Below are 45948 nucleotides of genomic sequence, written 5' to 3' on the forward strand. Positions count from 1 at the left end.
ATCGAAATCTAAAGGCTTAGGCATCTCACATTTCTGTTCGAACCCCACACCACAGTCTTTCGACTGAGGTCTTGGAGTTCCGGCTATCGAAGGTGGGTTTCCCCATTCGGAAATCCATGGATCAAAGCTTCTTCGCAGCTCCCCACGGCTTATCGCAGCGTAGCACGTCCTTCATCGCCTCTCAGCGCCAAGGCATCCACCGAACACCCTTAAGGCACTTGATTGCTCTCATTATCAATGTCCACACACTCGGCAGAATGTTGTCTGCAGAATTACCTTGCGGCACGCGCCCTCGATGAACGCTATCTGCAGCCGGACAATGATTAGAAAGACCAGCTTGCTTCGTAAGATCGTTCCGATAGCGAGGCGGTCAAGCTTCGCTAAAAGGATCATTTACAACTCGTTTGTCTTTCAACGCAGCCTTGTGAGCTACCCTGGAAGACGCACGAGCGCCGAAATGATCCGGAGATAATGAAGTATCGCGCAACAATTACTTGTTGCCCGATCCAACTCGGATCGATCTCCTCTTTACGATGTCAGAAATCACGCAGCTTACTGTCCATCCGGACTAGTAAGTGCGAAGTGATGTTTCGCGGACGACGGTATGAGTAGTCGGTGATCAAACCATCTGGTGGAGCCAGACGGGATCGAACCGACGACCTCATGCTTGCAAAGCACGCGCTCTCCCAGCTGAGCTATGGCCCCGTAACCAGAAGACGAATGCTCACTCGATGAGTGTGGTGGGCCTGGGAAGACTTGAACTTCCGACCTCACGCTTATCAAGCGCGCGCTCTAACCAACTGAGCTACAAGCCCCTAACGCATATCCAGTCAAGGACCAGGGATTCTGCAAGGTTGCAGCCCCAGCGCGTGTTCGTCCGCGAAGAAAGAGAAACGAAGACGGCGAAATCCCGCCAATGCAGCTCAACGATCCTGACGACCGTTGGCCACTGATGTTTCTAAAACGGTTCGATAGAAGCAAGCTTCTGAAGAACCATCCTTAGAAAGGAGGTGATCCAGCCGCAGGTTCCCCTACGGCTACCTTGTTACGACTTCACCCCAGTCGCTGACCCTACCGTGGCCGGCTGCCTCCATTGCTGGTTAGCGCACCGTCTTCAGGTAAAACCAACTCCCATGGTGTGACGGGCGGTGTGTACAAGGCCCGGGAACGTATTCACCGTGGCGTGCTGATCCACGATTACTAGCGATTCCAACTTCATGGGCTCGAGTTGCAGAGCCCAATCCGAACTGAGACGGCTTTTTGAGATTTGCGAAGGGTTGCCCCTTAGCGTCCCATTGTCACCGCCATTGTAGCACGTGTGTAGCCCAGCCCGTAAGGGCCATGAGGACTTGACGTCATCCCCACCTTCCTCGCGGCTTATCACCGGCAGTCTCCTTAGAGTGCTCAACTAAATGGTAGCAACTAAGGACGGGGGTTGCGCTCGTTGCGGGACTTAACCCAACATCTCACGACACGAGCTGACGACAGCCATGCAGCACCTGTGTTCCAGGCTCCGAAGAGAAGGTCACATCTCTGCGACCGGTCCTGGACATGTCAAGGGCTGGTAAGGTTCTGCGCGTTGCGTCGAATTAAACCACATGCTCCACCGCTTGTGCGGGCCCCCGTCAATTCCTTTGAGTTTTAATCTTGCGACCGTACTCCCCAGGCGGAATGCTTAAAGCGTTAGCTGCGCCACTAGTGAGTAAACCCACTAACGGCTGGCATTCATCGTTTACGGCGTGGACTACCAGGGTATCTAATCCTGTTTGCTCCCCACGCTTTCGTGCCTCAGCGTCAGTATCGGGCCAGTGAGCCGCCTTCGCCACTGGTGTTCTTGCGAATATCTACGAATTTCACCTCTACACTCGCAGTTCCACTCACCTCTCCCGAACTCAAGATCCTCAGTATCAAAGGCAGTTCTGGAGTTGAGCTCCAGGATTTCACCCCTGACTTAAAGACCCGCCTACGCACCCTTTACGCCCAGTGATTCCGAGCAACGCTAGCCCCCTTCGTATTACCGCGGCTGCTGGCACGAAGTTAGCCGGGGCTTATTCTTGCGGTACCGTCATTATCTTCCCGCACAAAAGAGCTTTACAACCCTAGGGCCTTCATCACTCACGCGGCATGGCTGGATCAGGCTTGCGCCCATTGTCCAATATTCCCCACTGCTGCCTCCCGTAGGAGTTTGGGCCGTGTCTCAGTCCCAATGTGGCTGATCATCCTCTCAGACCAGCTACTGATCGTCGCCTTGGTGAGCCATTACCTCACCAACTAGCTAATCAGACGCGGGCCAATCTTTCGGCGATAAATCTTTCCCCGTAAGGGCTTATCCGGTATTAGCACAAGTTTCCCTGTGTTGTTCCGAACCAAAAGGTATGTTCCCACGCGTTACTCACCCGTCTGCCGCTGACGTATTGCTACGCCCGCTCGACTTGCATGTGTTAAGCCTGCCGCCAGCGTTCGCTCTGAGCCAGGATCAAACTCTCAAGTTGGACTTGAACTTTGAACCGGCTGATCACAACGTTTTGACGAGGTCCCACCATTTTTCATCGACCGAAGTCGATGAGCTGCCCGCGATTCACATCGCTGGCAACGATGGTGTAACCTTAAAACGTGTACCGCCGAAGTCTTTCGTCCCCTCCCAGAACTCAAAAGCCGAAGCTCTTCAGTATCCGAGAGGCGCAAGGACTCCGCCGTCCACGTTTCTCTTTCTTCATCTTCACTTGTCAAACAGCCCGGGACCAGGAGGCCCCAACCTTCCAGAGAGGAAGGGTTCCGACACCCTTACCGACGATGGATGAACTCCAATCGACTTACGTCGACTGTTGTGTCACTCAACAAGGTGAGGAGCATCAGTGGCGCGTTCGCTCGCCTTGGTCAGTGACCCGGCGGCGCCGCGCTCAGTGGTCGGGTTATAGGCCCCACCCATCGGGGTTGTCAACGATCATTGTCAGAAAATCGTCGCACGGTGGATTGTTCAAAAAATCCACGCGATTACAGCGGGTTAGGAAGTCGCCGAGCGGCTGGATCGGGCCAGCGCGGAGAAAAAACCCAAAAAAAGTTTGGGCCCGAGGGGGCTCCGGAGGCGGCATGGAGGCGCCTTGAACGCGGCTTGGAGCGCCCGCCCCTGGAAGGCCCTTGGCGCCCGGCCGTTTCCGGAAACTTTTCCATATTAGGCGCCGTACTTGAGCCACAATCCCCCGGCGTTCTGGTACAGACAAAGCTTGAATCGCAGGGATGCCAGTGGGGGCTGCCGGCGGTTTGTGTGGGGTCAGAGGAAGGCGATCATCCTATGAAGCAGCCTTCTTCAGACATTCGAGACACATCGAGAGATCTTTTTCCGCTTAGCTGTTCGTAATTTCGGCCGGTCCGTCATCTGGGCCTTCTGACCGCGGACGCCTATGCGGCTTGCCTTTTCCGGAGACGCCCCAGAGAGGGCGGCGTAAGGAAGGGCTCGAAACAGGGCTGCTCAGAACGGGGCTGCTCGAAATCGGGCTCTCGGGTCGTTGATTGGGGGACTTGGGTTGAACCACAGGACGTCACGCGGCGCTTACGGGCGTGAGACCGGGATCATCGATCTCGGCCACGAGCCGCCGCTGTCCGTCGATGGTTCCGAAGCCGCCGTCATCGATCGCCGCCGCGTCTCGGTACAATGGTTCAGCGGGACGATTCTAACCGGACTTTGCGGCGCAGCCCTGATCGGCGGCGCCGTTTTCGCTTCGCTCGACGGCGAGATGACCTTCGCCAAGGTGCCGGAGCGCGTCGAAGGCGCGCTGCGCGGCGCATTCGGCGCAGCCGACCGCGCCGCCACGCTGCACAAGAGCGACCGCCTGCCGCCCCCGAACGAATCCACGGCCTCGCGCAACATCGTGCGCGTCTCGACCGTCGCCCGCGTCGGCAACCGCGACGTGATGCGGGTACGTCCCTTCATCCGGATCGCCGGCAATCTGTCGATGACGACGAGCGACCTGTCGGCAAAGATCCCGCCGTTCAACGCCCAACGCCTTCTCACCGACGTCGGCTCCGATCCGAAGACGGCATCCGAGGATCCGAACAATCCGGAAGCCGTCGAACCCGACGCCGAGGTCTCCTTCGTCACCAAGGACCTCTCCCAGGTGCTGCCGAAAGCCAAGATTTCCGCAGTGGTGGCGCTCGACGACATCCTGATGCGGGTCCGCGATGCCGCCAATTGGCGCGGCAATGGCGGGGTGCGCTACGCCGCGCTCTCCACTGCTGCGGCCGACGTCTCCGGCGCGACCAGCCCGTCCGACATCAGAAGCGCCTACGCCACCGAAGTGTCGCCGTCCGATCCCTATGCCGGCTTCGAGACGCGCGTGGTGCCGGAAAACGTCACGCTGCTGCCGAAGACCAAGGAGCAGATCACCGGCGGCAATCCCAACGGCGAACGTGTCCACGTGGTCAAGAAGGGCGACAGCGTCGCCGGCGTGCTGCGCGATCTCGGCGCCACGGCCGAGGAGATCAAGGCGATCACCGCGACGCTCGGTCCGCGCGGCCGCGACGGCGGTCTGAAGGAAGGCGAGAAGCTGCGCATCCTGATGGCGCCCGCAAGCCCCGGCGCCCGTCTGCAGCCCTACCGCGTCGTCATCGCCAACGAGACCATGGTCGAGGCGATCGCGGCGCTGTCCGATCTCGGCAAATACGTCGCCGTCGACGTCTCCAGCATGAACACAGTCGCCGACGCGGCGGCGAACGCCAACAGCGACGACGATGACGACGACGACGGCACGGGCGTGCGGCTCTACCAGAGCATCTACGAGACCGCGATGCGCAACAAAGTGCCGATGCCCGTCATCGACGACATGATCAAGATCTATTCCTACGACGTAGATTTCCAGCGCAAGGTGGCGCCCGGCGATTCATTCGACGTGTTCTACGCCGGCGAAGACGAAGGCGTGACCGCGAGCGAAAAGAACGACGTGCTGTTCGCTTCGCTCACGCTCGGCGGCGAGACCAAGAAATATTACCGCTACCAGAGCCCCGACGACGGGGTCGTCGACTATTATGACGAGACCGGCAAGAGCGCGAAGAAGTTCCTGGTGCGCAAGCCCGTCAACAACGCCATCATGCGCTCCGGCTTCGGCGGCCGCCGTCACCCCATCCTCGGCTACGTGAAGATGCATACCGGCGTCGACTGGGCCACCTCCTATGGCACGCCGATCTTCGCCTCCGGCAACGGCGTGATCGAGAAGGCCGGCCCCGAAGGCGGCTACGGCAAATACATCCGCATCAAGCATAACAACGGCTACGAGACCGCCTATGGCCATATGTCGGCCTTTGCCAAGGGTATGGAGCCCGGCAAGAAGGTGCGGCAGGGCCAGGTGATCGGCTTCGTCGGTTCGACCGGCGCGTCGACCGGCCCGCACGTCCACTACGAAATCCTGGTCAACGGCCGCTTCGTCGATCCTCTGCGTGTGAAACTGCCGCGCGGCCGCTCGCTGGAAGGCCCGATGCTGGCCGGCTTCGAGAAGGAGCGCGACCGGCTCGACGGCATGATGAGCGGCCGCGCCGGCGCCATCGCCCGGATGTCGGACGCCACCGGCGGTCCGCTGCAGGTCACCAACCGGTAAAGCTCGCGAACCGGCCGAGATCGGCCGGACATCTTCAAACACGATCCGGATTTGACGTCGTCGCGCGAGGCCGCTTGGCCGCATCACAACGTCAAGTTTCGTTTGCCAAAGCGGCGTGAGGAGCGAATACTTTCCAAAAAACGGGAGGTCTCGCCATGAACAACAGGCTCGCCTGCGCAGCCTTCGTCGCTGCGATTGTCTCCGCCACCAGTGTTTCGGCCGAAAACTGGGAGGTCACCAAGCTCGTCCCGGGCTCGGCGTTCCACGGCGTGCACGGGCTTGCGATCGACAAGGCCGGCCATCTGTTTGCCGGCAGCGTCGCGGGCGCGGCGCTCTACGAGGTCGACATCGCCGGCGGTAGCGCGAAGGTTGCAATCCCCGCCCCGATCGGAATGGCCGACGACATCGCGTTCGCCCCCGACGGCACCATGGCCTGGACCGGGTTCCTGGCCGGCGATCTCTATTCGCGCAAGGGCGACGGCCCGATCAAGAAGCTCGCCAGCGGCCTTCCCGGCATCAACTCGCTCGCTTACCGCAAGGACGGCAGGCTGTACGCCACCACCGTCTTCCTCGGCGACACGCTCTATGAGATCGACGTCGAGGGCGACAAACCGCCGCGCCAGATCATGGAGAAGATGGGCGGCCTCAACGGCTTCGAGTTCGGCCCTGACGACAAGCTCTACGGTCCGCTCTGGTTCAAGGGACAAATCGCAAAGGTCGACGTCGACAAGGCCGAGCTGACCGTCGTCGCGGACGGCTTCAAGGTCCCGGCCGCGGTGAACTTCGATTCCAAGGGCAATCTCTGGGTGGTCGACACCGCGCTCGGCCAGCTCGTTCGGGTCGATCCCAAATCGGGCACCAAGACCATGGTCGCGCAATTGAAGCCGTCGCTGGACAATCTCGCGATCGACGAGAAGGACCGAATCTACGTCTCCAACATGGCCGACAACGGCATCCAGGAGGTCGATCCGGCGACCGGCCAGGCGCGGCAGGTCATCATCGGAAAGCTCGCTTTGCCCGGCGGCATCGGCGTCACGTCGGAGAGCGGCAAGGATACGATCCACGTCGCCGACGTGTTCGCCTATCGCACGGTGGACGGCGCGACCGGTGAGGTCACCGAGAAGGCCCGCATGCACGCCGCCGGCGTCACGCTCGAATATCCGATGAGCGCGACCGCGAAAGGCAATGATGTGGTCCTGTCGAGCTGGTTCACCGGCACGGTGCAGGTGATCGACGGCAAGACCGGCGCCACCCGCGACATGCTGCACGGCTTCAAGGCGCCGCACGACGCGCTCGTGCTCGCGGACGGCAGCATTCTGGTGGCCGAGCTCGGCACCAAATCGCTGGTCCGCGTCAGCGGCGAGCACGGCAAGGACCGCACCACGATGATCGGCGGCCTCGAGGGCCCGGTCGGGCTCGTCGCCGGATCGCGCGGCGAGGTCTATGTCACCGAAGCGTTTGCGGGCGTCGTCTCGATGATCGAGAGCGGCGGCGAAAGGACCGTGCTCGCCAAGGACCTGAAAATGCCCGAAGGCATCGCACGCACCAGCGACGGCAAGCTGATCGTGGCAGAGGTGGGCGCCAAACGGTTGATCGAGATCGCACCGGAGAGCGGCACGGTCACCGAGATCGCGGCCAATCTCCCGATCGGCCTAGTGGGCGCGCCGGGTGGCCTGCCGACGCATATTCCGACGGGCGTCGCGATTGGCGCTTCCGGCGTGATCTACTTCAGCTCGGATGTCGAGAACGCGATTTATAGGGTGGTGAAGAAGTAGCGGCTGCCAATCGACTCTGCCCTTGGCGGTAGGAACGCGCGCGAGCCAGTGGACGTCTTGTCGGATCTCGGAGAGGGCCGGATAGCGCCGGGTCAAGCTGTCCGCAGCGGGGGACTGGAGTCGGCGTAAGGACCGGACCTTCCCGAGATCAGCGCTTCTTCATCACAACGAAAGACAGATTCTTCCTGTCTTTGACCTTGCCTTTCGCATCCAAGACGATCGTCTTTTTCGTCACGGAATCGGAAACGTTGCCACCGATCACATCGGCCTCCCCTTCTCTGACCGCAACAACGATGTCACTGTGACTGTCATAGTCCTCCGTCTTGTCAAAGAGAGCCTGCGCCTGGTCAAAGGTCATCCCCTTGGTCCGTCCGGCTCCGATAATGTCCCCAACTGCCACGACGGCCTCCTTGTCGCTCAGACGGAAGCCCCAATAGGCCTTGCTCGTGTCCTGCTGTTGCTGGGCTTTGATCGCCTCGCGGATATATGTGGAATGCCGTTCCGAGATCGTAAAGGCCGAGGCTTGAATGCCGGCCTGCCTGATCATGTAGCAGATCGTAACCGCCGACCAGAAGTAGACGTCTCTTTCGATATCCTCCAACGAGGGATGCGACCCCAACAGCCTGCAATAGGTATCGCGAACATAGGTCGCGAACGGCGCCTCATTGTCGACGTGTCCGATCCTCCCGGGGATCGATCTACCCCAAAACTCCCATTCCTTCGTCGCTGCGGCAATGATCGCCGATGCGGACTTGTCCGGGCTGATGAGTGGACCTTGCGGTTGCCCATCTCCCGAGAACACCCATGCGTCCTGACCAAGCTGAATCGCATGGGCCTCCGGGGGATGATAGTTTTCCGGAAAGCCGTGAATATGAGAATCCGGCGGCACCCCATAGGAAGCTATCGGGTGAGCCCTGATCGGCTCTCCCCAACTCGGATGGGATTGAGGATTGAAGAAATGGGTCGCCCCCTTGATCTTGCTGGCCGTTCCGCGCGCGCGGTTCTGAATATGGTGAAGCGCGATCTCGATATGCTTGTCCGATGGCTTCGGCAGCTTCTCCCAAGTTCCCAGATCATTGATGGCCGAAAACTGGCTCTTTTGATTGATGACCCCCTGAATTGTCTTTGGGAATTCCGTGCTCGGATACACGACGCGATTGAAAACAGTATCGATCACCGCGCCCATCGCATCAGTTAGCACAGGCTCTCCAAATTTCACCCCGAAGTTGCCCACCTCACTTTCACTGACCCTCGCCAAGGCGTCCACGTCCTGATCCGTGACCGAAACCATCTTCCCGCTGAACTGAATGCCAAAAATCGGATTATTGACGTCGGATGGCACGCTCTTTTCGATCTCATGCGCGAGCTTCTTCACTTCCTCGAAGGCAGCACTGAACTTGTCTACGCAAGTCTGGAGGGCCTCTTGGATCGTTGCCGAGCCATCTTCCTTGAAGATCGCCTTGTTGCGCTTCAGGAACGCCGTTCGGTCGTCATCATCCGGATAGATTTGCTTGATCACATTCAGCGACGACTGAGCCGGGTTGGCTTTCTCGGCCTGAAGAATTTTATCAGCTGCATTTGAGCCAAACGTATCGTCGTCCGCGAAAATGTGCGCAAGAAAGAGATCAATCGCGCTCAATCCGTGATCGGTGACCAATCCTTTGAGCAGTGTTGCCGATTTCGCCGCAAGAACCCCCGCAGCGACGCATTGCGCCGTTGGGAATCGGATATGATCCGGAGTAAGTCCGGCGAGTTCGGGCAGGATCAACAATTTAGCCCAGAGGTCTTTCGTGAATCGGTATACCCCGAACGATACAGCATCCGCCGGATCAATGGCCTTGACGTGGGTATCGCTCCATTGATCGCCGCTTAGGACGAATGCCAGCGCGTAAAGGTAGGCCGGATTGGTCTTGTTCAGCTCAGCTTGCACGTAGCAAGCATCTGCAAACGCCGCTTTTTCGACTTCAACCGGAAATGGCTGGAAACCGCCTGACGCCAGAACCTCGGTACCCTCATCGACGAGAAATCTTGTCGCTACGAATCCCTTCCGCTTATCGGCATCGTTGCCGCCCTTTGCACTGACGAAAACCCACGTCACAGGATTGCCGCCAATCGTTTCGGTCACTGGGTCTTTGGCACCGGTGTCCACTTTTTCGCCGGCAAAGACCTGGAGCTCCTGCTCATCCAATTCGACGAGGGCAGAATCGTCCTTTCCATTTTTGCGCAAGAACTGATCAAACAGAATTTTTTTGACCTCGGGCATAAATCTTTCTCCGGCAAAAGAATCTCAGGCGAGGAAATCACGTCACGTGCATGTCAGCGAAACGTTCCTGAATGACTTGTCAGTCAACGTTTCCGTATCGCGATCCGCGATCTCGGCCTTCCTCGCTTCTGACATCTTACTCTTTGCAATTTTGATTGCGGCTCGCGTCGCGGCATCAAATTTGCCGGATGCCTTGTCCCTAAAAGTAGGATCGCAAATCGCAAGAATGCCCTGGAGTATTTTGACTCCATTTTCATCCGCGAAACGGAATTTCTCAAAGGCCGTCCGGTATCCGCGATCCGTCCCGGACATATCGACGCTGCACGGACGCGCTCCCAAAAAAATCTGAACCTCGGCCGCACTTGTGATCTGGTTCTTGACGTTCGTGAATGGCTTGGCGTTGGCACTACTATTGTTGCCGCCAACCTTCGCCTGCCGGATAGCTTCCCTCGTTATTGCATCGAAAGCCGCACCAATCGGCACGCACAGGTTCGCTTGAATTGATTGCCCGGCTGATTTGGGTGTACCTCGCTCGCTATCGGTCTCTCCGCCCGTCATTTTTTCTTCGCGGATGAGGGGGTTGGTGTTGACTCCCGGCAGCGGATCACGTGGCTTTGCTGGAATCGAATCGAGCAAGGCACCCGCCACCAATGATCTGCGAATCTGTTCTGCGTTGCCCTTGTCGGGCGACGTGTTGCCCGCGACACTGTCGCGAGTCCGCTGATTGACCAGGTCTTCGATGTAGAATGGCGTACAAATCAGCATATATTCCCGGAGCACGTGCACGGCGTCTGGCTGATATGCAATCCGCACTTTCAGTGTCTCGCGGTACTGCAAGCGTTTCTCACGCACCAGAAGCGAGACAGTCGATTTCTCGATTTCGAACAGCAACCGCGAGTAGTAGTTGGTGAAGGAATTGCTAGCCAGACCGAAGGCGAGACCTGCTATGGCGATCGGCGCGGCGCCAACACCGGTTGTGTACAACAGCGCTTCGGTAAAAGTCCGCGTGTCGTGAATCTGGCTCAGGATGGCGCTGCGGTCACGACGCCGGCTGGCTAGCCAGGCAAGATAACTGTCGCATCGACGGTCGATATCGTTGAAGCCAGCACTTACCAAAGCTGCCCATTGGGCGCTTCCGTATCGGCTTACGTCGCAGGAGACGATGGCATCAGAGACCGGATCGACGATCTTCACCCCACCGGCCTGCACACACAGGTACGAAAGATAGACTTCAAGTCGGCGGGTCGACTCCGCCATATCCTCGGCTGGCAACTCAGTGCCAATGCCTTCCTGAATCAGCTTCTCTTCGACCGAGAGACAACCGCTGAGCGCTAACGCCAACGCAATGCAAATCGCAACGATACCCGCACGCATCGCACGCTCCCACAATATCTTTCAGACTATGGCGCGCTAACTCTGTCACTGTGAGCGACAGCCTCACGCGAGCAACATTCCGGAAAATACCGAGCGTCGCCACAGCCCCTTAAATCTTGGGGGATTGTGGCGAGCCTCGACCGGATTGTTCAAGAAGATTCATGCACGCTCTCAGCGAAAGCGCGGAACGTGTTTCATTTATAACACACGGCTTTTGCGTGCGTCGCAACGACGCAGCCAGCGGTTGTGATGCTTGTCACGCATATAGCGCGACACCTGATTGCGCGTCGGGCGAAGCAGATTGCGCGCGTTGCCGGTACGAAAAAACCTCCCCGCGTCGCGGGGAGGTTTGAGCAGGTTCAATGTGCTGTTTTGGACGCTCAGTTCAGCTTTCGCTTCGACACCGGCGCCTCGAATTGGGCGATCTCCGCGGTCTGCGGTGCCTTGCCGTTGAAGGTCAGCACGTTGCCTTCGGAGGAGATCGCAACGCTGTCGCCGTCCTTGACGTCGCCGGCCAGGATCATCTCGGCGAGCGGATCCTGGACATGACGCTGAATCACGCGCTTGAGCGGCCGTGCGCCGTAGGCGGGATCCCAGCCCTTGGCGGCGAGCCAGTCGCGGCCCGCGGCGTCGAGCGTCAGCACGATCTTGCGATCGGTCAGGAGCTTCTGCAGCCGCGCGAACTGGATCTCGACGATCCGGCCCATCTCGCTCCTCTGCAAGCGGTGGAACAGGATGATCTCATCGACGCGGTTCAAGAACTCTGGCCTGAAGTGCGACCGCACCATTCCCATCACCTGCTCGCGCACGGCCGAGGTGTCTTCGCCCTCCGGCTGGTTCACCAGAAACTCCGAACCGAGGTTCGAGGTCATGATGATCAGCGTGTTGCGGAAGTCGACGGTGCGGCCCTGGCCGTCGGTGAGGCGGCCGTCGTCGAGCACCTGCAACAGGACGTTGAAGACGTCAGGATGCGCCTTCTCGATCTCGTCGAACAGCACCACCTGGTAGGGCCGGCGCCGCACCGCTTCGGTCAGCGCACCGCCCTCGTCGTAGCCGACATAGCCCGGAGGCGCGCCGATCAGCCGCGAGACCGAGTGCTTCTCCATGTACTCGGACATGTCGAGGCGGACCATCGCGGTCTCGTCGTTGAACAGATACTCGGCGAGCGCTTTCGTCAGCTCGGTCTTGCCGACGCCGGTCGGCCCCAGGAACATGAACGAGCCGGTCGGCCGGTTCGGGTCCTGCAGCCCCGCGCGCGAACGGCGCACGGCGGTCGCGACCGCACGCACGGCCTCGGCCTGGCCGACGACGCGCTTGCCGAGCGAGTCCTCCATCCGCAGGAGCTTGTCCTTCTCGCCCTCGAGCATCTTGTCGACGGGCACGCCGGTCCAGCGCGAAACCACCTGCGCGATGTGGTTGGCGGTGACCGCCTCCTCCATCATCTCGCCGGAGTTCTCCTTGGCTTCGATGTCTGCAAGTTGCTTTTCGAGCTCGGGGATCCGGCCATAGGCCAGCTCGCCGGCCTTCTGGAATTCACCGCGACGCTGCGCGTTGGCAAGTTCGACCCGCAAGCCGTCGAGCTCGGCCTTCAGCTTCTGGGCGTCGGAGAGCTTGTTCTTCTCCGCGCTCCAGCGTGCGGTGAGCGCCGCGGACTTCTCCTCGAGATCGGCCAGCTCCTTCTCCAGCGTCTGCAGGCGGCTCTTCGAACCGGCATCGCTCTCTTTCTTCAATGCTTCCTGCTCGATCTTCAGCCGGATGATTTCCCGATCCATCGAATCCAGCTCTTCCGGCTTGGAATCGACCTGCATCTTGAGCCGCGCCGCCGCCTCGTCCATGAGGTCGATGGCCTTGTCAGGCAGGAAGCGGTCGGTGATGTAGCGGTTGGACAGCGTCGTGGCGGCGACCAGCGCGGAATCGGTGATCCGCACGCCATGATGCTGCTCGTACTTGTCCTTCAGCCCGCGAAGGATCGAGATCGTGTCCTCGACCGAGGGCTCGCTGACGAAGATCGGCTGGAAACGCCGCGCCAGCGCTGCGTCCTTTTCGACGTGCTTCTGATACTCGTCGAGCGTGGTGGCGCCGATGCAGTGCAGCTCGCCGCGGGCGAGCGCAGGCTTGAGCAGGTTGGACGCGTCCATGGCGCCATCGCCCTTGCCGGCGCCGATCAGCGTGTGCATCTCGTCGATGAACAAGACGAAATTGCCCTCGCTCCCGGTCACCTCCTGGAGCACGGCCTTCAGCCGCTCCTCGAACTCGCCGCGATATTTTGCACCCGCGATCAGCGAGCCGAGGTCGAGCGACAGCAGCTTCTTGTCCTTCAGGCTCTCCGGCACGTCGCCGTTGACGATGCGCAGCGCCAGGCCCTCGGCGATGGCGGTCTTGCCGACACCGGGCTCGCCGATCAGGACCGGATTGTTCTTGGTCCGGCGCGACAGCACCTGGATCGTGCGGCGGATCTCCTCGTCGCGGCCGATGACCGGATCGAGCTTGCCGTCGCGCGCCGCCTGGGTCAGGTCGCGGGCATATTTCTTCAGCGCGTCATACGCGTTCTCGGCCGTGGCGGAGTCCGCGGTCCGGCCCTTGCGCAGCGCCTCGATCGCCGCGTTGAGGTTTTGCGGGGTGACGCCGCCCTTGGCCAGGATCGCGCCCGCCTCGCTGGTCTTCTCCAGCGCGAGCCCGAGCAACAGCCGCTCGACGGTGACAAAGCTGTCGCCGGCCTTCTCGCCGGCCTTTTCGGCGGCGTCGAAGGTGCGGGCGAGCTCAGGCGCCAGATAGATCTGGCCGGCGCCGCCGCCAGAGACCTTCGGCACCTTGTTCAGGGCGTCCTCGGTCGCCTTCAGGATTGCGCGGGAATTGCCGCCGGCGCGGTCGATCAGACCGGCAGCGAGGCCTTCATTGTCGTCCAGCAGCACTTTCAGGACGTGCAGGGTCGAAAACTGCTGGTGCCCTTCGCGCACCGCAAGCGACTGCGCGGACTGGACGAAGCCCCTGGAGCGTTCGGTATATTTTTCGATATTCATATCGTGGTCTTTCCCTCGGCCTGCCCCTGGAGCCCTCTAAGGCACTCCAAACGGCATCTTCATTGGGTTTCCGATAACCGCATTGACGTTTCTCAACCGGCAACGGTCGTTATCAGCCGGCGCTGGCGCCGGCCTGACCCAGATGTGGGAAGCGAGGCCTCGGACCGGAAGAGGCGAGTTCACAATTTCGTGCGCGGATCCGCCCGCTTGGCGCCGATGGGCCGAATCCCCTAAGTAGCGGCATGACCCCTAGCGCAATGACAGCCAGCGAGACCGCCGAGATCACCGGCCTCTACCGTTATCCGATCAAGGGCCTGACGCCGGAGCCCCTGCCCCGCGTTTCCCTGCGAGCCGGCCAGACCCTGCCCGCCGACCGCCGCTACGCCATCGAGAACGGCCCCAGCGGCTTCGATCCGGAACAGCCGCAGTGGAAGCCGAAGATCCAGTTCCTGATGCTGGCGCGCAATGAGCGGCTGGCTTCGCTCGACAGCCGGTTCGAGGACGCGACCAACCGCCTGACCATCCGCAAGGACGGCCAGATCGTCGCCAGCGGGGATCTCGAGACCGCCACCGGGCGCGCCGCCATCGAGGCCTATTTCAGGGACAACTTTCAGCCGGAGCTGAAAGGTCCACCCAAGATCCTGTCCGGCCGCGACCACAGCTTTTCCGACGTCGCCCGCAAGGTCGTGTCCATCATCAATCTCGGCAGCGTCCGCGCGCTCGAGACCATGCTCGGCGCCGCCGTCCACCCGCTGCGCTTCCGCGCCAATCTCTACGTGAAGGGCTGGCCGGCCTGGTCCGAGCTCGACCTCGTCGGCCAGACGCTCGCGATCGGACAGGCCCGGCTGCAAGTGGTCAAGCGCATCAAGCGCTGCCCGGCCACCAATGTCGACCCTGATACCGCCAAGCGCGATCTCGAAATTCCGGCCACGCTCTCGAGCAATCTCGGCCACATGGACTGCGGCATCTATGCCGAGGTGACCGCCGACGGCGACATCGGCGTGGGCGACGCGGTTGCGTTGGAAGAGCCGAAGCTGGTGTGACGCGACGCCGGCGCCACGTACTCCGTCATTGCGAGCGCAGCGAAGCAATCCAGGAATGCGCCCGAGGAAACGGTCTGGATTGCTTCGTCGCTTCGCTCCTCGCAATGACGGGGGCAGAAACCTCAATTCGGCATCACATACGCATAGATCCGGCCGCGCGAGATCGGCGCTTCGCGGACGCGGTTGCCGTTGTTGCCGGAGATCATGATCGGATTACCCTGCGCATCGATGCCCGTGATGATGCCGACATGGCCACCCCGACCACCGCGCGACATCACTGCGATGGCGCCGACCTGCGGACCGGAGACGCGCGTGCCGTAATGCGCGAACGAATTCGCCATATCGGAGCCGGTGCCACGGTGACCGGTCTTCTCAAGCACCATGTTCATGAAGCGCGCGCACCACAGGCTGCCGCGGCCGGTCGGATTGCCGCCGACATAGCGGCGTGCCTCGGACACGAGGCCCGATCCGCCACCGAAGCCGCTGCTCGTGGCGCTATTGGCCACGCCGCCGTTATTCGCGTTAGTGGCCATCCCACCGCCACGCCTCGTGGCGATTCGACGGCTGGCGCGCGTGGTCATCCCACCGCTATCGCTGGTAACCATTCCAGCGTTGCCGCTCATGGCCATTCCACCGCCGCCGCTCATAGCCATTCCACCGCTGCCGCTCATGGCTATGCCGCCGCTATTGGCGTTCGGGTCATAGCTGGCGAAGGTGTTGCCGAAGCCGCTCGCCTGCAATTGCGCCGCGCCGCGCTCGAAGCGCGAGCTGCGTGCATGCCGGTAATGATGATATCTGCTGGCGTGATGCGCGTAAGCGTGCCGCTCTGCGCTATGACGATGAGGTCGTGCTGACGCCGGAGAGGTGAGCGCGGCGACCGCCGCGAAGAAAACAGCCAGCGCGACGACACAGCGCGACAGGCGAGACGCAAACAACTCGAACATTCTTCATCCTTCGTTGACACCCCACTTCCCAATCGGCCCGTGCGGTGGCCGACATCCGCGGGCTGTATCAGTATCCTGATGTGGCGAGAAAAAGACGCGGCCGCGGAGATTTTGGACGATGATTAACAAGTGTTAGGATCGTATGCGCTGACCGCAGGACGGCATTCCAATGCCGCAGCCACCTCAGGGAGAAAACCGGATGCCTCACGCCCTCACGAAAGACAATTGCCGCCTCTATTTCGAAGAAGCAGGCGCGGGCACGCCGATTATTTTTCTGCACGAGTTCGCGGCCGACTACACCAACTGGGAGCCGCAGATGCGCTACTTTTCGCGCGGCCATCGCTGCATCACCTATTCAGCGCGCGGCTACACGCCATCGGACGTGCCTGATGGCGAGGTCTACGGCTACACGCATTTCTACACCGATGCGCTCGCGGTGCTCGATCATCTGAAGATCGATCGCGCGCACTTCGTCGGCCTCTCGATGGGCGCCTATTCGTCGCTCCAGATCGGGCTCAACGCGCCCCAACGTGCGCTGTCGATGACGCTCGCCGGCGTCGGCTCGGGCTCGGAGATCGAGAACCTCGACGCTTGGCGCCAGCAGTGCCGCGCCAACGCGGAGCAATTCGAGATGCTCGGCTCCGCCGAAGTCGCAAAAGTCACGCGCGAGGCGCCGAGCCGGATTCCCTTCCTCGTGAAGGACCCGCGCGGCCACGCCGATTTCTACGCTGCCCTGGCGCGGCACGACGCCAAGGGATCGGCGCGGACGATGCGCGGCTTCCAGGCGGGACGTCCCTCGATCTTTACGATGACGGACGCGATCAGAGCCGCCACGACGCCAGCACTCATCATCTGCGGCGACGAGGACGATCCGTGCGTGGGCGCAAGCCTGTTCCTGAAGAAGCATCTGCCTGCGGCAGGGCTCGCCATGTTTCCGAAGTCCGGCCACGTGCTCAATCTCGAAGAGCCCGCGCTGTTCAACGAAACGGTGGAACGGTTCGTCACGCTGGTGGAAGCGGGAAGATGGCCAGCGCGCGATCCGAGGTCACTGGCGGCGCATTAGCGCGACGGCGTCGCCACACGCTCCGTCGCGTAGCCCGGATGGAGCGAAAGCGTAATCCGGGGCCTTCGCGTCCGCGGATAGAATCCCGGATTGCGCTGCGCTCCATCCGGGCTACGGGCGGACCTACTTCCTGCCGCCTCGCGTCAGCAAGAACACACCCTGCTCGCCGAACAGATTCCACACCCACCACGGCATCCGCAGCCGCAGCGGGCGGCCGTAGAGGTCGAGCGCCTCGGCACGTTCCATCTTGACGTCGATCGCGTCGCAGAGCTCGACGAAATCCTTGATGGTGCAGAAATGGATGTTGGCGGTGTCATACCAGCTTGCCGGCAGGTTCTCCGTGCGCGGCATGTGGCCGCCGATCAGGAGTTGGAGCCGCATCTTCCAGAAGCCGAAATTCGGGAACGACACGATGGCGCGGCGGCCGATGCGCAAGAGATTCTCGAGCACGACCTTGGGCTGCCGCGTCGCCTGCAAGGTTTGCGACAGGATCACGTAGTCAAAGGCGTCATCCGGATAATTCACGAGGTCGGTGTCGGCATCGCCCTGCACCACCGCAAGACCCTTGGCGACGCAGCGGTTGACGCCCTCGCGCGACAGCTCGATGCCGCGGCCGTCGATGCCGCGGGTTTCCAGCAGCTGGAGCAGGTCGCCCTCGCCACACCCGACGTCGAGCACTTTCGAGCCCGGCTTGACCATCTCGGCCACCAGCACATGGTCGGCGCGAAAATCGCCGGGCTGCCCGGTCGCAAGGCCGCCGAGCGGCAGCGCTTCCTGTACAGACATGACTAGCCGTCCTTTAAGCTTTCTTGGCGGTGAGCCCGCGCGCCTTGCCTGCCGACTGCAAGAACGCACGGGCGATGTCGAAGAACTCGGGCACGTCGAGCAGGAACGCGTCGTGACCGCGATCGGTCTCGATCTCGGCGAACGACACCCGCGCGCTCGACGCGTTCAGCGCGTGCACCAGCGCCCGCGATTCCGAGGTCGGGAACAGCCAGTCGCTGGTGAAGGAGACCACGCAGAACCGGGTCTGGATTCCCGCGAACGCCTTCGCCAGCACGCCGCCATGGTCGCCGGCGATGTCGAAATAGTCCATCGCGCGGGTCAGATAGAGATAGGAGTTGGCGTCGAAGCGTTCGACAAAGGACGAGCCCTGGTAGCGCAGATAGGACTCGACCTGGAAGTCGGCGTCGAACGAGAAGGTCGGCAGCTCGCGGTCCTGCATCCGCCGTCCGAATTTGCGATGCAGCGCTGCGTCGGAGAGATAGGTGATGTGCCCGGCCATGCGGGCGACGGCGAGGCCGCGATGCGGATGGGTGCCGTGATCAACGTAGCGTCCGCCATGCCATTCCGGATCGGCCATCACCGCCTGCCGGCCGAGTTCGTGGAAGGCGATATTCTGCGCCGAATGGCGCGTGCTGCATGCGGTCGGGAGCGCGGAGAAGACGCGATGCGGATAGGCCGCGGTCCATTGCAGCACCTGCATGCCGCCCATCGAGCCTCCGACGACGCAGAGCAGCGTATCGATGCCGAGGCGGTCGAGCAGCATGGCCTGGGCTCGCACCATGTCGGGGATGGTGATGATCGGAAAATCCAGGCCCCACACTTTGCCGGTCGCCGGATTGGTCGACGCGGGGCCGGTCGAGCCCATGCAGCCGCCGATGACGTTCGAGCAGATGATGAAATACTTATTGGTGTCGAGCGGGCGGCCGGGCCCCACCATGATTTCCCACCAGCCCGGCTTACCGGTCAGCGGGTGCACATTGGCGACGTGCTGGTCGAGCGTCAGCGCATGGCAGATCAGGATTGCGTTGGACCGCTCGGCATTGAGCTCGCCATAGGTCTGGTATGCGATCTGGAACGGGGTGAGATCGACGCCGCAATCAAGCGGCAGCGGCTGGTCGGCACCGAAGCGTGCGACCTGGGAGCTCGGATGATCGACTTCGTGCGAGCGCTCGTCGGCGCTGATCGCGGGACTGGGAATTGGCTTGATGCCCATCTCTGACCACTGACTCGTTTGCGATCGGGGTCCGATCGCGACTGACATCAGGCCATGAAAAACCCGGCCTGAACGATAGGTTCGGCCGGGATCGAAAGGGTCCCCGGCCTGTTTAGCGAGTTTTTTAACGTGGCTGCAAGCCGGCCGGCTCAAATGACCACGGAACGGGTAAAAACTACCGTCTCGGACGGTTTTCGTCAAGTCGCGGCCCGGATCAGCCAAATTCGCCTGTCGCGCCACGGGCGGAAAGGGCCCGATTTCCCTTTGCATTTCTCTTTGCTTTCGCAGCCCCGACTGCCTAATCAGGATATCCATCACAGCGGTGACAGCTCGACTGATCCGCATTGAACGCCTCGCAACAGCACCTCACAGACATGTCCCAACGTCCGCCCGCGCCACCATCGCTCCAGGAATTGCGCAAGGAGATCGACGCGATCGACGAGGGCATGCATCGCCTGCTGATGCAGCGCGGCGACATCATCGACCGCCTGATCCAGGTGAAGCAGACCCAGGAGGTCGGCTCGGCGTTCCGCCCGGCACGTGAGGCCTCCATGATGCGCGACCTCGTGCAGCGCCATCGCGGCATCCTGCCGCTCGACACGGTCGAGAGCATCTGGCGCGTCATCATCGCGACCTTCACCTATGTCCAGGCCCCGTTCTCGGTCCACGCCGACATCTCGGCGAGCGAGCCGGCCATGCGCGATTCCGCGCGATTCCATTTCGGCTTCACGGTGCCTTATGTCGCGCATTTCAGCGCGCAGGCGGCGGTCGAGGCCGTCGCGAAGTCCAAGGGCGATCTGGCGCTGGTCTCGGCGACTTCGAGCCGCACGCCGTGGTGGCTGTCGCTGGAAGAAGCCGGCGCGCCAAAGATCATCGCGCGACTGCCCTTCGTCGAGCGCGCCGACCATCCGGCGGCGTTGCCCGTGTTCGCAGTCTCGCGCGTCGCCGACAGCGCGCTGGTGACGGAGGTCGAGACCTTCAGCGTCCGCGTGTCAGGGTGGAACGCCGAGGTCGCACGCGCCCTGTCGCCGCTCGCCGAGATCGTGGCGGTGCCTGACACCGCCTTCGACGGCGCCGCGCTGCTGGTCTCGGTCACCGCGACGAGCAGCCTCGACAAAATCAAGGCTGCCCTGATCGAAGCGGGGGCCTCGGTGCGCTCCACGGCCCTCGTCGGCAGCCACGCAACGCGCTATACGGTGCCCCCGACCGGGTCGAAATCGTAAGTCGCGAACCGCTTAAGCCAGTCCGGAGTTGAAGATGTCCCGCCCCGTGCCAAATCCCGGCATTCTCGATATTGCGCCCTACACGCCCGGCAAGACTCCGGTGGCAGAGCCCGGCCGCAAGGTGTTCAAGCTCTCGGCCAACGAGACGCCGTTCGGGCCCTCGCCGAAGGCGATGGAGGCGTTCAAGAACGTGGCGGATCATCTGGAAGACTATCCGGAAGGGACCTCGCGCGTGCTGCGCGAAGCGATCGGGCGCACCTTCGGGCTCGACCCCAACCGCATCATCTGCGGCGCCGGCTCGGACGAGATCCTCAATCTGCTCGCCCACACCTATCTCAGCCACGGCGACGAGGCGATCTCGACCACGCACGGCTTCCTGGTCTACCCGATCGCCACCATGGCGGTCGGCGCGAAGAATGTCATCGCGGCCGAGAAGAACCTCACCTGCGATGTCGACGCCATCCTCAAGGCGGTGACGCCGAAGACAAAGCTGGTCTGGCTCGCCAACCCCAACAACCCGACCGGAACCTACGTGCCGTTCGACGAGGTCAAGCGCCTGCGCGCCGGCCTGCCCTCGCACGTGCTGCTGGTGCTGGACGCAGCCTATTGCGACTACGTCTCGCGCAACGATTACGAGATGGGGATCGAGCTGGTGGCGACCACCGAGAACACGGTCGTGACCCACACCTTCTCCAAGATCCATGGTCTCGCGGCACTGCGCATCGGCTGGATGTTCGGCCCCGAGCACATCATCGATGCGGTCAACCGCATCCGCGGTCCCTTCAACGTATCGACGCCGGCCATGTACGCCGCCGTTGCCGCGATCGAGGACACCGCGCACCAGGCCATGTCGAAGCAGTTCACCGAGACCTGGCGCAACTGGCTGACCGAGGAGATCGGCAAGCTCGGGCTGAAGGTGACGCCGAGCGTCGCCAATTTCGTGCTGATCCACTTCCCGACCGAGGGCAAGACCTCGGACGCAGCCGACGCCTTCCTCACCAAGCGCGGGCTGGTGCTGCGCGGCTTGAAGAACTACGGCCTGCCGCATTCGCTGCGCATGACCATTGGCACCGAGGAGGCCAACCGCCTCGTCGTCGAGGGCCTGCGCGACTTCATGGCCGGACGATGAGCGCGACCCCGCACTTCCGGCGCGTCGCGCTGATCGGCTTCGGCCTGATCGGCGGCTCGATCGCGCGCGCCGCGAAGCTCCAGGGCCTGGCTTCCGAGATCGTCACCACCGCGCGCTCGGAGAAGACGCGCGCGCGCGTGCTCGAGCTCGGCATCGTCGATCAGGTCGTTGCGACCAATGCAGAAGCCGTGAAGGACGCCGATCTCGTTATCCTCTGCATTCCCGTCGGCGCCTGCGGGCCGGTGGCGCAGGAGATCGCCGCGCATCTCAAGCCTGGCGCGATCATCTCCGACGTCGGCTCCGTCAAGGGCGCCATCGTCAGGGATATGGCGCCGCATCTGCCGAACGGCATCCATTTCGTGCCAGCGCATCCCGTCGCAGGCACCGAGCATTCGGGTCCGGACTCCGGCTTCGCCGAGCTCTTCATCAACCGCTGGTGCATCCTCACCCCACCGGAAGGCGTTGATGCGGCTGCCACCGATCGCCTGCGTGCGTTCTGGGCCGCGATGGGCGCCAAGGTCGAAATCATGACGCCGGATCATCATGATCTCGTGCTCGCGATCACCAGCCATCTGCCGCATCTGATCGCCTACACCATCGTCGGCACCGCCGATGAGCTGGCGCAGGTGACGGAGTCCGAGGTCATCAAGTTCTCCGCCGGCGGCTTTCGCGACTTCACGCGCATCGCGGCATCCGATCCGACGATGTGGCGCGACGTCTTCCTCGCCAACAAGGAAGCCGTGCTGGAGATGCTCGGCACTTTCACCGAGGATCTGGCAAAGCTCACCCGCGCGATCCGCCGCGGCGACGGCGAGGCACTGTTCGACCACTTCACCCGCACCCGCGCCATCCGCCGCGGCATCGTCGAAATCGGCCAGGACTCGGCCGCACCCGACTTCGGCCGGCCGCACGCGCAGCTCGGGAACAAGCCGTAGCGCTGAAGTAGCCCGGATGGAGCGCAAGCGTAATCCGGGACCTCCGTCGCTTGAGGCAAGATTCCCGGATTGCGCTTCGCTCCATCCAGGCTACGAGCCTGCGTCGCTCCGTGACTAGAACGGATAGTAGCGGATCTGCGTCATGACGACGTTGTCGTCCGTCCTCGGAGCGCCGCCGACGCCGGCGAACGCGACCCGCTGGGTGTAGGAATACTGCAGGCCGGCTTTGAGCGTACCGAAATTGCCCTGGTAGACGGTGTCGTAGATCCCGGCCGTGATCTGCCGGACCTCCCTGGTGTTGCCGTTGCAGGTCGCGGCTGCCGAGTTCTCGGTCAAGCAGCCGGTGTTGTTGTAGAGCGGATTGCCGTAGCCGAACGGCACCGTTCCAACATTGGCGAAATTCGCCTTGGCCTTTTCGAGGCCTGCATAGGAGTAGACATCGAGGCTGGGCGTCGCGTGCCAGATCAGGCCAACGGCGGCCGCCGTGATCGTCAGCGGGAGGATGGTGCCTTCCTGCGCCACCGCCGCGTCAGGGAACGGCGTTGCCGTGAAGCGGCCGAGCACGCCGTGCGAGCCATAGAGCTGAAGATCGAGGGTTTTCGGAATCAGCTCGGCGAAGATGTGACCGCCGAAGCTTCCGGTGTCGTAGGTGTGGTTGGCGTTGTTGAAGCGGTCGAACAGCTGGCGGTAGAGTGCCCACGCCTCGACATGCAGCTTGGTGGGCCCGAGCCGTGGGTCCCACGCTGCCTTGACGGTGACATCAGGCACTTGATTCAGACTGACATTGTTGAGGTTGTTGAAGAAGCTGCCGCCGGGACCGGTCAGGTTGACCTGAAGGTTCGGGTTCAGCACGCCCTGTGGTCCGATGGCGGGTGTGCCGACGGCCGGGACGTTGCCGCCGAAGAACGCTGTCTGGGCATTCTCGACCGAGGCAGCCAGCTTGAACTCCGGTCCGATGTCCTGCCAGACGCGCAGCCCGGGCTGCCGTGCCGCAAGAAATCCCGGAACGGATTCGAAGTCGATCACGCCGGGCGCGTCGACGCCACGAGGATCGATGCCGGACTTGGTCGGCGCGTTGAGCGACCAGGATTGCCCGGCGAGGAAGTGAAGACCGAGATCGCTGCGGTCCAGTTCCAGGCTAAGCTGCCGCATGCGCGGATTGAACGAGTTGGTCGCAACCGAGCTCGCCGTCTGAGCCGCACCTTCGAAATCGATCTCGCCATAACCCGCGAGGTGCGTGTCGGCATCGGCATTGCCTTCCGCCAAGACCGAGAACCTGCTCTGGCGCGCGGAGAAGCGCGTTTCCGGGATGTTGAAGTTGCGGCTCTGCTGATAGGGGATGAAGTTGTAGACCGAGCCGGTATCGGAGGCGAGATTCCGTGAGCGGTAGATGCCGGTGAGATCGACCCAGCCACCGAATGTCAGCGTCACGCCCTTGTAGCAGACCTTGCCGGCCGCACATGGATCGGCGGCGAGCGCCTTATAGCTTGCAGGTAACTGAACGGTTTTCGCCTGCGCTTCAACCTGTCGCGTCTTGTGCGCCTCGGAGTCCACGCGCTGCTGGAGCTCCTTCAGTTTCGCCTTCAGCGACTGGATTTCGGTTGTGACATTGTCGTCGGCACGCGCCTGCCCTGAACAGGCAGCGAGAATGCCCAGCATCAGCCCGCAATTGATGATCCGCACTTGAAGCTTCCTCCATTTGGGAAGCGGATTGGATTCCGCGCGCCGGCTCCGGCGCATGCATGCTTCCCTGGTGTGGAGTGATTTGAATGCGGCTGCGGTTATTCGCGGCGCCGGGCATCTTCTGCATCACTTTTTCCTGACGATCCTGTTCGGAATATTTTCGTTGGCTGCCGATCCGCACGCGCGATTGTCGTGATTGTCCAAGGCAACTTTCAAGGCAACGCGCATTGGGCCCGGCCGGGACATGACCGGGCCCAGTTCACGACGGGCAAGTGGTGGATGGCGGCTATTTGCCCTTGGTTGCGCGCATCACCGTTGGGCGCGGTGATTTCGGCGAGGGGACGAATGCCATCGTCTCGCGCGTCGTGGGATTTGAGATGTTGCGATCACCGTTCGGATAGATCGAGGCGTATGCGGCCGGCTCCTGCGACTGCCATTGCCACTGCGCGAACGCTGGCGTCGCGAGCGTGGTCGAGATGGCGATAGCGGCAATGAACAGCCTGGATTTGGTCATGATATCTCTCCTGCCTGGGCGACCGCATCATCGTGCGGCCGACATGGAGAGAGAGCGGAGTTTGCGGCTCCGCATTCCCGGCGGGTCATCACGATCCGGCGAAGCGGCCGTGAGTTCAGCTCGTAACGCGGATGGAGGAGTTACGACAACTGAGGGCGGCGAATGGAGAGAGGCGACTCTGAATTCATCCTACTGCTTCGCGCTGCGACCAAACTTTCCCGGCTTGAACAGATCGAGGTCGATGGCCTGTCCCATCGCCAGATATCCGGTGCGGTTGGGATGAAGCTTGTCGCCGGCGCCGCCAGTGGTGCTTTCGGGAACGAACTCCGGCTTGAGGCCCCCCGAGGCCGGATCGAGCGTCGCGCGATCAAAATCGATCACACCGTCGAATGTCCCCGAGCTACGGATGAATGCGTTGAGCGCCTTGCGCTTGTCATCCTGTTCGGGAAAACCATGGGCCGCGCTGGTGCTGCCCAATGCCGAAACGACGGTGGCGCCAATGATCCGGACTTGCGGCCATTTCGCACGTAACCTCGCGACGCCATCCTTCATCGCGGCGATGACCTGGTCGGCGGTAAAATTGCCGTTCTTGCTGAAATCGTTGATGCCCTCCAGCCAGATCAGGCTCGATATGCCGGACAGCGACAGCACGTCGCGCTCGAGCCGCTGGCCCGAAGCGGGGCCGCCCGCGTACGGTTTGTCGGGACCATATTCGGCGGGGCCCGCGATTTGGTTGCCACCGATGCCGCCATTCACGACGGCGACCTTGTTGCCGTAGACCGACTTCAGGCGACGCGACAGCACGTTGGGCCAGCGATCGTCGCCATTCATGGTTGAGGCGGTCCCGTCGGTAATCGAATCCCCAAACGCCATGATGGCGAAGGCATCGGCAGGCGCAGTCATCTCGATCGCATCGAGAAAGAACCACGACGCAGTCGCATAGGGGAAGGAAGCCTCGTCTTCCAGGGCGCCCTTCGCGCCGGCGCCGGGCGCACTGACATAGGAGGTGGTCAGCGCTTTGGCGTGCCAGGTCATCGGGCCGCTCTCGCCGGCGACATGAAAACTGACCGCAAGCCGGCGGCCGGCGAGATCATCAGGCCGCTTTGCAAACGGCAGCGTGATCGCATCGCTCCAGACCGAATTCCCCGGCGACACCGTAACGGAAGGCGTGCCGGCGAACGTAACGGGAGTGTTGGAGCCGCGGATCAACGCGGCACTGCCCGATTGCAGGCCGAGGTAAACGCCGTCAAAGGTGACGGGTTTGGTGCCGAAGGCGTTGCTGAGCCGGATGCGGGCCTGACGGCCCCAGATATCCGGCCGAACGATCAGGCGAAAGGTCTGGTCCCGCGCACCGGCCGCAGGCTCGGGAAACGCGAATTTCTGTTCGGGCTGGACAGACGGATTGCCGACGGGGTATGGGCCCTGAACCGCGCCCGTCCAGGACACCACCCAATGTTCGCTATCCTTGGCGGTTGCGGTCTGAAGCGAGGCGACGAGCAGCGATGCTGCGACGAGACAATTCAACGCGTGCATTGTTTCCCCCGAACCCCAGATAATTTGGGCGCGACTTTAGAGCCGTCAGTTGGCCTTCAATAGGGCGGCAGAACGCTACCTGTCCAGCCGCAACTGAGACACTCCTCGCCCGACGCCGGAGACGACCCCACAGGTTGCGTCACCGGCGCCAACAAGAAGCGCTTCGGAAGCCATCCGTTCACAGCCTCGAACGCGTCAGGCGGACCAAGCTGTCCGCCCGGCAGATTTATGAATTCACGATCTAATACAGCGGCGGGATCTGGCCGACCTTGACCGGGCCGAGCAGCACGGCGCCGTCGGCGAACTTCAGCGGGAAGCTGCGGGCCTTCTTGCCTTCCAGCGTGCTCTCGGTGCCGATCGAATTGATGCCGGCGGCCACGCCGGCATTGGCGTTCTGCTTGATGACCTTGCCGAGGCCGGGAACGGCGCGGTCGAGCGCACCGAACAGATTGTTGAGGTCCTGCGACTTCACGCCGGGCGCGACGCGATCGAGGGTTGCCTGTGGCACCCCCTCCTCCAGCATCTTCTCGATGCCGAGCGCGGGGATCACGCGCTCGAGGCCCGTCACGGTCATCTGCAATTCGCCATCGAGACGGCCGTTGGCCGAGAGCCCGAGCGTGCCGGCCGCAACCGCGATCATCTCGCCCTGCTGGATCCGGGACTGCACGATCTCGATATGGCCGCCGGCGGCCTGGATCTCGCGGAAGCGCTGCGGCCACGGCTTTGGCGTGAGGTCCGACAGTCCGGTGATCTTCGCTCGCGTGTCGGCTTCGAACGGCTCGGCGAGCAGCGGATGAACGCCCTGGATGCTGCCCTGCGCGATCTGGAGCACGGTCTCGATCACGGGATGATCGGACGGCGATCCATCCGCGAGGCGTCCATGCAACTCGACCTGTTTCGCGCGCGCGAGCGGCACCTGCACGCTGCCGTCGACACGATTGACGGTCGGCTCCTCGAACACGATCGAGGCGCGCTCCGGCACAGCGGGCAGGCCGACCACGCTGCTGCGACCCTTGCTCCAGTTCACCACGAAGGTGCTTTGCGTGACGCCGTCAGTGAGCGTCGCGGGTGCGGTGAATTCGGCGATGACGCGCTTGGGGTCGTAGACCTGGGCGACGACCAGGATGTTGTCGAGCTTCGCCGTGAACGGCGTCTTGCTGGCATTCTGCGACACCAGGGCGACGCTGGCGCCCGAACACTGGACCTCGAAGCGGAAGGGGAAGCCCGCGATCGAGCGCTTGGCGCAATCATAGACGCGGCCGGATTTGGCCTCCTGCGCGCGCCAGGCATCGGCGGCGATTTCGGCCTGCGACGCGGCATAGAACCAGAAGCAGCTCCACGCCACCGCGAGGATCAGGAGGATGACAGGGGCGATGAAAAGGCCCCAGCGGGAGCGCCGGCGTGCGGCAACGGTCATATCGGACATGCGGCGACCCTTTGACCCCTGATTTTGTCAAATGTAAGCGAGGTTGGCGTGCTCCGAAAGGCGGAGAATTCGCTTCGCTTGGGAGCGCGGTTCTGGTAGCCGTGCCCGAAATGTCGGAAATCACCCTCCCCTCCGTCACCACTGCCAAGGGCGACCTCTGGGTGTTCGGCTACGGCTCGCTGATGTGGCGGCCGGGCTTCGAATTCGAGGAGCGCGTCCCGGCACGGCTGGTCGGCGAGCACCGCGCGCTCTGTGTCTATTCCTTCGTCCACCGTGGCACGCCGGAGAAGCCGGGCCTGGTGCTCGGCCTCGACCGCGGCGGCGCCTGCCGCGGCATCGCCTTCCGCGTCGCCGAAAAGAACCGCGCCGACGTCGTCGCCTATTTGCGCGCGCGCGAGCAGGTGACGTCGGTCTATCGCGAGGTCATGCGCTCGGTGTGGCTGGAGAACGACGCGCGGCAGCGCGTCTCCGCGCTCGCCTATGTCGTCGACCGCGGCCATGTGCAATATGCCGGCCGGCTGTCGCTCACCGACCAGCATCGCCACGTGCTCCAGGGCCACGGCCAGTCCGGCGCCAATCGCGATTACGTGACCGCGACGGTGAAGGCGATCGAGGCCGAAGGTTTTCGCGATGCGCAGCTGCATCAGCTTGCCATGATGCTGCATGGGGATGCGCATTCTCCGCACGCCCCGGCTGCGGTGGACGATCGGGAAAACCGCTAGCTCTCCGACGGCGCATAGCTCGGCGCCGAGCCGATCAGCTGCTCCTGCTCCTTGCGGCCGGCTTCGACGAGGCGGCCGGTCGCGTCTTCGATCGCCGCTTGCACACGGGAGAGAAACTGGTCCTTAGGCAAACCCGGCGGCAGCGGATCGAGGAATTCCACCACCAGCGTGCCGGGATAGCGCATGAAGGTGCGGCGCGGCCAGAACAGGCCGGAATTGAGTGCGATCGGCAGGCACTGCGCGCCGCAGGACGAATAGATCTGCGCGAAGCCGCTCTTGTAGTCCGGTGGCGCGCCCGGTGCGCGGCGCGTGCCTTCGGGAAAGATCACGAGCTGCCCGCCGCTGCGCACCGCCTCCCGCGCCCGCCGCGTCATGTCCAGCAGCGCCTTGACGCCGGCGTTGCGGTCGATCGCGATCATCCCGGTCTTGACCAGGAACTGACCGAACACCGGGATCTGCATGAGCTGACGCTTGAGGATGAAGATCGGACGGTCGAAGAAGCCCGGCAAGACGAACGTCTCCCAGAACGACTGGTGCTTCGCCACGACGACCAATGGTCCCGTCGGAATCTTGTCGAGGCCGCGGAATTCCACCTTGATGTTGCAGACCGCCCGCATCAGGAACAGCGTCGCCTTCGCCCACCATTGCGCGACCGTGAGCATGGCGCGCGGCGGCAATGCGAAGGTCGGCAGCGCCACGATCGCGAGGCACACCAGCACGGTGTAGAACAGCACGTTGAACACGAGCGATCGCAGGAAAATCAAGAACATCGAGGATCCGATCAATTGCCGATCCGTTGCCGATCCGTTGCCGATCAGTTGGCCTGTGCGGTGGCGGGCCGCTTCGGTTGAAGCCCGGGAGGCTGCTCCGACATCTCGGGCGAAAGGTCAATCCCGAAATCCTCCAGCCGCACCCTGAGCTCGGCCGCGATGTACTTGACATATTCCGACAGCAGCAGCCGCAAGGTGGACGCCGAGGTCCACCACGGCTCCTCGCGCCATTTGTCGCCGACCACCACGAACGGGATCAGCGTCGTCTCCGGCATCGCATGCGAGAATTCCACCAGCGCGCGCGGCATGTGATAATTCGAGGTGACGACGATCAGCGATTTGAAGCCGCGTCCCGCGGCCCAGTGCCGCGCTTCCGCGGCATTGCCGCGGGTCGAGACCGCAGTGCGGTCGAGATCGACGCAGCAACGCATGAAGGACTGGTTCTCCGGCAACGTCCGGGAGATGTCGCTCGCCGTCGAGGTCGGGTGCACGCCGGAGATCAGGAGCCTCCTGCCGTAGCCGGCAGCGAGCAGCTCCATCGCATCCGACACCCGCGAGGAGCCGCCGGTCAGCACCACGATGCCGTCCGCCTTGCGGTCCGGCGCGATCTCGGCGCCGCGCAATTGCGACAGAAACGCGATGAAGCCCGCCGCCGCGCCGACGAAGGCGAGCGCAATCGTCGACATCACGGCCGCGCGCAGCCAGCCGCGCGGCAGTTTCGGCGATCGATCGTCGGTCGGCGCGGTCATGTGATGTCGGTGATCCCTTCCCAGAGATGATTTTAGGACGTTTTGAGGCGAAGTGGAGTCCGGTTTGTCGGCCTCAATCGATGTGGCGAAGCACTGGGGCCGCGAAGTAGATTTCCCCTCTCCCCTTGTGGGAGAGGGTGGCTCGCCGCGATAGCGGCGAGACGGGTGAGGGGTATGTCTCCGCGAACTCGCCTCGACGTTCGTGCACGTGGATAGAACCCCTCATCCGGCGCTTCGCGCCACCTTCTCCCACAAGGGGAGAAGGAAGAAAACCATTTCAATCGACATCATTCAGCGTCGCGAACAGCGTCTGGCGCGAGGCGACCGCGGTGATGGCGCCGATCAGCACGGCCTGCACCGCGAGCACGATGTAGCCGGACGGCCGCAGCGAGAAGGTGCCGAGCAACGCAGCGAACTGGTCGCCGACGGGGGTGCCGGAAAACCAGCCTGCAATCGACTCGGAGAAGCCGAACACCAGCATGGCGGCGCCGCCGCCGATCACGCCGCCCTCCAGCCCCAGCCTGAGGAAATGACGCAGGAAGCGGTTGGCGATATAGCGGTCGCCCGCGCCGACGAAATGCAGCACCTCGACGATTGGACGGTTCGCCGCCATGGCGCCCCGGGTCGCGAACGACACCGAGATGATGGTGGCGACGATGACGAGCGCGAGGATGCCGAGGCCGGCGAGCACGGTGGCGTTGGTCATCGAGCGCATGCGCTCGATCCATGCGCGGTGATCGTCGACGCTGGCGCTTGGCGCCACCTGGGTCACGCGGGCCCGCAGAGCGCCGAGATCGAGCGCCGTGCCGGGCTGCACGCGCGCGATGATCATGCGCGGCACCGGCAGATCGTCCATCGACAGCCCGGTGCCGAGCCAGGGCTCGAGCAGCTTGCCGCTCTCGTCCTTCGTGAACGGCTTGACCTCGACGATGCCGGCTTGCGCGCGCATGGCCTCGGTCACCGCCGCGGTGTCACGTTCGAGATCGCGGCCCGTCTGCGGGCGAACCTGGATGGTAATTTCGCTCGCGACATCCGACTGCCATTCCGCGGCGGAGGCGCTCACCAGCAGCACCGTGCCGGTCGTCATCGACGCCAGGAAGGTCATGATGGCGACGACGGCGACGAGCGCGCGGCCGTGGATCGAGGCGCGCGGCACGATCGGCGACATGTTGCGCGCCCGGGCCGGAAGCGGCGGCCCCTCCTGCCCGAGATCGACAAGCACGCCGCGCTCGTCGGGCCTACTCATAGACGTGCAGCCGTCCCTGGTGCAGCACGAAGCGTCGCGCCTCGTACTGGTCCATCAGGGCGATATCGTGGGTGGCGATGATGACGGCGGTACCTGACTTGTTGAGCTCGATGAACAGCCGCAGCAGGCGGCGGCCGAGCGTCGGATCGACGCTGCCGGTCGGCTCGTCGGCCAGCAGCAGCTGCGGCCGCGAGATCACGGCGCGCGCGATTGCCGCGCGCTGCTTCTCGCCGCCGGACAGGATCGGCGGCAGCGCGTCCATGCGTTCGCCGAGCCCGACCCATTTCAGGAGATCGATGACCTCCTTGCGGTAGCTCGATTCGCTGCGGCCCATGACGCGGAACGGCAGCGCGACGTTCTCATAGGTGGTCATGTGGTCGAGCAGGCGGAAATCCTGGAGCACGATGCCGATGCGCTTGCGCAAGTCTGCGATCTCGTCCTTGCCCAGCTGCGAGATGTCGTGACCGAACAAATTGACGAGCCCCCGCGTCGGGCGATGCGACAGGAACAACAGGCGCAGCAATGAGGTCTTGCCGGCGCCGGACGGGCCGGTGAGAAATTGGAAGGAATGCGCCGGAATCTGGAAGTTGAGGTCGCGCAGGACCTCGGGCCCCAGGCCGTAACGCAATCCGACATTTTCGAACCGAACCAAGCTCAGCTCCGTTCGAGAGAGGCCGCGGGCCGCACGGCTGTGCTCCGCCACACGCGATCAGCGGGTTTTGCGGCCGTTATGGTTTCCGGTTCGTTAACGGTCGTCCTGTAGCATAATTGGTAGCATCTTTCCCGCTCGGTTCTCCGCGACCGTGTCACCGTCACGACTTGGCCATGCATCAGGGCTCGTCCATGCATATCGTCTGCCCTCATTGTACGACATCCTACGCCATCAAGCCCGCGAGCCTCGGGGCGAATGGCCGGACCGTGCGCTGTTCCCGTTGCAAGGAAACCTGGGTCGCCCATGCCGAGGATGCCATCGAGGAGGCATCTGTCCCGGCCATGGCCGCAGCCAGCCGGGGCGACGACCAGTCCGATCTCGCCGAGCAGTGGAACTCCTATGCCCAGGACGACGGTGCCGCTGAGGCACCTGTCGTTGACAGCCCCTCGATCGCCAGCGACTGGCCGGACCAGGAGACCAGCGATACCGAAGACGAATGGTCGGCGGCCGCCCGGTCCGTCGAGGAGGAAGTTGTCGGCGAGCAGCACCAGTCCTGGTTCCGAGGCCTGTTCGGCAGTCGCCGCGGCGCCCGAGTGCGCCGTCCGGTGGCCACCGCGGCCCCGCGAAAATCCCATTTCGGCCTGCCAACTGCCTGCGCCGCCATGGGCGCGCTGGTGCTGGCGCTGGTGATCTGGCGCGGCGACATGGTGCGGCTGCTGCCGCAGACGGCCGCCTTCTACCGGATGGTCGGCCTTGAAGTGAACCTGCGCGCACTGGCCTTCAAGGACGTCAAGCTCTCCAGCGAGACTGTGGACGGTAAGCAGGTGCTGGTGATCGAGGGCGTGATCGTGGGCCAGGGCAAGAAGCCGCTCGACATTCCCCGGTTGCGCTTCGCGGTACGCGACGCGCAAGGCGCGGAAATCTACGCCTGGAACGCCGTTCTGGAACAGACCGTGCTACAGCCCGGCGAGCGCGCCTTCTTCCGCTCGCGCCTGGCCTCGCCGCCGCCGGAGGGCCGCAATATCGACGTTCGCTTCTTCAACCGGCGCGACATCGCTGGTGGCAGCGTATAAGCGATTTCGCAGGTCTCGCAGGCAAAGTTTGTGGCGAGATTGATCCCAAGGTTTGTCTCATGTCCAAGATTCTGATCGCCGACGACGAGGATTCGATGCGCCAGCTGGTGGCGCGCGCCATCGCCATGGACGGGCACGAAATCGTCACCGCGCAGGACGGCGCCGAGGCGCTGGAGATCCTCACGCGCGCGGACGGCGGGTTCGACCTGCTGCTCACCGATATCCAGATGCCAGTGATGGACGGCATCGCGCTGGCGCTTTCCGTCGCACGCGATTTCCCCGATTTGACCATTCTGCTGATGACCGGCTTTGCCGACCAGCGCGAGCGCGCCTCGAACCTCAATGCGCTGGTGCATGACGTCGTGACCAAGCCGTTCTCGGTCGCCGACATCCGCACCGCGGTGGCGGATGCGCTGGCGGCGAAGAAGGGGTAGCAGGCGGGTTCGTAGCTTGTAGCCCGCATGAGCGCAGCGACATGCGGGACCGGCGGCCCCGGATAGCGCTTCGCTCATCCGGGCTACGAGAGCTGCGACAGCCTCAAAAATCCTTCAGCAGCCGCTCAATGTAGTCGAGTTCGATCTGCGGGCGCGAGCTGTCCCCCAAGCGGCGACGGAGCTCCTCGAGGATGCGGCGGACGCGCTGGGCGTCGATCTCGCCGGGGATCTTGACCGTGTAGTCGTCGCTCAGATCGCGGCCGTGAAGCGGGCGGCCGAGCGGATCGGTCTGATTGCCGCCGCTCTGCTGGCGGCCGGGCCGGTTGCCGGGACCATCGCCCTGCCCGTCGCCATCGCCCTGCTGCATCGCCTCGGCCATCTTCTGCGCGCCCTTGCGCAAGGCCTCGAGCGCTTTCCCCTGCGCGTCCACGGCACCGTCCGAATTGCCTTCTCCGAGCTGCGAGCCGGCATCGCCCATGGCCCCGTCGGCAGCGTCCAGACTGCCGTCGTCATCGCCCTGGTCGCCGTCCTGATCGCCATCCTGGCCCGGCTGTCCCTGCTCGCCCTGCTGACCCTTTTGCCCTTTTTGGCCCTGGCTCTTCTGGCCTTTTTGCCCCTTCTGCGTGAGGCCGCGCTTGGCGAGTTCGTCCTGCAGCTTCTTCAGGCGATCCCGCAGCGACTGCTGATCCTGCTGGAGGTCCGACATCGACTGGTCGCCCTGCTGCTTGCCGCGCGAGCGCTCACGCCGGGAATCCTGCCCCTGCTTGAAAGTCTTGTCGCGCAATTGCTGCTGCTTGCGGATCATGTCGCTGAGCTCGTTGAGCGCCTGCTCCATGTCGCTGTCGCCGGATTGCCCGGGCTGCGCCATCTGGAGGTTTTCCATGATCTGCGCGAGCTGCTCGAGCATGCGCTGAGCCGCTTCTTTATTGCCTTCGCGCGCCGCCTTCTCGATTTGCTTCAGCAATTCGTCGAGGTCGCGCTGCGTGATGACGGAACGATCGCGATTGGAGGATTGGCTCTTTTCCGTCGCGCGCTTGTAGTCCTCGAGCTTCTGAATCGCGTCGGATTGATTGCTCAGGCTCTTGCCGGATTCCTTCTGCCTGAGGCTGTCGCCGGAATCCTGCATCGCCTTTTCAGCGCCATCGAGCAGGGCATCGACATCCTGATCCTGCTGGGCAGCCACAGGCGAGACGCCTCCCAACAGGAAGGCGAGGCAGGCGATCGAGATCGCCTTCAAAACTGGCACGCGCGTTAGCTTCCGCATTTACGGTCTCGCGTCGACTGGTTGGCACCGTCGTTGCCCGGCTTCGCCCGGTTGTTTGCCGACTTGCGATAGGCCTGAAGCTGCTCGCGCAACGCGTCCTGCTGCTTCGCCAGCTCTTCGAGCTGCTCGGGCGTGGCGTTCTGGGTCTTTTGTTTCAGCTCGACAGACTTGTCGAGGATGAGCTGAACCTCTGCCGGGAAAGGCTGCCGCGGTCCAAGCGGATTCTGCTCGGCGCGCCGGGCGAGATCGCGCACCTTGCCGGCCATCGCCTCGCGAAGCTTTTGCGTCAGCGCCTTGATCTCGTCCTCGCTGGCGCCGCGTTCCAGCGCCCGCTTGAGCGCGTCCTGGGCCGAACGCAGCGCGGCGTTGACGCTGCCGGCGACACCGTCGTCCTCGATGGTGACTGCGAACGCCCACATGCTTTTCACCACATCGCGCATCGCGTCGTCGGTGCGGGCGGCTTCCAGCTGCAGCGCCAGGCTGCGCAGGCCGAGATAGCAGCCCGCATCCGGCGTGAACAATTCGGGCGCGATCATCAGCGCGTCGAGCGCGGCGTAGACATCCGAATTCTTGTTGGCGTCGAGCGCGAGGATGCGGCGCTGTTCGACCAGCGCGCGCGCGAGCGAGTTGGTGAACAGCCGCTCGGGCAGGCGCATGTTGAAGGGCTCGCTCCTGGCCTCGTTGCCGGCCTCGTCCTTGGCGGTGAGGGTCAGGGTGACGTCGGCGCCGGCATAGGGATCCTCGCTAAGGTCCTTCACCGTCTGGCCGACACCGTTGCGGGTACGTGCATTCGGCAGCACGAGCGGGAATTGCGGCGGCTGGAATAGCGGCCGCGCGGCGGCCTTGGTCTCGGCCTCCTTGCTGCCATCCTTGGCATCGACGGGACGCAGGCCGATTTGCGCGTCGGCGCCGGTGACGCCGTAATCGTCGTCGACCTTGTAGGTGAGCTGGAGTCCGCCACGGGCCTGGCGCTCGGGATCCTTGGCCAGCGCGATCGTCGGCGCGCGGTCCGGCGTTGCCGCAAACGCCCATTGCGGCTGGCCGGAGGGTGCGCGGACATGCGCGGTGCCGTCGCCGCTGATGGCAAAATGCTTCTCGTTGGTACCCTTGGGCGCGGCTTCGGTGGGCGCGACTTCCTTGAGGCCGCCGGAGACGACAACATCAAGGCTGCCGCCGGAGGAGCGAACGATCAGGGTCGAGCCTGCAGGAACGGCGAGCGGGCCGCTGGCCGGCAGCGCGGCGGCCTCCTTGTTCGCGGCCGACAGGATGACCGGCGGCTTGCCGGTGTAGAGCGGTGGCGTGACCCAGGCATCGACGCGAACATTCGTCGGCGCCAGCACGCCGTTCAAGTGGAAGGCGGCCCCGAGCCGCATCGCACGCTCGTCACCGGCGGCGAAGAAGGTCGCCACCAGCATCACCATGACCAGCGCGCGCAGCGCCCAGGGGTCATGCAGAGCGAGCCGGGGCTTCGGCAGACCGGCTCGGATGCGCTTGATCGAAGCCAGCGTGCGCTCGCGCTGCGCCCGCCACAAGGCCTGCGCAACCGGGTCCTGCGAGCTCAGCGTGTCCGTCAGCGTGGTGGCCGGCCGATGACGGATGCCAGAGCCGCGGTCGAGCCGGGCCAGAGCCTCCTCGCGGCTCGGCCAGCGAAAGCGACTCAACGGGAACAGGACGGCAATCGCGATGCCGGCGAAAACCACGAGCCCGATGGCGCGGGCAATGAAGGGCAGCGCCAGCCAGAGGCCGGCCCAGGACACCACAAGGAACAGACCGACGACGGTGAGAAGCCGCGCCAAATTTGGCCAGGCACGCTCCCACGCGATGGCATATGTGGCCCGCTGCAGGGCTTGCGCCAGCTTCAGCCGCGACAGAGCGTCGCCATCGCGGATCGGGTCTGACGGGTCGGGGGTGACGCCGTTCAATCAACTCTCCAGGTTGCCCGGTAGAGAAGCGTACCACAACGGCAGCACTGAGGCATCCGTTCCTGTACGGGAGACACCCCTTTTCTCGCATAACACGAGGACGTGACTGGACCGCCGCAACCCCGTAATTTCCGCGCCGCCAGCCAAGAAAAACGCAAGAGAAGCAAAGGAAACGCCATGGACAAGAAGATGCACGACAAGGGCCTGGAAGTCCGCAAAGCGGTGCTGGGCGAGGCCTATGTCAACAACGCCCTGAAGACCGTCGACGATTTCAACCGTCCGTTCCAGGAGATGCTCAACGAATATTGCTGGGGCACGGTGTGGGGCCGCGAGGAGCTGCCGCGCAAGACGCGCAGCATGCTCAACATCGCGATGATCGCGATCCTCAATCGGCAGCACGAATTCCGCGCGCATCTCAAGGGCGCACTCACCAACGGCGTCAGCCGCGACGAGATCCGCGAGATCCTGATGCAGGTCGCAATCTATGGCGGCATGCCGGCCGCGGTCGACAGTTTTCGGATCGCGCGTGAGGTGTTCGCGGAGATCGACGGCAAGGCGTGAGACGACAACGCTCTCTCCCACGTCGTCCCGGCGAAGGCCGGGACCCATAACCACAGGCAGCCCTTTGGCGATGACTATACGATACCTGACCTTGATCGGTACGTGCGCTATCCGCCAAACAGAGATCACACGGTATGGGTCCCGGCCTTCGCCGGGACGACGCCGAATGTAGGGGCGCACCGCTCGCCAACAACGAAGAACACAAGGAAACACCATGGACATCGGATTCATCGGCCTCGGAAACATGGGTCTCCCGATGGCGCGGCGGCTGATCGAGGCCGGCAACCGGCTCGTCGTGTTCGACACGCGCCAGGAGGTCGTCGACAGGCTGGTGGCGCGCGGCGCCACTGCGGCGACGTCGCCGAAAGAGGTCGCCGACCAGGTCGAGACGGTCATGGCGAGCCTGCCTTCGCTGCAGGCTTCGCTCGCGGTTGCGACGGGGCCGAACGGCGTGATCGAGGGAAGCCGCGTCAAACGCTTCATCGATCTCTCCACCGTCGGCTCGGCGATGGCCGTGAGGATTCACGGCCTGCTCGCCAAGCATGACATCGTGCAGATCGACTGCCCCGTCTCCGGCGGCGTCGGCGGCGCGGAGAAGGGCACGCTGGCGGTGATGGTCTCGGGGCCGAAGACCGAGTTCGAGCTGCTCAAGCCCGCGCTCGACATCATCGGGAAAGTGTTCTTCATCGGCGAGAAGCCCGGCGCGGCGCAGACCATGAAGCTCGCCAACAACTTCCTGTCGGCCACCGCGATCGTGGCGACCTCGGAAGCGGTGGTGATGGGCGTCAAAGCCGGGCTCGATCCCGCCGTGATGATCGACGTCATCAATGCCGGCTCCGGCATGAACACCGCGAGCCGCGACAAGTTTCCGCGCTCGGTGCTGCCGCGCAGCTTCGACTTCGGCTTCGCCACGGGACTGATGGTGAAGGACGTGCGGCTGGCGCTGGAGGAGATGAAGCAGCTCGGCCTGTCGATGGAAGTCGCGGATGCGGTCGGCCGGTTGTGGGAGACGGTCATTAGCGCGGAAGGCGCCGAGTCCGATTTCACCGCGGCGATCAAGCCGATCGAGAAGAAGGCGGGCGTCGTGGTTGGCGGCAGGCCACCCAGCTAGCGCCAACACGAGAACGCAGCGCCGACAACCGGCGCTGCGCTGTCCTCCTTGGATCGATCTGACGAAGACGCAGTTCAAGCCTTGGCGAGATAGGGGATCGTGCCGGCCAAGTCGGTATCGTCGATCAACTGGAAGCGGCTCTCGCTGCCGCCCCTGCGCGCTGCCGCGAAGCGGCCGTAGGCGGGATCAGCGACGAAGGACTCTGCTGCCTTCGCCGTTGGAAACGACATGATCGCGATCAGCGAGGTGTCGAGAGGGGCACCTTCAAGGGTTTTCACATTGCCGCTGCGGGAAAGATACTTGCCGCCATGCTTGTGCACCAGCTCGTGGACGGACGCGGCGTAGTCCGGCACCCACCTTCCGTCAGTCACTTTGATGTCCGCGATCAGATACGCTGTCATGTCGTGTCTCCTGGCTCGAGTTCAGCTCCGCGTTGATACAGGCGGGCATCACTTGGGTGCCAGAACACGGCGCGGCCTCGCCAGTACGGGAACTGTAGCGGGGCGATACAAATACTGAATTGCGCCGCCCTGGATCAGCTCGCCAGCTTGCGTTCCTTGGCGAACGGGCTGAGGCCCAGCCAGCTTTGCATGGCTGCGGCAAGCTGCCGGTCGCCGGTGAGCAGCATCCGCCGGCTTGCGACGGCCGCGCGCACGGTATCGAGTCCCATCCAGATCGCCGTCATGGTGCGCAGATCAACCGACGCGTAAAGGTCGACGTCGAAACCGGGATCAATCGAGCAGAGGTCGACACTGTCGTCGGGATCGACGATCAGCCACCACAACCGCTGCGTCGAAGGCAATTCCGGATAGGCGAACTGCAGCACACTGCGGCGAGTCGGCATCGGCGTGGTGTTCAAATTCCGCCGCATGTCCCACATCAACAGCTGGACATCGAGATGCTGAAGCGACAGATCCGACTCGATGCGGCGCTGGCCCCAGATGCCGAACGCCTCCACGATCGGGCCGAGTTCGCGTCCGGCTGTGGTCAGCAGATATTCGGTGATACCGCGCTCGGAAGCCGACGCCCGGCGCGTAACGATGCCGGCGGCTTCGAGCTCCTTGAGACGTTGCGAGAGCAAGGCAGGCGACATCCGCGGAACGCCGCGGCGCAGCTCGTTGAAGCGCGTCGAGCCGGCAATGAGTTCACGTAGCAGCACGACGGTCCAGCGCGTGCATAATATCTCGGCCGCCATCGCGACCGGACAGAACTGCCTGTAGCTGCCGATGGTCATGCGGGCCTCCGTGACAAGCGAAGGCGCAACCTTAGGGCCGCGGCGCGCGGCTTCCTAGTTCAGTTTCTGTATCAGCAGCGATTCATTCTCTGAACTGGCCGCGGACCGTGGTGAGCGTCTATTCGACCGGCATTGGCAAGCCGGCCGCCGCAATCGCGGCCCGCCGGACACAGGAGATTACCATGAAGAAATACGATTCAGCGGCTTCCAGATTGCTCGTTTCGGTTCGCAGCGCCGCGATTTGCACCCTCGGCCTGGGCGTCGGCGTCATGCCGGCGTCCGCAGCCAATCTGACGAGGAGCATCGAGGTCAGCAGTGCTGCGGCCGAGGTGTGGTCCGTCATCGGGCCGTTCTGCGCGATCAAGGATTGGCTGCCGCCGGTGGGGCAGTGCATTGTGGACGGCAAGTCGCCGCCAACCCGGACGCTCGTCACCAGGGACGGCAAGGCTTCGTTCGTGGAGACGCAGACTGCGCGGAACGACAAAGACTACAGCTATTCCTACGCGTTCCTGTCGAGCCCACTGCCGGTGAGCCAGTACAAGTCGACCATCAAGGTCATGGCAAAGGGTGAAGGCGCGTCGGTGGTGACATGGACCGGCACCTACACGCCCGACCCGGGGCGGGAGAAGGAAGCGGTCGATGCCCTCGGCGGCGTCTATGATTCCGGCCTCGCCGCGATAAGGGACCGGTTCAAGAAGTAGGGGTCAATGCAGCGATGGGCGCAGCGGTAGCTGCGCTCATCGTGGACAATCACAGCCTCACAGCCTCACAGCCACGGCGCCGGCGCATCCATCGCGATCAATTGCTCGACCTCGATGCGCGGACGCACGACCGCGTACTGGTCGCCCTTCACCAGCACTTCGGGCACCAGCGGCCTCGTATTGTAGGTGCCGGCCTGCACTGCGCCATAGGCGCCGGCGGTCATGATAGCGATGAGGTCGCCGGGCTTTGGCGTCGGCAGCGTGCGATCCAGCGCGAGGTAGTCGCCGGTCTCGCAGACCGGGCCGACGACGTCGGCCATCATGGTCGCGCCCCCCTTCGCAGGCTGCGTCACCGGCAGAATGTCGTGATGGGCCTCGTACAGCGTCGGACGGATCAGATCGTTCATGGCGGCGTCGACAATGACGAAATTCTTGCCGTCACCGTGCTTCACATAGATCACCTTGGCGACCAGGATGCCGGCATTGCCGACGATCATGCGCCCCGGCTCGAACATCAGCGTGCAGCCGAGATTGTGGCTGACGCGCTTGACCATGGCGGCATAGGCGTCAGGCGCCGGCGGCGCCTCGCGGTCCATGTAATAGGGAATGCCGAGACCGCCGCCGAAATCCACATGCGAGATGTTGTGGCCGTCGGCGCGCAGCGTTTGCACGAATTCGGAGAGGATGCGGAACGCGATCTCCATCTTGGAGAGGTCGGTGATCTGGCTGCCGATATGCACGTCGGTGCCTGTGACCTCGATGCCCGGCAGCTTCGCGGCGCGGGCATAGACCTCGCGAGCATGCGCGATCGGGATGCCGAACTTGTTCTCGGACTTGCCGGTCGAGATCTTTGCGTGCGTCCCGGCATCGACGTCGGGATTGACGCGGATCGAGATCCGCGCGGTCTTGCCCGTCTCGGTCGCAACGCGCGACAGCAGCTCGAGTTCGGGCTCGGATTCGACGTTGAGGCAGAGGATGTCGGCGGCCAGCGCGGCGCGCAGCTCGTCTTCCGTCTTGCCGACGCCAGAGAACAATATTTTGTTTGCGGGAATGCCGGCCGCCAGCGCGCGCTTCAATTCGCCGCCGGAGACCACGTCCGCGCCGGCCCCGAGCCGGGCCAGCGTGCGCAGCACCGACTGGTTGGAATTCGCCTTCATGGCGTAGCAGACCAGCACCTTCTCCCCGGCGAAAGCGTCGGTGAAAACGCGATAGTGCCGCTCGAGCGTTGCGGTCGAATAGCAATAGAACGGCGTGCCGACGGTTGCAGCCAGCTCGGACAGGTTCACTGCCTCGGCGTGCAGCACGCCGTTGCGATAGTCAAAATGGTTCATGGCGTTGGCTCAGTTGCCCCAGCCTATCGGCTGGGTCTTTCGTCCAGCAGCGGGTCGAGGATAAACGGTTTCTTCCTGCCCTTGGTCGCCGCCGGTGCGGCGTCCGCGCCATAGGTGGGATTGAACACGCTCGGCGTCCTCTGGGCTTCGGCCTCGGTGTCGGTCGGCGGTGCGACGTTGGCTGTGGACGCGCTCGAAGCGGTCGGCGGCAGATCCAGCGGGCCCTTGCGGCCACAGCCGGCAAGCGCGAGCGCCGTCAGGCTCAAGACAATGATGGCCCACCCCGAGCCGGTCGGGCGAAACTTTGACGTCACGACGAAATCCCCACTACGCGCGGCGCACCATACAGAGATTGGCGCGCTCTGGCGAGACCCGGATGACCATGAAACATAAGCGAAATTTTGCCCTCAGCCCAATTTTCGCTCTTTTTCCAGCCGCCTCAGCCAGGCCTTGGCCTGCGCCGCCACGTTCTTCGGCGCGGTGCCGCCGAAGCTGGTCCGGCTCTTGACCGACGATTCGACCGAGAGCACGCCGAGCACGTCTTTCGTAACCTTCGGCTCGATCGCCTGCATCTCCTTGAGCGGGAGCTCGTGCAGCGCCACGCCGCCCTCGGCGGCTTTCGCGACGATGCGGCCGGTGACGTGATGGGCCTCGCGGAACGGCATCTTTAACGTCCGCACCAGCCAGTCGGCAAGATCGGTGGCGGTGGCGTAGCCCTCGCCCGCAGCAAGCTTCATCTTCGCTTCATCAGGCACGAGATCCCGGACCATGCCGGTCATGGCGCGGATCGCGAGCGACAGCGCGGCGAAGCCTTCCATCGCGCCCTGCTTGTCCTCCTGCATGTCCTTTTGATAGGCGAGCGGTAGGCCCTTCATCACGATCAGCAGGCCGTTGAGCGCGCCAATGACGCGGCCGGTCTTGGCGCGCACCAGCTCGGCGGCGTCGGGATTGCGCTTCTGCGGCATGATCGAGGATCCCGAGGTGAACTTGTCGCTGAGGCGGATCATGGCGACCAGCGGCGAGGTCCAGATCACGATCTCCTCGGCGAAGCGCGACATGTGCACGGCGCAGATCGAGGCCGCCGACAGCGTCTCCAGCACGAAGTCGCGATCGGAAACCGCATCGAGCGAGTTGGCCATCGGACGATCAAAACCGAGCGCCTTCGCCGTGGCGTGACGGTCGATCGGGAACGAGGTTCCGGCGAGCGCCGCAGCTCCGAGCGGGGATTCATTCAGCCGCTTGCGCGCGTCCTGGAAACGGCCGCGATCGCGCGCGGCCATCTCGACATAGGCGAGCAGATGGTGGCCGAAGGTCACCGGCTGCGCGGTCTGCAGGTGCGTGAAGCCGGGCATGACCGTCCCGGCATGCTCCAGCGCGCGCTCCACCAGCGCCTGCTGGAACGCGGCGAGCGCGGCGTCGGTCTCATCGAGAACATCGCGGACATAGAGCCGGAAATCGGTCGCGACCTGGTCGTTGCGCGAGCGCGCGGTGTGCAGGCGGCCGGCCGCGGGGCCGATCAGCTCGGATAGGCGGCTCTCGACATTCATGTGAATGTCCTCGAGCGCGCGCTTGAATTCGAAGCCGCCCTTGCCGATCTCTGACAAAATCGTGTCTAGACCCTTGCCGATATTTTTCGCATCAGAGGCCGTGATGATGCCCTGCGCGGCCAGCATCGCGGCGTGGGCCTTGGACGCGGCAATGTCCTGGGCAAAGAGGTGACGATCGACGTCGATGGAGACATTGATCTCTTCCATGATCTCGTCGGGACGTTCCGAGAACCGGCCGCCCCACATCTTGTTGCTCATGATCCCCTGCTCACGCCTTGCCTGTCGCCGCCGCACGTTTGCTGACGGCTGCCAGCCGTATTAAGAGGCCTCTGATAGCCATATCTGCGATCGGATGACAAACGATATGCTCGACCCCAACGACAGGCTCGACCAACGGACAGCACGGTCGGCCACGCGCCGCATCCCCGTCGTCATCGCCACCGTGGTGGTCGGGGGCCTGGCTGGCTTTGCCGCGCTGTACGGGCTGGGCCTGGGCCGGGCCCCATCCGGCGATCCCGCTTGCCGGGCGGCGGTGAACACGGCGCAGAAGATCGCCCCGCTCGCCCATGGCGAGGTGGCGGCGCTGACCATGGCGACCGCGCCGCTAAAGCTGCCGGACCTGGCCTTCGAGGACGCCGACGGCAGGCCGAAGAAGCTGTCGGATTTCCGCGGCAAGACGCTGCTGGTGAACCTCTGGGCCACCTGGTGCGTGCCCTGCCGCAAGGAAATGCCGGCTCTGGACGAGCTCCAAGGCAAGCTTTCGGGCCCGAATTTCGAGGTGGTGGCGATCAATATCGACACCCGCGACTCCGAAAAGCCCAAGGCGTTCCTGAAAGAGGCCAATCTTATCAGGCTCGGCTATTTCAACGATCAGAAAGCCAAGGTTTTTCAGGATCTTAAAGCGATAGGCCGGGCCTTGGGCATGCCCACCTCGGTGCTGGTCGATCCCCAAGGCTGCGAGATCGCGACGATCGCGGGGCCGGCGGAATGGGCGAGCGAGGATGCGCTCAAGCTGATCCGGGCTGCGACGGGCAAAGCCGCCGCGTCGTTCTAAGCGATGATGTTTTAGGCGGTGACGTTGATGTTGCCGCCTACGCCGGCGCCGACATTGGCCAGCGAGGGCTGTCCGGCGCCGAGCAGCGTCAGGACGGTGGATTTCTCCGCATCCGCATTCTGCTTCATCAGCGTCGCCGAGATATTCGACTGCAGCGCGCCTTGCTGAGAGGCCAGCATGCTGCTGACCATCGCCATCATGTCCATTACGCAACCCTCGTACCGCGCGTAACCTAGAGGCGAGCGGTTAACGGGACATGAAAGGTAGGCTTGCTCCGTGTCCCGGACGCGGCGCGGCACGAAGTGATGCACCGCAGAGCCGGGACCCATGCTTCCGCGTGCGCGCGGCCTCTGGGCCCCGACTCTGCAGCGCTTCGCGCTGCGTCCGGGGCACGAGACAGCCTTACCTCGTCGGAACCGGCTTGGCGCCGCGGTAGTCGTAGAAACCGCGCTGGGTCTTGCGACCGAGCCAGCCCGCCTCGACGTATTTGACCAGTAGCGGGCACGGGCGGTACTTGGAGTCGGCGAGACCTTCATGCAGCACCTGCATGATCGACAGGCACGTATCGAGGCCGATGAAATCGGCGAGCTCCAGCGGGCCCATCGGATGGTGCGCCCCGAGCTTCATCGCCGCGTCGATCGCCTCGACGTTGCCCACGCCTTCGTACAGGGTGTAGATCGCCTCGTTGATCATCGGCAGCAGGATGCGGTTGACAATGAACGCCGGGAAATCCTCGGAGACCGCGACCTGCTTGCCGAGCTTGCCGACGAATTCCTTTGACGCCTCGAAGGTCTGGTCGTCGGTGGCGATGCCGCGGATCAGCTCCACCAGCTCCATCAACGGCACCGGATTCATGAAGTGAATGCCGATGAAGCGTTCGGGCCGGTCGGTGGCGGCGGCGAGCCGCGTGATCGAGATCGAGGAAGTATCGGAGGCAACGATCGCCTCCGGCTTCAACACCGCGCAGAGATCGTGGAAAATCTTGCGCTTGACCTCTTCCTTCTCGACCGCGGTCTCGATCACGAGATCGCAGTCCGCGAGGTCGTCCAGCTTCTCGCCGGCCACGATACGCGCCATCGCCTTGGCTTTGTCGTCCTCGCTGACGGCCTTCTTGGAGACCTGGCGCGTCAAATTGCCGTTGATCGTGGCCATGCCTGACTTGAGGCGGTCGGTCGAAATGTCGTTGAGCACCACGTCGAAGCCGGCCAACGCAGCGACATGCGCGATGCCATTGCCCATCTGCCCCGCGCCGATCACGCCGACCTTCTTGATTACTGCCGCCATAATGTCATCCACCGGAACGGCGCGCTATCAACCGCGCCTGCCTATCCCCCTGAGCCGGGAGGTCTGATTTAATCAGAACCCGGCCTCGAAACCTAGATTGGATCGCTTCGAAGGCGTGTCCCGCGCCAAAGAAAACGCCTCAAAAAGCAACACCGGCCGGAGTTTATAGCTCCGGCCGGTGTTTTAGCGCGTTTTACTTGCCGAGCTTGCCGAGTTCGGCCGTCAGCTCCGGAACCGCCTGGTAGAGGTCGGCGACCAGGCCGTAATCGGCAACCTGGAAGATCGGCGCGTCCTCGTCCTTGTTGATCGCGACGATCACCTTGGAGTCCTTCATGCCGGCCAGATGCTGGATCGCGCCGGAAATGCCGACCGCGACATAGAGCTCGGGGGCCACGACCTTGCCGGTCTGGCCAACCTGCCAATCGTTCGGCGCATAGCCCGCATCCACCGCCGCACGCGAAGCGCCGACGCCGGCGCCGAGCTTGTCGGCGAGCGGCTCGATGTACTTTGCGAAGTTCTCCCGGCTCTGCATGGCGCGGCCACCGGAGACGATGATCTTGGCCGAGGTCAGCTCGGGACGATCGCTCTTGGCGACTTCCTCGCCGACAAAGGACGACAGGCCCGGATCGGCCGCCGCCGCGACGCTCTCGACCGACGCGCTGCCGCCTTCGCCCGCTGCGGCAAAGGTGGAGGTGCGCACCGTGATGACCTTCTTGGCGTCCTTCGACTTCACCGTCTGGATGGCGTTGCCGGCGTAGATCGGACGCTCATAGGTGTCGGG

39 protein-coding genes, 2 tRNA genes, 2 rRNA genes and 1 riboswitch (1 of these 44 only partly in view) are annotated in these 45948 nt (G+C 63.5%); of the genes, 15 read left to right on the forward strand and 28 right to left on the reverse strand.

The genetic code is table 11. The annotated features are described in order from the left end of the window. The 4 genes from AC0L3U_RS06235 to AC0L3U_RS06250 form a co-directional block, all read right to left on the reverse strand. A 23S ribosomal RNA gene (locus AC0L3U_RS06235) occupies positions 1-224 on the reverse strand (it extends 2649 nt beyond the left edge of the window). A gap of 405 nt (positions 225-629) precedes the next feature. Continuing rightward, positions 630-705 (reverse strand) — tRNA-Ala (locus AC0L3U_RS06240). 33 nt (positions 706-738) lie between these two features. Next, positions 739-815 (reverse strand) — tRNA-Ile (locus tag AC0L3U_RS06245). A gap of 188 nt (positions 816-1003) precedes the next feature. Next, a 16S ribosomal RNA gene (locus tag AC0L3U_RS06250) occupies positions 1004-2492 on the reverse strand. The 16S and 23S rRNA genes sit together here with 2 tRNA genes alongside, the layout of an rRNA operon. A 1032-nt stretch (positions 2493-3524) precedes the next feature. Between AC0L3U_RS06250 and AC0L3U_RS06255 the strand changes: the two genes are divergently transcribed. Both AC0L3U_RS06255 and AC0L3U_RS06260 read left to right on the forward strand, forming a co-directional pair. Then, positions 3525-5588, forward strand: coding sequence for a peptidoglycan DD-metalloendopeptidase family protein (locus AC0L3U_RS06255; protein ID WP_473361076.1), 2064 nt, complete (start codon positions 3525-3527; stop codon positions 5586-5588). A 155-nt stretch (positions 5589-5743) separates the two neighbouring features. Continuing rightward, a complete protein-coding gene (locus AC0L3U_RS06260; protein WP_473361077.1) occupies positions 5744-7363 on the forward strand; it encodes a hypothetical protein in 1620 nt (539 codons plus the stop codon). A gap of 148 nt (positions 7364-7511) precedes the next feature. Here AC0L3U_RS06260 and AC0L3U_RS06265 read toward each other — a convergent pair whose 3' ends face one another. The 3 genes from AC0L3U_RS06265 to clpB all read right to left on the reverse strand — a co-directional run bounded on the left by AC0L3U_RS06265 (position 7512) and on the right by clpB (position 14020). Then, the gene (locus AC0L3U_RS06265; RefSeq protein ID WP_473347252.1) at positions 7512-9626 is read right to left on the reverse strand and encodes a DUF2272 domain-containing protein; all 2115 of its coding nucleotides are present in this window, start codon (positions 9624-9626) and stop codon (positions 7512-7514) included. A 42-nt stretch (positions 9627-9668) separates the two neighbouring features. Beyond that, positions 9669-11000 carry a hypothetical protein gene (locus tag AC0L3U_RS06270; protein WP_473347253.1) on the reverse strand — a complete coding sequence of 444 codons (1332 nt, stop codon included), beginning with the start codon at positions 10998-11000 and terminating at the stop codon, positions 9669-9671. 380 nt (positions 11001-11380) lie between these two features. Next, positions 11381-14020: an ATP-dependent chaperone ClpB gene (clpB, locus tag AC0L3U_RS06275; RefSeq protein WP_473361078.1), complete on the reverse strand. Its 2640-nt coding sequence runs from the start codon at positions 14018-14020 to the stop codon at positions 11381-11383. Positions 14021-14277: 257 nt separating this feature from the next. Here clpB and AC0L3U_RS06280 point away from each other — a divergent pair, with 257 nt between their 5' ends. Then, positions 14278-15063, forward strand: a complete 786-nt coding sequence (locus tag AC0L3U_RS06280) for an MOSC domain-containing protein (RefSeq protein WP_473361079.1) — start codon at positions 14278-14280, stop codon at positions 15061-15063. Between the two features lie 122 nt (positions 15064-15185). Here the strand turns inward: AC0L3U_RS06280 and AC0L3U_RS06285 are convergent, their stop codons facing one another. Beyond that, positions 15186-16007 carry a TIGR02594 family protein gene (locus tag AC0L3U_RS06285; RefSeq protein WP_473361080.1) on the reverse strand — a complete coding sequence of 274 codons (822 nt, stop codon included), beginning with the start codon at positions 16005-16007 and terminating at the stop codon, positions 15186-15188. A gap of 199 nt (positions 16008-16206) precedes the next feature. Between AC0L3U_RS06285 and AC0L3U_RS06290 the strand changes: the two genes are divergently transcribed. Then, positions 16207-17070 (forward strand): alpha/beta fold hydrolase, encoded by an 864-nt coding sequence (locus AC0L3U_RS06290; RefSeq protein WP_473361081.1) that lies wholly within the window; start codon positions 16207-16209, stop codon positions 17068-17070. A 123-nt stretch (positions 17071-17193) separates the two neighbouring features. Here AC0L3U_RS06290 and metW read toward each other — a convergent pair whose 3' ends face one another. Together metW and metX are read right to left on the reverse strand one after the other, a co-directional pair. Further along, entirely contained in the window at positions 17194-17856 is a 663-nt protein-coding gene (gene metW / locus AC0L3U_RS06295; RefSeq protein ID WP_007597293.1) for a methionine biosynthesis protein MetW, read from the reverse strand. 13 nt (positions 17857-17869) lie between these two features. Continuing rightward, on the reverse strand, positions 17870-19069 hold the full coding sequence (gene metX / locus AC0L3U_RS06300; protein WP_473361082.1) for a homoserine O-acetyltransferase MetX: 1200 nt from the start codon (positions 19067-19069) through the stop codon (positions 17870-17872). A 91-nt stretch (positions 19070-19160) separates the two neighbouring features. Then, positions 19161-19240, reverse strand: a riboswitch (SAM riboswitch). 203 nt (positions 19241-19443) lie between these two features. Between metX and AC0L3U_RS06305 the strand changes: the two genes are divergently transcribed. Genes AC0L3U_RS06305 through AC0L3U_RS06315 form a run of 3 tightly spaced genes read left to right on the forward strand, consistent with a single transcriptional unit; the run spans position 19444 to position 22356 of the window. Beyond that, a complete protein-coding gene (locus tag AC0L3U_RS06305; RefSeq protein ID WP_473347259.1) occupies positions 19444-20292 on the forward strand; it encodes a chorismate mutase in 849 nt (282 codons plus the stop codon). Positions 20293-20326: 34 nt separating this feature from the next. Next, the gene (gene hisC / locus AC0L3U_RS06310; RefSeq protein ID WP_473361083.1) at positions 20327-21421 is read left to right on the forward strand and encodes a histidinol-phosphate transaminase; all 1095 of its coding nucleotides are present in this window, start codon (positions 20327-20329) and stop codon (positions 21419-21421) included. Continuing rightward, the gene (locus AC0L3U_RS06315; RefSeq protein ID WP_473361084.1) at positions 21418-22356 is read left to right on the forward strand and encodes a prephenate/arogenate dehydrogenase family protein; all 939 of its coding nucleotides are present in this window, start codon (positions 21418-21420) and stop codon (positions 22354-22356) included. The genes hisC and AC0L3U_RS06315 overlap by 4 nt, the downstream gene beginning before the upstream one ends. Before the next feature lie 114 nt (positions 22357-22470). Here the strand turns inward: AC0L3U_RS06315 and AC0L3U_RS06320 are convergent, their stop codons facing one another. After that, a complete protein-coding gene (locus tag AC0L3U_RS06320) occupies positions 22471-24039 on the reverse strand; it encodes a hypothetical protein (RefSeq protein WP_473361085.1) in 1569 nt (522 codons plus the stop codon). Positions 24040-24094: 55 nt separating this feature from the next. Between AC0L3U_RS06320 and AC0L3U_RS06325 the strand changes: the two genes are divergently transcribed. After that, entirely contained in the window at positions 24095-24235 is a 141-nt protein-coding gene (locus tag AC0L3U_RS06325; RefSeq protein WP_473361086.1) for a hypothetical protein, read from the forward strand. A gap of 90 nt (positions 24236-24325) precedes the next feature. Here AC0L3U_RS06325 and AC0L3U_RS06330 read toward each other — a convergent pair whose 3' ends face one another. From AC0L3U_RS06330 to AC0L3U_RS06340, 3 genes are all read right to left on the reverse strand, one after another. Further along, on the reverse strand, positions 24326-24553 hold the full coding sequence (locus tag AC0L3U_RS06330; protein WP_473361087.1) for a hypothetical protein: 228 nt from the start codon (positions 24551-24553) through the stop codon (positions 24326-24328). Between the two features lie 189 nt (positions 24554-24742). Further along, positions 24743-26086 (reverse strand): GDSL-type esterase/lipase family protein, encoded by a 1344-nt coding sequence (locus AC0L3U_RS06335; RefSeq protein ID WP_473361088.1) that lies wholly within the window; start codon positions 26084-26086, stop codon positions 24743-24745. A 241-nt stretch (positions 26087-26327) separates the two neighbouring features. Next, the gene (locus AC0L3U_RS06340; RefSeq protein ID WP_456767551.1) at positions 26328-27512 is read right to left on the reverse strand and encodes a DUF2125 domain-containing protein; all 1185 of its coding nucleotides are present in this window, start codon (positions 27510-27512) and stop codon (positions 26328-26330) included. Positions 27513-27622: 110 nt separating this feature from the next. On the opposite strand from AC0L3U_RS06340, the gene AC0L3U_RS06345 reads away from it, so the two are divergent. After that, positions 27623-28234: a gamma-glutamylcyclotransferase gene (locus AC0L3U_RS06345; protein WP_473361089.1), complete on the forward strand. Its 612-nt coding sequence runs from the start codon at positions 27623-27625 to the stop codon at positions 28232-28234. Here the strand turns inward: AC0L3U_RS06345 and AC0L3U_RS06350 are convergent. The 4 genes from AC0L3U_RS06350 to ftsE all read right to left on the reverse strand — a co-directional run bounded on the left by AC0L3U_RS06350 (position 28231) and on the right by ftsE (position 31651). Continuing rightward, positions 28231-29004: a lysophospholipid acyltransferase family protein gene (locus AC0L3U_RS06350; protein WP_473361090.1), complete on the reverse strand. Its 774-nt coding sequence runs from the start codon at positions 29002-29004 to the stop codon at positions 28231-28233. The genes AC0L3U_RS06345 and AC0L3U_RS06350 overlap by 4 nt on opposite strands. Before the next feature lie 44 nt (positions 29005-29048). Then, complete coding sequence (locus AC0L3U_RS06355; RefSeq protein ID WP_473361091.1) at positions 29049-29753, reverse strand: YdcF family protein; 705 nt, start codon at positions 29751-29753, stop codon at positions 29049-29051. 277 nt (positions 29754-30030) lie between these two features. Further along, positions 30031-30999: a cell division protein FtsX gene (locus tag AC0L3U_RS06360; RefSeq protein WP_027514144.1), complete on the reverse strand. Its 969-nt coding sequence runs from the start codon at positions 30997-30999 to the stop codon at positions 30031-30033. Then, on the reverse strand, positions 30992-31651 hold the full coding sequence (gene ftsE, locus AC0L3U_RS06365) for a cell division ATP-binding protein FtsE (protein ID WP_008135325.1): 660 nt from the start codon (positions 31649-31651) through the stop codon (positions 30992-30994). Before ftsE ends, AC0L3U_RS06360 begins: the two co-directional genes overlap by 8 nt. 191 nt (positions 31652-31842) lie before the next feature. Here ftsE and AC0L3U_RS06370 point away from each other — a divergent pair, with 191 nt between their 5' ends. After that, entirely contained in the window at positions 31843-32724 is an 882-nt protein-coding gene (locus tag AC0L3U_RS06370; protein ID WP_473361111.1) for an MJ0042-type zinc finger domain-containing protein, read from the forward strand. A gap of 59 nt (positions 32725-32783) precedes the next feature. After that, entirely contained in the window at positions 32784-33158 is a 375-nt protein-coding gene (locus AC0L3U_RS06375; protein WP_063994095.1) for a response regulator, read from the forward strand. A gap of 103 nt (positions 33159-33261) precedes the next feature. On the opposite strand, the gene AC0L3U_RS06380 is transcribed toward AC0L3U_RS06375, so the two are convergent. Then, on the reverse strand, positions 33262-34422 hold the full coding sequence (locus AC0L3U_RS06380; RefSeq protein ID WP_473361092.1) for a DUF4175 family protein: 1161 nt from the start codon (positions 34420-34422) through the stop codon (positions 33262-33264). Continuing rightward, positions 34410-36344, reverse strand: coding sequence for a TIGR02302 family protein (locus tag AC0L3U_RS06385; protein WP_473361093.1), 1935 nt, complete (start codon positions 36342-36344; stop codon positions 34410-34412). Before AC0L3U_RS06385 ends, AC0L3U_RS06380 begins: the two co-directional genes overlap by 13 nt. A 177-nt stretch (positions 36345-36521) precedes the next feature. Here AC0L3U_RS06385 and AC0L3U_RS06390 point away from each other — a divergent pair, with 177 nt between their 5' ends. Then, positions 36522-36905 (forward strand): carboxymuconolactone decarboxylase family protein, encoded by a 384-nt coding sequence (locus AC0L3U_RS06390; RefSeq protein ID WP_007597318.1) that lies wholly within the window; start codon positions 36522-36524, stop codon positions 36903-36905. Between the two features lie 214 nt (positions 36906-37119). Further along, positions 37120-38016 carry an NAD(P)-dependent oxidoreductase gene (locus tag AC0L3U_RS06395; RefSeq protein WP_473361094.1) on the forward strand — a complete coding sequence of 299 codons (897 nt, stop codon included), beginning with the start codon at positions 37120-37122 and terminating at the stop codon, positions 38014-38016. A 74-nt stretch (positions 38017-38090) separates the two neighbouring features. Here the strand turns inward: AC0L3U_RS06395 and AC0L3U_RS06400 are convergent, their stop codons facing one another. After that, entirely contained in the window at positions 38091-38417 is a 327-nt protein-coding gene (locus AC0L3U_RS06400; protein ID WP_473361095.1) for a DUF1330 domain-containing protein, read from the reverse strand. Positions 38418-38551: 134 nt separating this feature from the next. Continuing rightward, positions 38552-39250, reverse strand: a complete 699-nt coding sequence (locus tag AC0L3U_RS06405) for a winged helix-turn-helix transcriptional regulator (RefSeq protein WP_456767543.1) — start codon at positions 39248-39250, stop codon at positions 38552-38554. 182 nt (positions 39251-39432) lie between these two features. Here AC0L3U_RS06405 and AC0L3U_RS06410 point away from each other — a divergent pair, with 182 nt between their 5' ends. Next, positions 39433-39951, forward strand: coding sequence for an SRPBCC family protein (locus AC0L3U_RS06410; protein WP_473289816.1), 519 nt, complete (start codon positions 39433-39435; stop codon positions 39949-39951). A 65-nt stretch (positions 39952-40016) separates the two neighbouring features. On the opposite strand, the gene lysA is transcribed toward AC0L3U_RS06410, so the two are convergent. The 3 genes from lysA to argH all read right to left on the reverse strand — a co-directional run bounded on the left by lysA (position 40017) and on the right by argH (position 43087). Beyond that, a complete protein-coding gene (gene lysA / locus AC0L3U_RS06415) occupies positions 40017-41282 on the reverse strand; it encodes a diaminopimelate decarboxylase (RefSeq protein WP_473361096.1) in 1266 nt (421 codons plus the stop codon). Between the two features lie 23 nt (positions 41283-41305). Beyond that, positions 41306-41596, reverse strand: coding sequence for an LPS translocon maturation chaperone LptM (gene lptM, locus AC0L3U_RS06420; RefSeq protein ID WP_473361097.1), 291 nt, complete (start codon positions 41594-41596; stop codon positions 41306-41308). 93 nt (positions 41597-41689) lie between these two features. Further along, positions 41690-43087: an argininosuccinate lyase gene (gene argH, locus AC0L3U_RS06425; RefSeq protein ID WP_473361098.1), complete on the reverse strand. Its 1398-nt coding sequence runs from the start codon at positions 43085-43087 to the stop codon at positions 41690-41692. A gap of 106 nt (positions 43088-43193) precedes the next feature. On the opposite strand from argH, the gene tlpA reads away from it, so the two are divergent. Further along, on the forward strand, positions 43194-43883 hold the full coding sequence (gene tlpA, locus AC0L3U_RS06430) for a thiol:disulfide interchange protein TlpA (RefSeq protein WP_473361099.1): 690 nt from the start codon (positions 43194-43196) through the stop codon (positions 43881-43883). Positions 43884-43894: 11 nt separating this feature from the next. Here the strand turns inward: tlpA and AC0L3U_RS06435 are convergent, their stop codons facing one another. From AC0L3U_RS06435 to AC0L3U_RS06445, 3 genes are all read right to left on the reverse strand, one after another. Next, entirely contained in the window at positions 43895-44089 is a 195-nt protein-coding gene (locus AC0L3U_RS06435) for a putative motility protein (RefSeq protein ID WP_007597338.1), read from the reverse strand. Positions 44090-44285: 196 nt separating this feature from the next. Further along, positions 44286-45167 carry a 3-hydroxybutyryl-CoA dehydrogenase gene (locus tag AC0L3U_RS06440; protein ID WP_007597339.1) on the reverse strand — a complete coding sequence of 294 codons (882 nt, stop codon included), beginning with the start codon at positions 45165-45167 and terminating at the stop codon, positions 44286-44288. Positions 45168-45360: 193 nt separating this feature from the next. After that, a partial coding sequence (locus AC0L3U_RS06445) for an electron transfer flavoprotein subunit alpha/FixB family protein (RefSeq protein ID WP_473361100.1) occupies positions 45361-45948 on the reverse strand: 588 nt, incomplete at its 5' end.

This window comes from Bradyrhizobium sp. Kon69 (genome assembly GCF_055807515.1).

Excerpts from the sequence above, each read along its gene's own strand:
- hisC (WP_473361083.1), top strand. The coding sequence starts at position 20,327 with ATGTCCCGCCCCGTGCCAAATCCCGGCATTCTCGATATTGCGCCCTAC.
- metX (WP_473361082.1), bottom strand. The coding sequence starts at position 19,069 with ATGGGCATCAAGCCAATTCCCAGTCCCGCGATCAGCGCCGACGAGCGC.
- AC0L3U_RS06360 (WP_027514144.1), bottom strand. The coding sequence starts at position 30,999 with ATGAGTAGGCCCGACGAGCGCGGCGTGCTTGTCGATCTCGGGCAGGAG.
- AC0L3U_RS06400 (WP_473361095.1), bottom strand. The coding sequence starts at position 38,417 with ATGACAGCGTATCTGATCGCGGACATCAAAGTGACTGACGGAAGGTGG.
- AC0L3U_RS06315 (WP_473361084.1), top strand. The coding sequence starts at position 21,418 with ATGAGCGCGACCCCGCACTTCCGGCGCGTCGCGCTGATCGGCTTCGGC.
- AC0L3U_RS06335 (WP_473361088.1), bottom strand. The coding sequence starts at position 26,086 with ATGCACGCGTTGAATTGTCTCGTCGCAGCATCGCTGCTCGTCGCCTCG.
- AC0L3U_RS06350 (WP_473361090.1), bottom strand. The coding sequence starts at position 29,004 with ATGTTCTTGATTTTCCTGCGATCGCTCGTGTTCAACGTGCTGTTCTAC.
- AC0L3U_RS06410 (WP_473289816.1), top strand. The coding sequence starts at position 39,433 with ATGAAGAAATACGATTCAGCGGCTTCCAGATTGCTCGTTTCGGTTCGC.
- AC0L3U_RS06340 (WP_456767551.1), bottom strand. The coding sequence starts at position 27,512 with ATGTCCGATATGACCGTTGCCGCACGCCGGCGCTCCCGCTGGGGCCTT.
- AC0L3U_RS06440 (WP_007597339.1), bottom strand. The coding sequence starts at position 45,167 with ATGGCGGCAGTAATCAAGAAGGTCGGCGTGATCGGCGCGGGGCAGATG.
- AC0L3U_RS06330 (WP_473361087.1), bottom strand. The coding sequence starts at position 24,553 with ATGACCAAATCCAGGCTGTTCATTGCCGCTATCGCCATCTCGACCACG.
- clpB (WP_473361078.1), bottom strand. The coding sequence starts at position 14,020 with ATGAATATCGAAAAATATACCGAACGCTCCAGGGGCTTCGTCCAGTCC.
- argH (WP_473361098.1), bottom strand. The coding sequence starts at position 43,087 with ATGAGCAACAAGATGTGGGGCGGCCGGTTCTCGGAACGTCCCGACGAG.
- AC0L3U_RS06390 (WP_007597318.1), top strand. The coding sequence starts at position 36,522 with ATGGACAAGAAGATGCACGACAAGGGCCTGGAAGTCCGCAAAGCGGTG.
- metW (WP_007597293.1), bottom strand. The coding sequence starts at position 17,856 with ATGTCTGTACAGGAAGCGCTGCCGCTCGGCGGCCTTGCGACCGGGCAG.
- AC0L3U_RS06285 (WP_473361080.1), bottom strand. The coding sequence starts at position 16,007 with ATGTTCGAGTTGTTTGCGTCTCGCCTGTCGCGCTGTGTCGTCGCGCTG.
- tlpA (WP_473361099.1), top strand. The coding sequence starts at position 43,194 with ATGCTCGACCCCAACGACAGGCTCGACCAACGGACAGCACGGTCGGCC.
- AC0L3U_RS06370 (WP_473361111.1), top strand. The coding sequence starts at position 31,843 with ATGCATATCGTCTGCCCTCATTGTACGACATCCTACGCCATCAAGCCC.
- AC0L3U_RS06265 (WP_473347252.1), bottom strand. The coding sequence starts at position 9,626 with ATGCCCGAGGTCAAAAAAATTCTGTTTGATCAGTTCTTGCGCAAAAAT.
- lysA (WP_473361096.1), bottom strand. The coding sequence starts at position 41,282 with ATGAACCATTTTGACTATCGCAACGGCGTGCTGCACGCCGAGGCAGTG.
- AC0L3U_RS06405 (WP_456767543.1), bottom strand. The coding sequence starts at position 39,250 with ATGACCATCGGCAGCTACAGGCAGTTCTGTCCGGTCGCGATGGCGGCC.
- AC0L3U_RS06290 (WP_473361081.1), top strand. The coding sequence starts at position 16,207 with ATGCCTCACGCCCTCACGAAAGACAATTGCCGCCTCTATTTCGAAGAA.
- AC0L3U_RS06280 (WP_473361079.1), top strand. The coding sequence starts at position 14,278 with ATGACAGCCAGCGAGACCGCCGAGATCACCGGCCTCTACCGTTATCCG.
- AC0L3U_RS06380 (WP_473361092.1), bottom strand. The coding sequence starts at position 34,422 with ATGCGGAAGCTAACGCGCGTGCCAGTTTTGAAGGCGATCTCGATCGCC.
- AC0L3U_RS06435 (WP_007597338.1), bottom strand. The coding sequence starts at position 44,089 with ATGGACATGATGGCGATGGTCAGCAGCATGCTGGCCTCTCAGCAAGGC.
- AC0L3U_RS06270 (WP_473347253.1), bottom strand. The coding sequence starts at position 11,000 with ATGCGTGCGGGTATCGTTGCGATTTGCATTGCGTTGGCGTTAGCGCTC.
- AC0L3U_RS06305 (WP_473347259.1), top strand. The coding sequence starts at position 19,444 with ATGTCCCAACGTCCGCCCGCGCCACCATCGCTCCAGGAATTGCGCAAG.
- AC0L3U_RS06325 (WP_473361086.1), top strand. The coding sequence starts at position 24,095 with ATGCATGCTTCCCTGGTGTGGAGTGATTTGAATGCGGCTGCGGTTATT.
- AC0L3U_RS06395 (WP_473361094.1), top strand. The coding sequence starts at position 37,120 with ATGGACATCGGATTCATCGGCCTCGGAAACATGGGTCTCCCGATGGCG.
- AC0L3U_RS06260 (WP_473361077.1), top strand. The coding sequence starts at position 5,744 with ATGAACAACAGGCTCGCCTGCGCAGCCTTCGTCGCTGCGATTGTCTCC.
- AC0L3U_RS06375 (WP_063994095.1), top strand. The coding sequence starts at position 32,784 with ATGTCCAAGATTCTGATCGCCGACGACGAGGATTCGATGCGCCAGCTG.
- AC0L3U_RS06345 (WP_473361089.1), top strand. The coding sequence starts at position 27,623 with ATGTCGGAAATCACCCTCCCCTCCGTCACCACTGCCAAGGGCGACCTC.
- AC0L3U_RS06355 (WP_473361091.1), bottom strand. The coding sequence starts at position 29,753 with ATGACCGCGCCGACCGACGATCGATCGCCGAAACTGCCGCGCGGCTGG.